Source organism: Bradyrhizobium sp. GW821-FHT12B03, assembly GCF_058807535.1.
In genome coordinates this window covers 396,878-453,341 of record NZ_JBXAQU010000002.1, presented here as the reverse complement: position 1 = coordinate 453,341, position 56,464 = coordinate 396,878, and the positions used below count along the sequence as shown (strand labels likewise).

51 protein-coding genes (2 of these 51 cut by a window edge) are annotated in these 56,464 nt (G+C 66.0%); 15 read left to right on the top strand and 36 right to left on the bottom strand.

All coding sequences use genetic code 11. From position 1 onward, the window contains the following. Both AC1RUR_RS06135 and AC1RUR_RS06130 read left to right on the top strand, forming a co-directional pair. Positions 1-219, top strand: partial view of an ABC transporter substrate-binding protein gene (locus tag AC1RUR_RS06135; RefSeq protein WP_492842194.1) — the final stretch only. 813 nt of this gene lie to the left of the window's left edge; only the last 219 of its 1,032 coding nucleotides appear in the window; the start codon falls outside the window, past its left edge; its stop codon occupies positions 217-219. Beyond that, complete coding sequence (locus AC1RUR_RS06130; RefSeq protein WP_492842193.1) at positions 216-2,909, top strand: hybrid sensor histidine kinase/response regulator; 2,694 nt, start codon at positions 216-218, stop codon at positions 2,907-2,909. The genes AC1RUR_RS06135 and AC1RUR_RS06130 overlap by 4 nt, the downstream gene beginning before the upstream one ends. Here the strand turns inward: AC1RUR_RS06130 and AC1RUR_RS06125 are convergent. Further along, the gene (locus AC1RUR_RS06125; RefSeq protein WP_492842192.1) at positions 2,902-3,825 is read right to left on the bottom strand and encodes a LysR family transcriptional regulator; all 924 of its coding nucleotides are present in this window, start codon (positions 3,823-3,825) and stop codon (positions 2,902-2,904) included. The genes AC1RUR_RS06130 and AC1RUR_RS06125 overlap by 8 nt on opposite strands. Before the next feature lie 130 nt (positions 3,826-3,955). Here AC1RUR_RS06125 and AC1RUR_RS06120 point away from each other — a divergent pair, with 130 nt between their 5' ends. The 10 genes from AC1RUR_RS06120 (at position 3,956) to AC1RUR_RS06075 (ending at position 13,753) form a co-directional block, all read left to right on the top strand. After that, positions 3,956-4,894: a ring-cleaving dioxygenase gene (locus AC1RUR_RS06120; RefSeq protein ID WP_492842191.1), complete on the top strand. Its 939-nt coding sequence runs from the start codon at positions 3,956-3,958 to the stop codon at positions 4,892-4,894. After that, positions 4,891-5,517 carry an alpha/beta hydrolase gene (locus AC1RUR_RS06115; RefSeq protein ID WP_492842190.1) on the top strand — a complete coding sequence of 209 codons (627 nt, stop codon included), beginning with the start codon at positions 4,891-4,893 and terminating at the stop codon, positions 5,515-5,517. Before AC1RUR_RS06120 ends, AC1RUR_RS06115 begins: the two co-directional genes overlap by 4 nt. A gap of 177 nt (positions 5,518-5,694) precedes the next feature. Then, the gene (locus tag AC1RUR_RS06110; protein ID WP_492842189.1) at positions 5,695-6,477 is read left to right on the top strand and encodes an IclR family transcriptional regulator; all 783 of its coding nucleotides are present in this window, start codon (positions 5,695-5,697) and stop codon (positions 6,475-6,477) included. Beyond that, positions 6,474-7,349 (top strand): ABC transporter permease, encoded by an 876-nt coding sequence (locus AC1RUR_RS06105; RefSeq protein WP_492842188.1) that lies wholly within the window; start codon positions 6,474-6,476, stop codon positions 7,347-7,349. The genes AC1RUR_RS06110 and AC1RUR_RS06105 overlap by 4 nt, the downstream gene beginning before the upstream one ends. An 8-nt stretch (positions 7,350-7,357) precedes the next feature. Then, complete coding sequence (locus AC1RUR_RS06100; RefSeq protein ID WP_492842187.1) at positions 7,358-8,224, top strand: ABC transporter permease; 867 nt, start codon at positions 7,358-7,360, stop codon at positions 8,222-8,224. Between the two features lie 29 nt (positions 8,225-8,253). Then, complete coding sequence (locus AC1RUR_RS06095) at positions 8,254-9,318, top strand: extracellular solute-binding protein (RefSeq protein ID WP_492842186.1); 1,065 nt, start codon at positions 8,254-8,256, stop codon at positions 9,316-9,318. Then, complete coding sequence (locus AC1RUR_RS06090) at positions 9,315-10,400, top strand: ABC transporter ATP-binding protein (RefSeq protein ID WP_492842185.1); 1,086 nt, start codon at positions 9,315-9,317, stop codon at positions 10,398-10,400. The genes AC1RUR_RS06095 and AC1RUR_RS06090 overlap by 4 nt, the downstream gene beginning before the upstream one ends. A 3-nt stretch (positions 10,401-10,403) precedes the next feature. Continuing rightward, on the top strand, positions 10,404-11,090 hold the full coding sequence (locus tag AC1RUR_RS06085; RefSeq protein ID WP_492842184.1) for an AroM family protein: 687 nt from the start codon (positions 10,404-10,406) through the stop codon (positions 11,088-11,090). Next, positions 11,087-12,193, top strand: a complete 1,107-nt coding sequence (locus AC1RUR_RS06080; RefSeq protein ID WP_492842183.1) for an S-methyl thiohydantoin desulfurase family protein — start codon at positions 11,087-11,089, stop codon at positions 12,191-12,193. Before AC1RUR_RS06085 ends, AC1RUR_RS06080 begins: the two co-directional genes overlap by 4 nt. Before the next feature lie 6 nt (positions 12,194-12,199). Further along, entirely contained in the window at positions 12,200-13,753 is a 1,554-nt protein-coding gene (locus tag AC1RUR_RS06075) for a hydantoinase/oxoprolinase N-terminal domain-containing protein (protein WP_492842182.1), read from the top strand. A 349-nt stretch (positions 13,754-14,102) separates the two neighbouring features. On the opposite strand, the gene AC1RUR_RS06070 is transcribed toward AC1RUR_RS06075, so the two are convergent. From AC1RUR_RS06070 to AC1RUR_RS06045, 6 genes are all read right to left on the bottom strand, one after another. Next, positions 14,103-15,599 (bottom strand): ABC transporter substrate-binding protein, encoded by a 1,497-nt coding sequence (locus AC1RUR_RS06070; RefSeq protein WP_492842181.1) that lies wholly within the window; start codon positions 15,597-15,599, stop codon positions 14,103-14,105. Positions 15,600-15,653: 54 nt separating this feature from the next. Further along, positions 15,654-16,658 carry an ABC transporter ATP-binding protein gene (locus tag AC1RUR_RS06065; protein ID WP_492842180.1) on the bottom strand — a complete coding sequence of 335 codons (1,005 nt, stop codon included), beginning with the start codon at positions 16,656-16,658 and terminating at the stop codon, positions 15,654-15,656. Then, positions 16,655-17,668 carry an ABC transporter ATP-binding protein gene (locus tag AC1RUR_RS06060; RefSeq protein ID WP_492842179.1) on the bottom strand — a complete coding sequence of 338 codons (1,014 nt, stop codon included), beginning with the start codon at positions 17,666-17,668 and terminating at the stop codon, positions 16,655-16,657. Before AC1RUR_RS06060 ends, AC1RUR_RS06065 begins: the two co-directional genes overlap by 4 nt. A gap of 2 nt (positions 17,669-17,670) precedes the next feature. Then, complete coding sequence (locus tag AC1RUR_RS06055; RefSeq protein ID WP_492842178.1) at positions 17,671-18,564, bottom strand: ABC transporter permease; 894 nt, start codon at positions 18,562-18,564, stop codon at positions 17,671-17,673. Then, entirely contained in the window at positions 18,561-19,511 is a 951-nt protein-coding gene (locus AC1RUR_RS06050; protein ID WP_492842177.1) for an ABC transporter permease, read from the bottom strand. The genes AC1RUR_RS06055 and AC1RUR_RS06050 overlap by 4 nt, the downstream gene beginning before the upstream one ends. Before the next feature lie 99 nt (positions 19,512-19,610). Further along, the gene (locus tag AC1RUR_RS06045) at positions 19,611-21,032 is read right to left on the bottom strand and encodes an amidase (RefSeq protein WP_492842176.1); all 1,422 of its coding nucleotides are present in this window, start codon (positions 21,030-21,032) and stop codon (positions 19,611-19,613) included. Between the two features lie 123 nt (positions 21,033-21,155). On the opposite strand from AC1RUR_RS06045, the gene AC1RUR_RS06040 reads away from it, so the two are divergent. Beyond that, entirely contained in the window at positions 21,156-22,043 is an 888-nt protein-coding gene (locus AC1RUR_RS06040) for a LysR family transcriptional regulator (RefSeq protein ID WP_492842175.1), read from the top strand. A 4-nt stretch (positions 22,044-22,047) separates the two neighbouring features. Here AC1RUR_RS06040 and AC1RUR_RS06035 read toward each other — a convergent pair whose 3' ends face one another. The 15 genes from AC1RUR_RS06035 to AC1RUR_RS05965 all read right to left on the bottom strand — a co-directional run bounded on the left by AC1RUR_RS06035 (position 22,048) and on the right by AC1RUR_RS05965 (position 37,472). Then, positions 22,048-22,983: a carbohydrate kinase family protein gene (locus tag AC1RUR_RS06035; protein WP_492842174.1), complete on the bottom strand. Its 936-nt coding sequence runs from the start codon at positions 22,981-22,983 to the stop codon at positions 22,048-22,050. A gap of 5 nt (positions 22,984-22,988) precedes the next feature. Next, on the bottom strand, positions 22,989-24,635 hold the full coding sequence (locus AC1RUR_RS06030) for an FGGY-family carbohydrate kinase (RefSeq protein WP_492842173.1): 1,647 nt from the start codon (positions 24,633-24,635) through the stop codon (positions 22,989-22,991). Positions 24,636-24,673: 38 nt separating this feature from the next. Next, positions 24,674-25,447 carry an SDR family NAD(P)-dependent oxidoreductase gene (locus AC1RUR_RS06025; protein WP_492842172.1) on the bottom strand — a complete coding sequence of 258 codons (774 nt, stop codon included), beginning with the start codon at positions 25,445-25,447 and terminating at the stop codon, positions 24,674-24,676. 42 nt (positions 25,448-25,489) lie between these two features. Next, positions 25,490-26,497 carry an ABC transporter ATP-binding protein gene (locus tag AC1RUR_RS06020; protein ID WP_492842171.1) on the bottom strand — a complete coding sequence of 336 codons (1,008 nt, stop codon included), beginning with the start codon at positions 26,495-26,497 and terminating at the stop codon, positions 25,490-25,492. Positions 26,498-26,512: 15 nt separating this feature from the next. Beyond that, the gene (locus tag AC1RUR_RS06015; RefSeq protein ID WP_492842170.1) at positions 26,513-27,343 is read right to left on the bottom strand and encodes a carbohydrate ABC transporter permease; all 831 of its coding nucleotides are present in this window, start codon (positions 27,341-27,343) and stop codon (positions 26,513-26,515) included. Positions 27,344-27,347: 4 nt separating this feature from the next. Then, entirely contained in the window at positions 27,348-28,220 is an 873-nt protein-coding gene (locus tag AC1RUR_RS06010; protein WP_492842169.1) for a carbohydrate ABC transporter permease, read from the bottom strand. A gap of 93 nt (positions 28,221-28,313) precedes the next feature. Next, positions 28,314-29,567 carry an ABC transporter substrate-binding protein gene (locus AC1RUR_RS06005; RefSeq protein WP_492842400.1) on the bottom strand — a complete coding sequence of 418 codons (1,254 nt, stop codon included), beginning with the start codon at positions 29,565-29,567 and terminating at the stop codon, positions 28,314-28,316. Positions 29,568-30,039: 472 nt separating this feature from the next. Then, a complete protein-coding gene (locus AC1RUR_RS06000) occupies positions 30,040-30,990 on the bottom strand; it encodes a sugar-binding transcriptional regulator (protein ID WP_492842168.1) in 951 nt (316 codons plus the stop codon). Positions 30,991-30,998: 8 nt separating this feature from the next. Beyond that, positions 30,999-31,664 (bottom strand): HAD family hydrolase, encoded by a 666-nt coding sequence (locus AC1RUR_RS05995; protein ID WP_492842167.1) that lies wholly within the window; start codon positions 31,662-31,664, stop codon positions 30,999-31,001. A 242-nt stretch (positions 31,665-31,906) separates the two neighbouring features. Beyond that, positions 31,907-33,826 carry a nitric oxide reductase activation protein NorD gene (locus tag AC1RUR_RS05990; RefSeq protein WP_492842166.1) on the bottom strand — a complete coding sequence of 640 codons (1,920 nt, stop codon included), beginning with the start codon at positions 33,824-33,826 and terminating at the stop codon, positions 31,907-31,909. Positions 33,827-33,829: 3 nt separating this feature from the next. Then, positions 33,830-34,642, bottom strand: coding sequence for a CbbQ/NirQ/NorQ/GpvN family protein (locus tag AC1RUR_RS05985; protein WP_492842165.1), 813 nt, complete (start codon positions 34,640-34,642; stop codon positions 33,830-33,832). Between the two features lie 59 nt (positions 34,643-34,701). Next, a complete protein-coding gene (locus AC1RUR_RS05980; protein WP_492842164.1) occupies positions 34,702-36,048 on the bottom strand; it encodes a cbb3-type cytochrome c oxidase subunit I in 1,347 nt (448 codons plus the stop codon). 37 nt (positions 36,049-36,085) lie between these two features. Further along, on the bottom strand, positions 36,086-36,538 hold the full coding sequence (locus AC1RUR_RS05975; protein ID WP_492842163.1) for a c-type cytochrome: 453 nt from the start codon (positions 36,536-36,538) through the stop codon (positions 36,086-36,088). A gap of 95 nt (positions 36,539-36,633) precedes the next feature. Continuing rightward, on the bottom strand, positions 36,634-36,897 hold the full coding sequence (locus AC1RUR_RS05970; RefSeq protein ID WP_492842162.1) for a cytochrome C oxidase subunit IV family protein: 264 nt from the start codon (positions 36,895-36,897) through the stop codon (positions 36,634-36,636). Then, on the bottom strand, positions 36,897-37,472 hold the full coding sequence (locus AC1RUR_RS05965; protein ID WP_492842161.1) for a cytochrome c oxidase subunit 3 family protein: 576 nt from the start codon (positions 37,470-37,472) through the stop codon (positions 36,897-36,899). The genes AC1RUR_RS05970 and AC1RUR_RS05965 overlap by 1 nt, the downstream gene beginning before the upstream one ends. Before the next feature lie 130 nt (positions 37,473-37,602). Here AC1RUR_RS05965 and AC1RUR_RS05960 point away from each other — a divergent pair, with 130 nt between their 5' ends. Continuing rightward, positions 37,603-37,770 (top strand): hypothetical protein, encoded by a 168-nt coding sequence (locus AC1RUR_RS05960; RefSeq protein ID WP_167523648.1) that lies wholly within the window; start codon positions 37,603-37,605, stop codon positions 37,768-37,770. Positions 37,771-37,873: 103 nt separating this feature from the next. On the opposite strand, the gene mmsB is transcribed toward AC1RUR_RS05960, so the two are convergent. From mmsB to AC1RUR_RS05895, 13 genes are all read right to left on the bottom strand, one after another. Then, complete coding sequence (gene mmsB, locus AC1RUR_RS05955; RefSeq protein WP_492842160.1) at positions 37,874-39,064, bottom strand: multiple monosaccharide ABC transporter permease; 1,191 nt, start codon at positions 39,062-39,064, stop codon at positions 37,874-37,876. Further along, positions 39,061-40,638 carry a multiple monosaccharide ABC transporter ATP-binding protein gene (gene mmsA, locus AC1RUR_RS05950; RefSeq protein ID WP_492842159.1) on the bottom strand — a complete coding sequence of 526 codons (1,578 nt, stop codon included), beginning with the start codon at positions 40,636-40,638 and terminating at the stop codon, positions 39,061-39,063. Before mmsA ends, mmsB begins: the two co-directional genes overlap by 4 nt. A 210-nt stretch (positions 40,639-40,848) precedes the next feature. Further along, the gene (gene chvE, locus AC1RUR_RS05945) at positions 40,849-41,922 is read right to left on the bottom strand and encodes a multiple monosaccharide ABC transporter substrate-binding protein (RefSeq protein WP_492842158.1); all 1,074 of its coding nucleotides are present in this window, start codon (positions 41,920-41,922) and stop codon (positions 40,849-40,851) included. 70 nt (positions 41,923-41,992) lie between these two features. Next, positions 41,993-42,874 carry an SMP-30/gluconolactonase/LRE family protein gene (locus AC1RUR_RS05940; protein WP_492842157.1) on the bottom strand — a complete coding sequence of 294 codons (882 nt, stop codon included), beginning with the start codon at positions 42,872-42,874 and terminating at the stop codon, positions 41,993-41,995. Beyond that, a complete protein-coding gene (locus tag AC1RUR_RS05935; protein WP_492842156.1) occupies positions 42,871-43,947 on the bottom strand; it encodes an aldose epimerase family protein in 1,077 nt (358 codons plus the stop codon). Before AC1RUR_RS05935 ends, AC1RUR_RS05940 begins: the two co-directional genes overlap by 4 nt. Before the next feature lie 2 nt (positions 43,948-43,949). After that, complete coding sequence (locus tag AC1RUR_RS05930) at positions 43,950-44,876, bottom strand: Gfo/Idh/MocA family protein (protein WP_492842155.1); 927 nt, start codon at positions 44,874-44,876, stop codon at positions 43,950-43,952. Positions 44,877-44,878: 2 nt separating this feature from the next. Continuing rightward, on the bottom strand, positions 44,879-45,649 hold the full coding sequence (locus tag AC1RUR_RS05925) for a FadR/GntR family transcriptional regulator (RefSeq protein ID WP_492842154.1): 771 nt from the start codon (positions 45,647-45,649) through the stop codon (positions 44,879-44,881). Next, on the bottom strand, positions 45,646-46,626 hold the full coding sequence (gene yjfF / locus AC1RUR_RS05920; RefSeq protein WP_492842153.1) for a galactofuranose ABC transporter, permease protein YjfF: 981 nt from the start codon (positions 46,624-46,626) through the stop codon (positions 45,646-45,648). The genes AC1RUR_RS05925 and yjfF overlap by 4 nt, the downstream gene beginning before the upstream one ends. Then, positions 46,623-47,615 (bottom strand): ABC transporter permease, encoded by a 993-nt coding sequence (locus tag AC1RUR_RS05915; RefSeq protein ID WP_492842152.1) that lies wholly within the window; start codon positions 47,613-47,615, stop codon positions 46,623-46,625. The genes yjfF and AC1RUR_RS05915 overlap by 4 nt, the downstream gene beginning before the upstream one ends. Continuing rightward, positions 47,612-49,156 (bottom strand): sugar ABC transporter ATP-binding protein, encoded by a 1,545-nt coding sequence (locus tag AC1RUR_RS05910; protein WP_492842151.1) that lies wholly within the window; start codon positions 49,154-49,156, stop codon positions 47,612-47,614. Before AC1RUR_RS05910 ends, AC1RUR_RS05915 begins: the two co-directional genes overlap by 4 nt. Positions 49,157-49,272: 116 nt before the next feature. Then, positions 49,273-50,238, bottom strand: a complete 966-nt coding sequence (gene ytfQ / locus AC1RUR_RS05905) for a galactofuranose ABC transporter, galactofuranose-binding protein YtfQ (protein WP_492842150.1) — start codon at positions 50,236-50,238, stop codon at positions 49,273-49,275. Between the two features lie 384 nt (positions 50,239-50,622). Beyond that, positions 50,623-51,792: a fumarylacetoacetate hydrolase family protein gene (locus tag AC1RUR_RS05900; RefSeq protein WP_492842149.1), complete on the bottom strand. Its 1,170-nt coding sequence runs from the start codon at positions 51,790-51,792 to the stop codon at positions 50,623-50,625. Positions 51,793-51,926: 134 nt separating this feature from the next. After that, entirely contained in the window at positions 51,927-55,469 is a 3,543-nt protein-coding gene (locus tag AC1RUR_RS05895; RefSeq protein ID WP_492842148.1) for an AAA family ATPase, read from the bottom strand. A 159-nt stretch (positions 55,470-55,628) separates the two neighbouring features. Between AC1RUR_RS05895 and AC1RUR_RS05890 the strand changes: the two genes are divergently transcribed. Further along, positions 55,629-56,378: a helix-turn-helix transcriptional regulator gene (locus AC1RUR_RS05890; protein WP_492842147.1), complete on the top strand. Its 750-nt coding sequence runs from the start codon at positions 55,629-55,631 to the stop codon at positions 56,376-56,378. Positions 56,379-56,402: 24 nt separating this feature from the next. Here the strand turns inward: AC1RUR_RS05890 and AC1RUR_RS05885 are convergent, their stop codons facing one another. Beyond that, positions 56,403-56,464 carry the final stretch of a HEAT repeat domain-containing protein gene (locus tag AC1RUR_RS05885; RefSeq protein ID WP_492842146.1) on the bottom strand. 916 nt of this gene lie beyond the right edge of the window, so 62 of the gene's 978 nt are visible here — the last part of the coding sequence; the start codon falls outside the window, past its right edge — the gene reads right to left on this strand; it ends in the stop codon at positions 56,403-56,405.

Below are 56,464 nucleotides of genomic sequence, written 5' to 3'. Positions count from 1 at the left end.
TATTTCATGGATGCAGGCGGGCTGATGAGCTACGGGCCGACGCTCGAAGTGCGCTCGGCCGACTATGTCGATCTCATCCTGCGCGGCACCAAGGCCGGCGACCTGCCGGTGCAATCGCCGCGAAAATACGAGCTGCTGATCAACCGCACGGTCGCCCGCACGCTGGGCCTGACCATTCCGTTCACGCTGCTCGCACGCGCCGACGAGATCCGCGAGTGAACGAGGAGATCGACCAGGGCTATTTACGGACGCCTCCCGGCCGGCTGTTCCGCAAGTATCTCTTCTCGATCGTCGCCCTTGCCTTTGCCGCGCTTGCGATCAATACCGGCTTCGACGTCTGGTTCTCCTATCGCGAGCAGAAGCAGCTCCTGGCCGCGACCCAGCGCGAGCAGGCGGCATCCGCTGCGATCCAGATCGGCCAGTTCATCGGCCAGATCGAAAGCCAGATCAGATGGCTCTCGCGCCTTCCGCCGGAACTGTCGAGCAACGAGGACGAGCGCCTGAACGCCATCCGCCTTCTGCGCCTCTCGCCCGCGATCGCGGAAATCGCCGAACTCGATTCGCAAGGACGCGAACGCGTGCGCGTGTCGCGCCGCGTCGCCGACAAGGTCGGCAGCAACGCCGACCTCGCCGCTTCTCCCGCCTTCCGCGGCGCGAACGAAAGCCGCGCCTATTACGGGCCGGTCTACTTCTTCGGCGACACCGAGCCGTATATGACGCTCGCCACGCGCGGCACCGGCCGCACGCCCGACGTGATCGTCGCCGAGGTCAATTTGCGCTTCATCTGGGACCTCGTCACCGGGATCAGGGTCGGCAACACCGGCAAGGCCTATGTCGTCGATCGCAGGGGCGTGCTGATCGCGCATCCCGACCTCTGGCGCGCGCTGCAGCGCAGTGACCTGTCCGGCCACGCCGACGTCCACGCCGCGCTCGACGGCGTGGGGCCGCCCTCGGGCGGATTGGTCAAGGAGGATCTGACCGGTCAACGCGTGCTCTCGACCTATGCGACGGTCCCCTCGCTCGGCTGGCTGGTCTTCGTCGAGCTGCCGCTCACCGAGGCCTACGCGCCGATCTACGCCTCGATCGGACGCTCGACGTTCCTGCTCGTGGTCCTGCTGGCCGGCGCGGTTCTGGTCTCGCTCTTCCTCAGCCGGCGCATGACCGTGCCGATCCAGATCCTGACCCAGGGCGCGCGGCGGATCGGCAGCGGCGATCTCAGCTCGCGGCTCACGATCAGGACCGGCGACGAGCTGGAAGCGCTCGGCGACCAGTTCAACCGCATGGCCGCCCATTTGCGCGACTCCTACGCGACGCTGGAGCGCAAGGTGATCGAGCGGACCTCCGAGCTGGAGAAGGCCCGCGATCACGCCCTTGCCGAGCACGACGCCGCCGAACGCGCGCGCAGCGTCGCCGTGCAGGCCAACGAAACCAAGTCGCGCTTCCTCGCCGTCGTCAGCCACGAATTGCGCACTCCGCTCAACGGCGTCATGGGCGTGCTGCAGCTGTTGGACGACGGCAGCCTCAACGAGGCCCAGCACCGCCATCTCGCCACCGCCGCCGCCTCCGGCGAAACGCTGGTCGCACTGGTCGACGCCATTCTCGAATATGCGCGCCTGGAAGCCAGCACCGAGGCGCTGGAGACGCGCGACTTCCGCCTCGACCAGCTCATCGACGCCGCTGCCGAGCTGATGCGTCCGCAGGCCGTCGCCAGGGGACTGAGCTTCGACCTTGCCTGCGACGACGCCGTCAAAATCTCCGTGCACGGCGATCCCGTCAGGCTCAATCGCATCCTGCTCAACCTCATCAGCAACGCCATCAAGTTCACGCCGCGCGGCGAGATCGCCGTGACCGCGGCGGCCGAACGACACGACGATCACATCCTGCTGCACGTCACCGTCCACGACACCGGCATCGGCATTCCGCCCGACATGCACGAGCGCATCTTCGACGATTTCGTCCAGGCCGACGACAGCATCGCGCGGCGGTTCGGCGGCACTGGCCTTGGCCTTGCAATCGCGCGGCGGCTGACGCGCCTGATGCGCGGCGAGCTGACGGTGGAGAGCACGCCGGGCGCGGGCAGCACGTTCACGCTTGAAGTGCCGCTTGGCCGCGCCGCGAGCGGTATTGCGCAAGGTACGGTCCCGCCGCCATCCCGGCAGCTCAGCGTTCTGCTGGTCGACGACGACCCCGTCAATTGCGAGGTCGGCGAAGCGATCCTGAACCGGCTCGGCCATCGCCCCACGATCGCCACGAACGGCGCATCGGCCATAGAGCTCGCCGGCGATCAGGCGTTCGACGTCATCCTGATGGACCTGCACATGCCCGACATGGACGGCGTGGAGGCGGCCTCGCGGATCGGCAAGCTCGGTCTTCCGAGAATGCCGCGCATCATCGCCGTGACCGCCGACGTATCGGGCAGCGCGCGCGAGCGGCTCGCCGCCGCTGGAATCGCCAAGGTCGTCAGCAAGCCGATCCTGATCAATGCGCTGCGCGAGGCGATCGAGGACGATCCGCCGGACGAGCCGGCAGCACCACAACTTGCCGCGGGCGCGTTGATCGACCGGCACTTTCTCGACGACCAGCGCGAGCTGCTCGGCCCCACGCAAATCGAAAAACTCCGCCAGCTTTTGCAGCAAACGAGCGAACAACTGATCGAGGACATTGCCAAGGCTGCGGCGATTGGCGATCACGTGCAACTTGCGCGATCCGCACATCAACTCGGCAGCGCGGCGAGCGCGCTCGGCCTCGTCCGCCTGTTCGAGCGCTGTCGCGAAGTCGAGCTGGCCGTAGCCGCCATGTCTCCACCCGAGTGCCACAGCGCCGCCCGCGAACTCGCCGCGCTTCAGAAGGCCTCGATGAGCGCATTGGACGAATTGCTCCGGCCCGCCGAGCAGCCGACGGTCAGCTAGCTGGGGCGGGCTTGCGCGCGCCCGCTTCCTCCTCCCGTCCAAACCGCTCCACCAGAAAATCAATGAACAGCCGCACCTTCACCGACAGATGCCGCGTGGGCGGATAGACCGCATAGAGCGCGAGCTGCGGCGCCGAATAATCATCCAACACCGTCCGTAAATCGCCTTTCCTTAAAGCGTCAGCCGCGATGAACTCCGGCAGCAGCGCTAGCCCCCTGCCCTTGATCGCGACGTCGCGCAGCACCTCGGCATTGTTGACGCAGAGCGACCAGGCCGGCTGGATCCAGTGATCACCGTCGGCGCCGGTGAGCTTCCACTGATTGCCTGTCAGCAGGAAGCCGTAGGTCAGCGAGGCGTGGTCGCGCAAATCCTGTGGATGCTGCGGCATACCGTGTCGCGCGAGATAGTCCGGCGAAGCGCAGATCATGCGCGCCACCGGCATGATTTTTCGCGCGATCAAACTCGAGGATTCCAATTCCGCGATCCGCAACGTCACGTCGAAGCCGTCCTGGACGGGATCGAGCAGATCGTCGCTGAGCACGATCTGGAGCTGGAGCTCAGGATAGCGCGCCATAAAGTCGGCCAGCACCGGACCGAGCCGCATCGTGCCGAACGACATCGGGGCGTTGACGCGCAACAGGCCGCGCGGCGCCGACTGCGCTTGCGTTACCGCCTGATCGGCGGCCTCGATCTCCGAGAGGATCACGACCGCGCGCTCGAAATAACGCTGGCCGTTCTCGGTCGGGCTGGCGTGGCGGGTGGTCCGGTTCAGGAGCTGGACGCCGAGGCTCTCCTCGAGGTCGGCGATGTATTTGCTGATCGCCGAGCGCGACAGCCGGAGTTGGCGGCCCGCCTCGGCAAAACTGCCGCTTTCGACCACCTTCACGAAGGCCCGGAGGCTGGCGACCTTATCCAAGGGCAGATCCGCTTGATTGTTTCCAAATCGTAGACATAGACGTCATATTTGCATGGATTGTCTCCAATCTAAAGCGGAACGATATTTCCGGCCAGAGCAAGACTGCTCCTGCGAATTCTGGAGGACGACAATGTCTGGACTGCACCACGTCACCGCGATCGCCGGCGACCCCATCCGCAATTTCGGCTTTTACACCCGGGACCTGGGCCTGCGCTTCGTCAAGAAGACGGTCAATTTCGACGATCCCGGCACCTATCACTTCTATTATGGCGACGAGAGCGGCCGCCCCGGCACCATCCTGACCTTCTTCCCTTGGGCAGGCGCGCCGGCCGGGCGTCGCGGTGTCGGCGAGACCCATCAGACCGCCTTCCGCGTGCCGCAGCGTTCGCTCGGCTACTGGACGCAGCGCTTCATCGAGAAGGGCATCGCTTACGAGGCGCTGGAGAAGCGCTTTGGTGAATCCGTGCTGCCCTTCACCGATCCCGACGGCATGGCGCTCGCCCTCGTTGGCGTGCCCGGCGCCGAGAACGAGCCCGGCTGGAGCAATGGCGACGTGCCGGCCGAGCATGCGATCCGCGGCTTCCACGGCGTGACATTGCTGCTCGACAGCGCGGCAAAGACAGCTTCCGTCCTCACCGACGTGTTCGGCTTCAAGGAGACCGGACGCGAAGGCTCGGTGATCCGCTTCAAGGCGGCGGGCGATGTCGAGGGCAGCGTCGTCGACATCTACGAGGCCAAGGGCTTTCTGCGCGGGCATCAGGGCGGCGGCTCGGTGCACCACATCGCCTTCCGCGCGGCTGACGATGCCGAGCAGGGCAAGATGGCGCAAAAGCTCGTCAGTAATCACGGCCTGCATCCGACCGAGCAGCGGGACCGCAACTACTTCCGCTCGATCTACTTCCGCGAGCCCGGCGGCGTGCTGTTCGAGATCGCGACCGACATCCCCGGCTTCGCCGTCGACGAACCTGTCGCAACCCTGGGCCGCGACCTGAAGCTGCCGGCCTTCCTCGAGCAGCATCGCAAGCAGATCGAGAGCGTGCTGCCGAGCCTGGAAGAGACCGTGTCATGACCGAGAGCGCATTCATCCATCGTTACGAGCCCGCGACCAGCGCGGGCTCTCCCCCACTCCTGCTGCTGCACGGCACCGGCGGTGACGAGAACGATCTCCTCGGCCTCGGCAAGATGATCTCGCCCGGCGCAGCCCTGCTGTCGCCGCGCGGCCGCGTGCTCGAACACGGCATGCCGCGATTCTTCCGTCGCCTTGCCGAAGGCGTATTCGACGAAGAGGACGTGCGCCGCCGCGCGCTCGAGCTTGGCGAATTCGTCAGCGGGGCCCGCCAGCGCTACGGCGTCGCCGCGCCTGTTGCAGTCGGCTTCTCCAATGGCGCGAACATCGCGGCCGCGCTGTTGCTGCTGAAGCCGGATGTCCTCGCAGGCACGATCCTGCTGCGTGCCATGGTGCCGCTGTCGGATCCGCCCGAGGCCGAGCTTGGCGGCAAACCCGTCCTGCTCCTGTCCGGGCTGTCCGATCCGATCGTACCGGCGAGCAACTCGGCACGCCTCGCTACGCTGCTGTCGCAAGCCGGTGCCGACGTGACTCACAAGGTCCTGCCGGCGGGCCATCAATTGTCGCAGGCCGATGTCACGCTCGCCCGCGACTGGATCGGCAACGTCGTCGCGGAAGCGGCTTGATCCCGAAGCGGCGCACCGCCCATCCGCGGTGCGCCGTTTCGAAAAGGCGAGCGACCTTCCGCCGCACCTGCGCAATCGGGCACCACCCTGCCGGAAATTTCCGCTTGCCCCCTTCTGCGCCAGGCCTAGAATTTGGGACAAAGTTCCGAAATTTGGAACTCTCTTGGACCCAGCTTCATGAGCGCCCTCACCAACGCCATCGAGATCCTGCGCTGCTTCTCCGGCGCGCGGCCGGATCTGTCGTTCGCGGACGTGATGGCGCTGACGGGCAAGCCGAAGAGCTCGACCTCGCGGCTGCTGCGCTCGTTGCGCGACTGCGGCCTGCTCGAGCAGGACCCGCACACCCGCCGCTACCGGCCGGGTCTCCTCACCTTCGAGCTGGGCCGACTGCACCGCGCCCATGACGATCTCATCAGCATGGCCGAGCGCGAGCTGCGCGAAGTCTGCGCCCGTACCGGGCACACCGGCTACATCGCGGTGCTCGACGGCTACGAGCAGGTCGTGCTGAGAATCGTGCCGGGCTCCAATCCGCTGCGCGTCGTCAATCCGCCGGGCCAGCGAACGCCGGCGCTCGCCACCTCCAACGGCCGCGCCATGCTGGCTCGCCTGTCCGATGAGGACATCCGCGCGCGCGTGCCCGCGACCTATCCGAAACTGCCGCGCAACTCGCCACAGAACTTCAAGCAGCTGATGGCGCGCCTGAACGAGATCCGCGAGACCGGCGTGTCGGAAGCGGCCGACGAATCGATCGAGGGTGTCGGCTCGCAAGGCTTTGCGCTCAAGAGCGGCGAGACCGGCGAGATGATCGGGATCGCGGTGTCATATTCGGTGCAGGCGACCACCGCCGCCGAGCGCGCCAATGTCCGCCGTGAGCTCGCGGCAATGGCCGCAAAGCTCAGGCGCATGACCGGCGATCCGCTCGATCAGGATACGCCGCGCGTTCAGACGGGGACGCGATGAGCAGCGCCGCCGCCACACGCCCCAACGGCCTTGCGCTCTTCATTCTGCCGAGCGCGCTGCTGTTTGCCCTGTTCTTCTTCCTGCCGATCGGGCTGATGGCGCTGATGAGCGTGCTCACCGGCAATCCGGTGGTGATGCCGAAGGTCGCCTTCACCACGCGCCACTACGCCCGCATGATCGACGATCCCTTTTATCTCGAGGTGATCTGGACCACGATCCGGATCGGGCTCGTCACCACGCTGGTCGCGCTTGCGATCGGTTATCCGCTGGCGCACTGGATGGCGCGCATCAAGAGCCGCACCGGGCACGCGCTGCTGCTGATGGCGGTGCTGGCGCCGATGCTGACCGGCATCGTGGTGCGCACCTTCGCCTGGATGACGCTGCTGTCCGACAAGGGCGTGGTCAACCAGACCCTGATGTCGCTCGGCCTCATCTCTCAGCCGCTCAAGCTGATGTACACCGAGACCGGCATCGTGGTCGGCCTCGTCCACATCTACGTGCCCTTCATGGTGCTCACTCTCACCGGCGTGATCGGCCGCATCGACGAGCGGCTGGAGCAGGCCGCGGAAAATCTCGGCGCCAGCCCCTTGCGCGCCTTCATCGAGGTCACGCTGCCGCTCAGCCTGCCCGGCATCCTCGCCGGCTCGCTGCTCGTCTTCGCGCTCGCGATCAGCGCCTATGTCACGCCGATCCTGCTCGGCGGCTTCCAGATCATGACGCTGCCGATCCTGATCTACCAGCAGATCTCCGCGAACTTCAACGTCGGCTTCGCCGCTGCGCTCGGCATCGTCCTGCTCGTGATCTCGCTCCTGCTCGTCATCGCCTATAACCGCGCGCTCGGCCTCGTCTCCGGCCAGCGCGAGCTTCAGTGAGGCCGGCGATGAGCACCTCCACCTCGCACAGTCCGTCGCTTGCGGCAGCCCGGCCGGTAGCACCAGTCCGTATTGCCGGGGCGCCCCGGCCCTACGGCCGCTATCTCTATCTCGCCATCAACATCGCCATCCTGATCTTCCTGCTGGCACCGATCGCGATCGTCGTCGTGTTCGCCCTGAACCCGACGCCCTTCATCCAGTTTCCGCCAGTCGGCGTGTCCTTGCGCTGGTTCGAAAAGTTCTTCGCCTCGCGCGACTTCATGCATGCGCTGTGGTTCAGCCTCGAAGTCGCGATCCTCACCACTGCGTCCGCAACGATCCTCGGCGCCTCCGCCGCGCTCGCGCTTGCACGTGGCAATCTGCCGGGCACGCGGCTGATCGTGGCGACCATGCTTTCGCCGCTGATGCTGCCCGCGATCCTGACGGGCCTCGCATTGTTCCAGACCTATGTGCTGCTCGATGTGGGACGTCCGACCTGGGGCCTCGTCGCCGGCCACACGCTGGTGACGCTGCCTTACGTGGTGCGCACCACACTTGCCGTGCTGCATAATTTCGACACGCGCCTGGAGGAAGCGGCACAGAATCTCGGCGCAAGCCCCCTGCGGACCTTCTTCGAGATCACGCTGCCGCTAATCAAGCCCGGCGTGCTGGCAGGCGCGATCTTCGCCTTCATCGTCTCCTTCGATCAGTTTCCGGTGTCGCTGTTCCTGGTCTCCCCGGGCAACGAGACGCTGCCGGTCACGCTGTTCAACTACCTCAAGTTCGATCTCGACGGCACCATCGGCGCTGCCTCGGTGGTTTCGATCGTCCTCGCCTTCGTCGTCGTCATCGGGCTCGACCGCACGGTGGGCCTGCGCTCCTACGTCAAATTGTAACCGCTCATTGCATCCAAAGGAATCGAGACATGGTGAAAGCTCTGGAATCCTCTCGGCTCAGCCGCCGCCGCTTTCTGACCGCGAGCGCCTCGCTCGGCATCGGCACCATCGCCGCGCCCTATGTCGCGCGCGCCGACGATCCGACGCTGCGCATCACCGGCTGGGGCGGCAAGTGGGGCGAGATCATGAAGGCCGAGATCGGCCCCGCCTTCGAGAGCGAGTTCAAGTGCAAGCTCCAGATCGACTCCGCCTTCCCGTATCTGCCCAAGCTCCAGGCCAGCTCGCGCTCGGCACCGATCTATGACGTGATGCACACCAATTCCAACGAGCAGTGGGCCGCCGCCGAAATGGGTCTGGTCGAGCCGAAGATCGATCCCAAGCTCGTGCCGAACCTCGCCGACGTCTATCCCTACGCCGTCAGCGACAAGATCGTCGGCGTCTCGATCTTCACCAGCGCCATCGGCCTCGGCATGCGCACCGACAAGGGCTATGGCAGCGTCACCTCCTGGAAGGAGTTGTGGGACGCGAAATACAACGGCGTCCGCGGCGGCTACGTCATCCCGGTCAACAGCCTCGGCCAGGCTTTCCTGATGATGTGCGGCACGCTGTTCGGCAAGGGCCAGCTCGACCTCGATGCGGCCTATACGGCGCTGGAGAAGCTGAAGCCGATCAAGATCGTCGATTTCACCGGCGCGATGGAGAAGATGCTGCTGTCGGGCGAAGTCGGGCTCTGCGTCATCCACGATTCCGGCATCTATCGCTATGACGGCCAGAACCAGCCGACCGACTTCGTCTCGCCGAGCGAGGGCGTGCTGTCGCTGGAGCAGGTTCTGACCATCACGCCAGGCAGCAAGATGAAGGAGCTTGCCAACGCCTATGTCAACTACATGCTGCGCCCCGAGGTGCAGAAGCGTCTTGCGGAGACGGTGTGGTACTCGCCGGCCAACAAGAAGGTGAAGCTCGACGCCAAGTACGACGCCAAGCTGCTCACCACGCCGGAGAAGGTCTCGAAGCTGATCCAGGTCGACTGGAAGTGGTACAACGAGCGCAAGGACGAGATCGACCAGCGCGTCAACCGGATCTTCCGCGCATGAGCGCATCGATCGAAATCGCCGGCGTCAGCAAGGTCTATGACGGCGGCGTCCGCGCGGTGGACGCGGTCGCCATGGACATCCGTCAGGGCGAGTTCTTCTCCCTGCTCGGCCCGTCCGGCTGCGGCAAGACCACGACGCTGCGCATGATCGCCGGCTTCGAGACGCCGAGCGCCGGCGCGATCCGCGTCGACGGCGCCGACATCACCCACGTCCCCGCGCACAAGCGCGACATGGGCATGGTGTTCCAGAACTACGCGCTGTTCCCCCATCGCACCGTCGCCGAGAACGTCGCCTTTGGCCTGCGCATGCGTGGGCTCGACAAAGCGACCATTGCGGCCAAGGTGAAGGCGGCCCTCGCCATGGTCGAGCTGTCTGGCCTGGAAGACCGCCGCCCCGCCCAGCTCTCCGGCGGCCAGCAGCAGCGCGTCGCCCTTGCGCGGGCCATCGTGATCGCGCCGCGCGTCCTGCTCTGCGACGAGCCGTTAGGGGCGCTCGACAAGAAGCTGCGCCAGCAGATGCAGTTCGAGCTCAAGCAGCTCCAGAAGAAGCTCGGCCTGACGCTGGTCTTCGTCACGCACGACCAGGAAGAGGCACTGGCGATGTCCGACCGCATCGCCGTGATGAACGGCGGCCGCGTCGAGCAGGTCGGCACGCCCACGGAGATCTACAACCAGCCCACGACGCGCTTCGTCGCCGACTTCATCGGCGACACCAACATCTTTCGCGGCGAGCGCACCACGACGAGCTCGATCGCCTCGGCGCTCGACGTCGGCAAGGGCCTGATCCTGGCGTTGCCGCCCGCCGAGGCGCAGGCCACCGGCGTTCTCTCGGTGGCGCTGCGTCCCGAGAAGATTCGTCTCATCCCGCGCGCTGACGCCCCCACCGCAGCCGGCAGTTCCGCCCATGGCACCGTCGAGAACACCAACTTCCTGGGCGGCGCGGTGCTCTACCGCATCACGCTCGAGGGCGGCCATCGCGTCCTCGTGCAACAGCCGAATGCAGGCACGAGCCGCCTGTTCGTTCCCGGCAACGGTGTCACGCTCGACTGGACGCCGGCCGATCTCGTCGTCTTGAAGGACTAGACAATGAACATGCCATTGAAGCACCAGCGCATCGGGGTGGTCGTGATCGGCCAGAGCCCGCGCCCCACCGTCGCATCCGAAATCGCCGCCGTGCTGTCGCCCGGCATCGAGATCGAGCTGCGCGGCGCGCTCGACGGCATGAGCCGCGCCGAGATCGACGCCATCCCGCCGATGGACGGCTACGACACGCTGTTCACGCTGCTGCCGAACGGCGACGGCGTCACCATCAGCAAGAAGGAAGTCGAGCGCCGCGCGAGCCAGCAGATCACCCGCTTCAAGCACGAGGGCGTCGGCGTGACGCTGATGGCGTGCACCGGCAAATTCCCCAACCTCGCGGCCGACGGCCTCGTCATCCTGCCTTCGGCCATCCTGCACAATCTCGTCGAGGCCGTGCTGCCGAAGGGCCGGCTCGGCGTGTTCTCGCCGCTGCCCGAGCAGACCGCACTGATCGACAAGAAATGGCAGCGCGAAGGCGTCGACGTCGTCGGCATCACGCTGCGTCCCGGCTCGAGCGACGCTACGGTCGATGAAGCCGCACGCACGATGGCGGACCTCGAGCCCGATCTCGTGGTGATGGACTGCATCAGCTACACCAGTGCCAACAAGGCGCGCGTGCGCACGGCCTATCCCGGCCCCGTCATCCTCGGCATTGCCGCCGCGGCCCGTATCGTCGAGGAGCTGGTGTCGTGAGCAAGGCGGAATTGAAGACGATCAGCCTCGAAGAGATCGAGGCGCTCGCGGTCGGTGCCTGGATTCTCGGCACCGGCGGCGGCGGCAGCCCCTATCTCGGCCTGCTCAACCTGCGCCGGCTCTATGCCGAAGGCCATCGCGTGCAGTTGATGTCGCCGCTCGACCTCGACGACGAGGACTGGGTCGCGGTGGTCTCCAACATGGGCGCGCCGCTGGTCGGACAGGAGCGCCTCGCCGACAGCCGCAACATCGCCCGCGCCGTGCGCATGCAGGAGGAGATCAACAACATCAAGTTCCGCGCCGTGATGTCGGTCGAGATCGGCGGCGGCAACGGTGTGCAGGCGCTGATGGCGGCCGCGCATCTCGGCATCCCCGTGGTGGACGCCGACTGCATGGGCCGCGCCTTCCCCGAAGCGCAGATGACCTCGGTCGCGATCGGGGGCCTGCGCCCCTATCCCTGCACGCTCTACGATCCCCGCGGCATTGAGGCTGTGGTGACGAAGGTGCCGACCTGGAAATGGATGGAGCGGGCAAGCCGCAAGATCTGCGTCGAGATGGGCTCGATCGCATCCACCAGCAAGGCGCCGCGCACGGGACGCGAGGTGAAGGACTGGGGCATCCACTTCACCACCACCAAGGCGATCGGCATCGGCCGCGCGGTGCAGGAGGCCAACCGCCGTCACGAGGATCCGATCGCGGCGCTGCTTTCGACCGAAGGCGGCAAGAAGCTGTTCACCGGCAAGATCGTCGACGTGGCCCGGCGCACGACGGAAGGATTCTTGCGCGGCTCGGCCATGGTCGAAGGCAGTGATGCCGACCGCGGCAGCCGGCTGGTGCTGTCGTTCCAGAACGAATGGATCGTGGCCTGGCGTGGCGAGACGGCGATCGCGACATCGCCCGATTTGATCTGCGTGCTCGACAGCGTCAACGGCCACGGCGTCGGCACCGAGACGGTGCGTTACGGCCAGCGCGTCACCGTCGTGGCGCTGCCGGCGCCGCCCGTGCTGACCAGCCCTCGGGGTCTCGAATTCGTCGGCCCGCGCGCCTTCGGCTACGACCTCGACTACCGTTCCCTCTTCGCGCCCGCTGAGGCAGGAGCTTAAGATCTCATGAAGCGTATTGGCATCGATGTCGGCGGCACCAACACGGACGCCGTGCTGATCGTCGACGAGAAGGTCGTTCATTCCGTCAAGCGCCCGACCACCGCCGACGTGACCTCAGGCATCCTGGACGCACTCAAGGCACTCCGCGCCGAGCCGACTGCGGCAGTGAAGGTCGATGCGGTCGTGATCGGCACCACGCATTTCATCAATGCGGTGGTGCAGCGCCGCCACGTCCAGAAGATCGGCGCGATCCGCATCGGCATGCCCGCAAGCGCCTCGCTGCCGCCGTTCTGCGACTGGCCGACCGATCTCGCCTCCCTCGTCAATGGCGAGATCTTCATGCTGGAGGGCGGCCATGATTACGACGGCCGTCCGTTCATGCCGCTCGATGTCGCCGGGCTGAAGGACGCCGCGCGCAAAATCAAGGACAAGGGCCTGCGCTCGGTCGCGGTGTGCTCGAGCTTCTCCCCGCTCGATCCCTCCTGCGAGACGACGGCGCGCGAAATCCTCGCCGAGATCTGCCCCGACGTCGCGGTGACGCTGTCGCATGATCTCGGCCGCATCGGCCTGCTCGAGCGCGAGAATGCCGCGCTGCTCAATGCCTCGCTGCACGATCTCGCGGTGACCACCGTCGCCGCCTTCCGCAAGGCGATCGCCGACAGCGGCATCGACGCGCCGCTGTTCCTGACCCAGAACGACGGCACGGTGATGCAGGCTGAGATCGCCACCGCCTTCCCGGTGATGAGCTTCGCCTCCGGCGCCACCAATTCGATGCGCGGCGCCGCGCACCTCTCCGGCCTCGACGACGCCATGGTCGTGGACGTCGGCGGCACCACCAGCGATATCGGCCAGCTCAGGCACGGCTTCCCGCGCGAGGCCAATGCCGTGGTCGAGGTCGGCGGCGTGCGTACGCTGTTCCGGATGCCCGACCTGCTCTCGATCGGGCTCGGCGGCGGCAGCCATGTCGACGAGGACCCGGTTCGCGTCGGCCCGCTCAGCGTCGGCTACCGCCTGACGACGGATGCACTGGTGTTCGGCGGATCGCGCCTGACCGCCACGGACATCGCAGTCGCTGCCGGTCTGATCGACATCGGCGACCGCTCCCGCGTCGCCAATCTGCCGAAGCGCCTGATCGAGGCCGCGATGCGCGATGCCTGGCGCAAGCTGGAGGAAGACATCGACCGCATGAAGACCGAAGCCGGCGACGTGCCGCTGCTCGCGGTCGGCGGCGGCGCCTTCCTGGTGCCGGACCGCCTGCCCGGCATCTCCGAGATCGTGCGCGTGCCGCATGGTGACTGCGCCAATGCGGTGGGCGCCGCCATCGCGCAGGTCTCCGGCGAGGCCGACCAGGTGTTCCGCGATCTCAGCCGCGAGGACGCGATCGCAGCGGCGCGCGATATCGCGGCGGACCGCGCGGTCCAGGCCGGTGCCGCGCGCGACAGCCTCAAGACGGTCGATGTCGAGGACATGCCGATCGCCTATCTGCCCGGCAATGCACTGCGCGTGCGCGTGCGTGTTGCAGGGGCCATCGCCGATCCGGATCTGCCTGCGGCGGCGTGACGGGCGCAGTCAAACAAAACTGCGAAAACAACCCCATGCACAGTAGCCGGGGTAAGCGACATCAATGGCTTACGCGCGCAGGCCACAAGGTGGCTTGACTCGTCGGGCAAAACAGGGGCATAATGCGATTATTCCGAAATCGCCACGTGTTTCGCTTCCTTCTCCCCTTGTGGGAGAAGGTGGCGCGAAGCGCCGGATGAGGGGTCTCTATCCGCGGACAAACCTGCTTAGCAATGAGAGAGGGTCGTGCGCGGAGACGGACCCCTCACCCGAGTGAGTCTGTGTCTATGAGCGGAGCTGCCCTCTCCCACAAGTGGAGAGGGCACAACAACGGGCTACGCGCCGCCCCCTATTCCCAATGCCAGGTCGAGAAATCGTTCTCGTATTGCGGCACGTCCTTCCAGACGCCCTTCAGCTTCTTGGCTGTGATGGTGATCAGCTGCGGCTGGAACATGTAGGCGGAGACGGCGTCGGTGGCCAGCATCCGCTGGGCGTCGCCGAGCAGTTTTACGCGGGCGGCCTCTTCCGGCGTCGACACGATCTGCTTGTAGAGCGCGTTGAACGCCGCGTTGTTGTAGCCGAGATAGTAGTCCTGCTCGGTGATCTTGACGAGGTCGAACGGCTCGACATGGCTGATGATGGTGAGGTCGAAATTGTGCGGACCGTTGCCGGCGAACACCTGCGACAGCCATTGCGCCCATTCGACGTTCTCGATCTTGGCGACGATGCCGACCTTGGCGAGCTGGGCCGCGACGATCTCGCCGCCCTGCCGCGCATAGGACGGCGGCGGCAGCTTCAGCGACAGCTCGAGCGGCGTGGTGACGCCGGCTTCGGCGAGGAGCTTCTTGGCCTTCTCGGGATCGTAGGGGTTGATGCCGGTGGTATCGACGAAACCGAGCGCGCCCGGCACGTAGAAACTGCCGATCGGCGTGCCGAAGCCGTCGACGGCACCATCGATCATGGCCTTGCGGTCGATCGCGGCGAGGATGGCGCGGCGCACGCGGACGTCATCGAGCGGCTTCTTGCGGTGGTTGATGGCGACGATGGTCTTGGCGCGGGAGCCGCCGACCTGGACGTTGAAGCGCGGATCAGCCTTGAACTGCGCGATGGTGCGCTGGGCCGCGACGCGCGGAAACGCGTCGACATCGCCCGACAGCAGCGCCGCGGTCTGCGCGGACGGATCGGAGATGAAGCGGATCGTCACCTTCGAGAGCTTGATCGCGGCGGCGTTACGGTAGTCGGCCCATTTGGTCAGGGTCATCGAGGAGCCCTTGGCCCAGGCACTGAGCTGATAGGGCCCGGTGCCGACCGGCTGCGTGATATTGGTGGCAGCGCTCTTCGGCTCGACGATCGAGGAACTCGCCTGTCCCATCAGGAACGGCAGGTTCGGCTCGGAGTTTTTCAGGGTGATCACGACCGTGTCGGCGTCGGGCGCGGCAACGGACTCGAAGCTCTGGAACAGGCTCTTGTCCTTGTTGGTGCTGGTGGGCACCGCGTTGCGCTCGAACGAGAACTTCACCGCGGCGGAGTCGAACGGCTCGCCATTCTGGAATTTGACGCCCTTGCGCAGCTTGAAGGTGTAGGTCTTCAGGTCGGGCGACGCGGTCCAGCTTTCCGCCAGCAGGGGCGACGTGGAGCCGTCCTCGTTGATCTTGGTCAGGGTCTCGTAGATGTTGTAGAGCGTGACCTCGGCAATCGCGGCAGCGGCCGCGTTGGTGGGATCGAGCCCGGGCGGCTCCAGCGCCATCGCCATGACGACGCTGTCCTTCTTGCTTTGTGCCAGCACCGGCAGCGGCGCCGCGACAAGCGCGGCAGTGAGTGCGACGATGGATAGTTTCCTGAACATGCGTAACTCCCCTGCCTTCTCAATTCCCAGTCTACGCCAATCCTGCGGCCGAGACTAACCCTCCGCGGCCGCTGGCGGCAACGCCATCACCGCCTCCGCCTTGTGGCAGGCGGCGAGATGCGCCCCGCCCACCTTGCGTAGCTCAGGCAGGGCTTCGCGGCAATGCTGGTCGGCGAGCGCGCAACGCGCGACATAGGGACACCCCGTGGCCGCCGCGGATTGCGAGGCGATCGCCTGGGCCCCGCGCCGCCGCCGGCCACCGCCGGCGCGTGCCCGCGGCACGGCGTCCAGCAGCGCCCGCGTATAGGGATGGGCGCAGTGCTCGAACAGATCCTCGGGGCGGCCCTGCTCGACGATCCGGCCGAGATACATCACCGCGACCTCGTCGCAGAGATAATCCACCACGGCGAGGTCATGGCTGATCAGGACGTAACTGAGGCCGAATTGTTCCTGCAGGTCCTGCATCAGGTTGAGGACCTGGGCCTGGACGGAGACGTCGAGTGCGGAGACCGGCTCGTCGGCCACGATCAGCTTCGGCTGCGTGACCAGCGCGCGCGCAATCGCGATGCGCTGGCGCTGGCCGCCGGAGAATTCGTGCGGATATTTCTCCATGTCGGCATCGCGCAGGCCGACCTGGCGCAGCACCGCAGCGACACGGTCGCGGAAATTGGTGCGGTCGGCGTCTTCCAGCACGGTCAGCGGCTCGGCCACGATGCGCGCGATGGTCTGGCGCGGGTCGAGTGAGCCGTAGGGGTCCTGGAACACCATCTGGAAATCGCGTCGCGCGCGGCGCAGCTCGTCGGCGGAGATGCGGTTGAGGTCGCGGCCGAGCAGCGCGACCTGCCCCGATGTCGGCCGCTCCAGCGCCATCACCACCCGGGCAAACGTCGACTTGCCCGAGCCGGACTCGCCGACGATGCCGAGGCTCTTGCCGGCCTGGACCTGCGCGCTGACACCGTTCAGTGCACGCACCTGGCCGGGCGGGCGGAACAGGCTTTCACGGGGCAGCGTGTAGCGCTGCTCGAGATCCTTCACGTCGAGAAGAGGCGCGGCGGTCATGCGGACAGCGCTCCGACATTCGCGGCCATCGAGACATCGGTGCGCACGCAGCGCACGCCATGGCCGGCGCCGACTTCGACCATCGGCGGCAGCGCCGCGCGGCACTTGTCCTCGACCAGCGAACAGCGCTCACCGAAGGCGCAGCCCGCGGGCAGATCGGCAAGCTCCGGCACGGTGCCCGCGATCGTCATCAGCCGCGTCCCCTTGCGCGCGCCGAGCTTCGGGCGGGCGCGGAACAGGCCCTGCGTGTAGGGATGGCCCATGCGGCGGAACACCTCGTCGGTCGGCCCGCTCTCGACGACGGTGCCACCATACATCACCATCATGCGCTGGACGTTCTCGGCGATGACGCCGAGATCGTGCGAGATCAGGATCATGGACATGCCGCGCTCCTCGACGAGATCGGCGATGAGGTCGAGGATCTGGCCCTGGATGGTGACGTCGAGCGCGGTGGTCGGCTCGTCCGCGATCAGCAGATCGGGCTCGCAGGCCAGCGCCATCGCGATGGTGACGCGCTGGCGCTGGCCGCCGGAGAACTGGTGCGGATAGGCATCGACGCGCTTGGCGGGGTCCGGCAGCCCGACGCGGTCGAGCAAGGCAATGGCCTCCTGCCGCGCCTGCGCCGCCGAATATTTCTTGTGACGCCGCAAGGGTTCTGCGACCTGATGGCCGATCGTGTGCATCGGGTTGAGCGCGGTCATCGGCTCCTGGAAGATCATGCTGATGCGGTTGCCGCGCAGGCGGCAGTAATCCGCATCCTTGAGCCCGGCGAGCTCGCTGCCGTCGAGCTTGATGCTGCCGGTGACGATTGCGCTGTCCGGCAACAGGCCCATCAGCGACATCGCGGTGACCGACTTGCCGCAGCCGGATTCACCGACGAGCCCGAGCGTCTCGCCGCGCTTCAAGGTGAAGCTGACGCCGCGCACGGCTTGCGCCGGCCCGCGGCTGGTGTTGAGACGGACGCCGAGATTGGCAACTTCGATCAGCGGCATGGTCGAGCGCTCGCTCATCGTCATCGCTCCCGTGCCAGCCGGGGATCGAGCAAGTCGCGCAATCCGTCACCGAGCAGATTGAGTCCGAGCACGGCGACCGCGATGGCGGCGCCCGGATAGACCGCGAGCATCGGCGACTGGAACAGCAGCGTCTGCGCGTCGTTCAGCATCCGTCCCCAGGACGGCTGCGGCGGCTGCGTGCCGAGGCCGAGATAGGACAGAGCGGCCTCCGCGAGAATGGCGAGCGCGAACTGGATGGTGACCTGCACGATCAGGATCGACAGGATGTTGGGCAGCACGTGCTCGACGGTGATGCGAAACCTGCCCTTCCCCGCGGCACGCGCGGCCAGCACGAATTCCCGCGCCCAGATCGCGTTGGCCGAGCCGCGTGTCAGCCGGATCAGCGTCGGGATCTGGAAGATGCCGATCGCGATGATCGAGGTCACCATGCCAGGCCCGACGACCGCGGCGAGCATGATCGCGGAGAGCACGGCCGGAAAGGCGAAGGTGAAGTCGGAGAAGCGCATGATGATCTCTTCGGTCCAGCCGCGCCGCGCCGAGGCGATCAGGCCGAGGCAGACGCCGAAGGTGAGACCGATGCTGACCGCGATGACGCCGACCATGATGGTGGAACGGGCGCCGGCGAGCAGCAGCGAGACGATGTCGCGGCCGAAGGAATCGGTGCCGAGCCAGTGCTCGGCCGAGGGCGGTCGGAGTTTCGAGGCGATGTCGATCTCGTAAGGCGACCACGGCGTCCAGACCAGCGAGAGCAGCGCCGAGGCAAGCACCAGCAGGCTGAGCGCGCCGCCCAGCACGAAGCTGCGATGGCGCAGGGCGCGGCGCCAGAAGGTGCGCGCGGGCAGCGGGCGCGTGGCGACCGGCGCATCCATCGCGGTGGTCAGGGGCGCGCTCACAGGTCGTGCACCTTGATGCGGGGATCGATGAAGGCATAGAGCACGTCGACCACGAAATTGACTGCTACGACCATGGTCGCGAGCAGCATCACGCAATTGCGCACCACGATCAGGTCGCGGTTGGCGATCGACTGGAAGATCAGGCGGCCGAGGCCCGGCAGATAGAACACGTTCTCGATCACGATGGTGCCGGCGAGCAGATTGGCGAATTGCAGGCCCATCACCGTCATCACGGGGATCATGGCGTTGCGCAGCACGTGACGCCACAGCACCTCGCGCTTGCCGAGGCCCTTTGCCCGCGCGGTGCGGACGAAATCCTCGCGCAGCACCTCGAGCACGGCCGAGCGCGTGACGCGGGCGAGGATCGCGGCCTGCACCACCGCGAGCGAGACCGCCGGCAGCAGCAGCGACTTGATCCCCAGCCAGAAGCCGTCCTCCCAGCCGGCGAAGCCGCCCGCCGAAAGCCATTGCAGCCTCACCGAAAACAAGAGAACGAGAAGGATCGCGAACCAGAAATTCGGCAGCGCGATGCCGATCTGGGTCAGCGACATCACGCCGACATCGCCGAGCTTGTTGTGATTGGCGGCGGTGTAGATGCCGGCCGAGAGCGCCAGCGTCACCGTGACCGACATCGCCATGATCGCGAGTGGGATGGTCAGCGTCAGCCGCTCCGCGATCAGGCTGGCGACCGGCGTGCCGTAGACATAGGAGTTGCCGAGATCGCCGACCAGGAGCCCCTTGATCCAGTGCAGATAGCGGACCGCCAGCGGCTGGTCGAGCCCGAGCTTGACGGTGAGCGCGCGCACCGCATCCGGCGAGGCATCCGCGCCCATCAGCATCTGCGCGGCGTTGCCCGGAAGCGCATCCAGCACCAGGAAGATGATCAGCGATGCGCCGATCAGCGTCGCCAGCAGGGTCAACAGGCGTCGGAGGACAAATACGCTCATGCGCGACCGGTCTCGGGGCTCATCCGCGGCACGATCAACATGTCCGGACGGCGGACGCAAGTCCTTTGCGCGCAAGTCCTTTGCTGCATGCGCATGTCGTCATTCCGGCCAGCGCGACAGAAGGTCGCTTGACGCCTCGAACAGCGCGCTCGCGCGCAGCAGTTCGGCATCAGCCCGGAAACGGCCGACGAGCTGAAGCCCGATCGGCAGGCCGTCGCGGCCAAAACCCGAGGGCAGGCTGACGGCGGGATGCCCGGTCATGTTGAACGGCATGGTCCAGGGGAACCAGTTCGGCCGGACGCTGTCGAAATGCGCCCCGTCGATCTCGATGGTGCCGAACAGGTCCTGCTTGATCGGCAGAGCGGTGCGCGTGAGGGTCGGCATCGCCAGGAAATGGCCGCGCGCAAGCAGGGATTGCACACGGCGGAACAGCGCGGTGCGCGCGAACATCGCCTCCTGGTAGTCGACGCCGCTGACCTCGGTGGCGAGCGCGAGCTGCTTGAGGAAGGCCTCGCTCAGCTCGTCCTTGTGCTCGGCCGCGAGCCTGGCAAAGCGCGTGCGCCAGAGGGTGTGGTTGATGGCGCGCCAGATCGGCTCGATGTCGAAACCCTCGCCGGAGAATTCCTCGAGCTCGGCGCCGAGCCCGGCCAGCCGGTCGAGGCTGGCCCTGAAGCTGGCCGCGACCTCGGCGGACACCGGACGGCCCGGCGGCGTCAGGCAGTACAGGACCCTCTGCCCGCGCAGATCGCCGCGCGGGGCGGCGGTACCGACGAAATCGGGAGCGGGAACGCCGATCGACCAGGGATCGCAGGCGTCCTCGCCCGCCATCGCCTGCATCATCAGCGCGGTGTCGGCGACGGTGCGGGTGGTCGGCGTGACATAGGTCTGGTTGCCGAACACATCCAGCGCCTGGCTGTGCGGGATGACGCCGTTGCTCTGCTTCAGGCCCACCACGCCGTTGCAGGCGGCCGGAATCCGCGTCGAGCCGCCGCCGTCGGTCGCGATCGCGAGCGGCGCGATGCCGCTGGCCACGGCCACCGCCGCGCCGCCGCTGGAGCCGCCGGAGGAGCGGCAGGCGTCCCACGCATTGCGCGTGCGGCCGAATAGCGGCGAATCCGTCAGGCACTTGCTGCCGAATTCCGGCGTCGTGGTCTTGCCGATCAAGATCGCGCCCGCGCTGCGCAGCCGCGCGACCGCGACGGCATCCTCGTTCGGCAAATTGTCCTTGTAGGGAACGGCGCCGAAGGTGGTCTTGACGCCCCTGGTGTTGACGATGTCCTTGACGGTGACGGGGATGCCGTGCAGCAGGCCGAGCGGCTCGCCGGCCATGACCTTGCGCTCGGCTTCGCGCGCGGCCGCCATCGCCTCGTCGCCGCAGATCGTGATGAAGCAGTTCAGTTCGGGCTGGAGCGCCTCGGCGCGGGCGAGCACGGCGCGGGTGAGCTCGACGGGGGAAATCGTCCTGGCGGCGATGAGGCCGCGCAGCTCGGTTGCGGACAGCAGGCAGGGATCGCCGTTCATCGTCACATCACGCGCTCCGAAGCCGGCCCCCGTTGGCCGGCCATTGACAGCGAGAATGACAGTTTTGTTAACTCGCCGTCCAATACGATTTTGGACAGCAACCCATACGTTTTCGGTATGCCAATGGATCTTCGCCGGCTCCGCTATTTCGTCGCCGTGGCCGAGGCGCGCAGCGTCGGCAAGGCCGCCGAGCGGCTGCGCATGGCCCAGCCGCCGCTCTCGGTGCAGATCCGCAAGCTGGAGGCCGAGGTCGGCACGCCGCTGTTCCGCCGCGGCACGCGCGGCATGGACCTGACCGAGGCGGGCCAGGCGCTGCTGGCGCGCGCCGGCGAGGCGCTGGCGCTGGCAGCCGACGGCGTCGAAGCCGCGCGCGCGGTCGCGGCCGGCAGCCGTGGTCGGCTGTCCGTCGGCTACATGTTCGTGCTGGCGAACGCGATGCTGCCGCGTCTCATCCCCGAGCTGCGCCGATCGATTCCCGGCGTCGACCTCGACTTCGCCGAGCTCAGTGCCTCGACGCGTGAGGCGCGGCTGCTCGACCGCAGCGTCACCGTCGCGCTGTGCATGCCGGCGATCCACCATCCCGAAATCCAGGTGGCCCGGATCGGCACGCAACCATTCATGCTGGCGATGCCCAACCGTTCGCCGCTTGCGCGCCTGAGCGCGGTGCCGATGGCACGATTGCAAGGCCGTCCGCTGATCGCGCTGCCGCCTCCGGACCGGGACCCCTCCTCCTCCGTGGTCGCGGCCCTGCTGCGGCGGCATCAGATCGTGATGCCGATCGCCGGCCGGGTGGAGACGGTGCATTCGGCGATGAGCCTGGTTCTCGCCGGTGAAGGTCTTGCGATCCTGCCCGCCTGCGCGCAGCTCGGCGCGCCGCGCGGCGTCGTGTTCCGGCCGCTGCGGGACGCCACCGACTCCTTCGACGTCGCGGTCTGCTGGCGCCGGGACTCGCACAGCCCGCTGATCCGCACCTTCCTCAAATGCGCCGAGAAGGTCGTCGCGCCGCTGTGACGGGCTACAAGGGCCAGGTGATCTCGTGGCTCCAGGGCGGATCGGCGCCCGGGCGGGTGCAGGTCAGGCCGGCGCAGTTGGCGGCAAAGGACAGTGCGCGGCGGAGCTCGTCGGCACCGATATCCTTCAGCGGCTGCCGCGCCAGACGCCCCTGCTTGTGCAGAGCGAACAGCAGCGCCGCCTGAAAGCTGTCGCCGGCGCCGATGGTGTCGGCGACCGCGACCCTGGGCGCGGCGGCCTCGACCTGCCCTGCCCCCGCGTGCCAGGCGATCGCGCCATTATCGCCGCGGGTGATGACGACGAGGCTCGTGCCCTGCCCCAGCAACGCGTTCGCGCGCTGTTGATAGGGCTCCTCGCCGAAGAGGTAGGCGAAGTCGACGTCCGACATCTTGATGAGATCGGCGGTCCCCGCGAACTCGGCCATGCGCGCGAGATAGGCCGGCTTGTCCTTGACGAGGTTGGGGCGGCAGTTCGGATCGAACGAGATCGTGGACAATGCGCGCGCGTCCGCGATCAGGGCTTTGGTCTCGGCGGCGCCGTGGTCGTTGACCAGCGTGGTCGAGCCGACATGGAGAACTTCGACCGTCTCGAAGGGAATGGAGCCGCGCCGGTAGGTCCAGTTCCGCGTCGCGGTTTCGGCATCATAGAAGGCGTAATGCGACTCGCCCGCGACGATACGCACGAAGGCGAGCGTGGTCTGGTGGTCGCTGCGGGTGGCAAGGCCGAGCTCGACGTTGGACGCGGTCGCGTGATCGGCCATCATGCGCCCGAACATATCGGTCGAGATGCCGCCGACAAAGCCGGTCGGCGCGCCCAGCCGCGCCATGCCGATCGCGACGTTGAGACAGGAGCCGCCGACCGCGGGCATCACGGCCTCGCGACCTTCCGCGTTTCGCGTCGGCACGAAATCGATCAGCGCATCGCCGCAGGAAATCAGCATTCGTCTTAATCCTTGGGAACGTCGGCCATCGCGGCACGGCTGCCGCGATCGACCTCGCGCAGCAGCTTGTACACCTCGCGCTTGCGGGAATGAAACGCGGCCATGTCGGGCGCGGTCGGCTCGCTCTTGCGTCCCAGCGCCGACATCTTTGCCATGGTCTCGCCGATCGAGGCATAGGCGCCGCCGGCGACCGCCCCCAGCATCGCGGCACCCAGCAGCACCGGCTCCTTCGTCTGCGGAAGCGCGACGGTGAGGCCGGTGGTGTCGGCCATGATCTGCCGCACCAGCGGACTGCGGCTGGCGCCCCCGCCCATGATCATGATGCTGGAACGCACGCCATGCGCGGCAAAGGCCTCAATCACCTCGGCCAGCCCATAGGCAAGACCGCAGAGACCGGCGACGAACAGCCGTTCCATCGAAGCGATATCGGTGTCGAGATCGAGGCCGGCGATCACCGCGCGGGTGTCAGGGTCAGCATAGGGCGAGCGATTGCCGATGAATTCGGGAAGCACATGCACATCGCGGGCGAGCCGCGCGGCGCGGCTGGCATCGCCGGCGCGCGCGATGATGCGGCGCTCGAGGAAGTCGATGAGGTCGAGGCCTTCACTCCGCGCCGCCGCGATCGCCTCGGCAAAGCCCGGATGCGATTTGAGGAGATGATCGATCGCAGCCCCCGCGGCCGACTGGCCGCCCTCGTTGAGCCAGACGTCCGGCACCATCCCGGAATAATAGGGACCCCACACGCCCGGCACGAAGCAGGGCTCCCTGGTCGTCGCCATGATGCAGGCCGACGTTCCCATGATGTAGGCGAGGCGGTCGCCGACATCGCTCGTCCCGCCTGCGCCGTCGCGGCCGCCGATCGCGCCGATGCCGCCGGCATGGGCGTCGATCAGCGCCGCACCGACCGGCGTGCCGGCCGACAGGCCGAGCTCCGCCGCGGCCGCGCGGGTGAGACCCGCGCCGAGCCGGGTGCCGGGGGCGACGATCTCGGTGCCGATGCGCGCGTATTTCTCGGCAACGAAATCGGACAGGCCGATGCGCTTGAAGAATGGCGCGCTCCAGCCGCCGCCGTCATGGGCGAGATAGTTCCACTTGCAGGTGACGGTGCAGGTCGAGCGCTGCAGCGAGCCGGTCGCACGCCAGGTCAGGTAGTCTGCCAGATCGAAGAAATGACCCGCAGCATCGAAGCTTGCGCGCAGATGCCGCTTCAGCCAGAGCAGTTTCGGCATCTCCATCTCGGGCGAGATCGAGCCGCCGACATAGCGCAGCACCGCGTCCTCGGTCTCGTTGATCAGCCGCGCCTCCGCCGTGGCGCGATGGTCCATCCAGACGATGACGTTGCGCTGCGCCTCGCCCGAGGCACTGACGGTGAGCGGCTCGCCCTGCCGGTCGAGCACCACCAGGGAACAAGTGGCGTCAAAACCGATGCCGCCGACGCCATCGGGTGCGATGGCAGCTTCCGCCATCGCCGCCCGCACGGATTTCACGCAGGCGTCCCAGATGTCTTGTGACGACTGCTCGACGATGTCGCCGGCCTCGTGCCAGATCCTGATCGGATGTTTGGCCGTGGCCAGCAGCGTGCCGGCCTCGTCAAACACCCCTGCCCGCGTGCTCGTGGTCCCCACGTCGACGCCGATATACGCTCGCGGCATTGTCGCTCCCGGTCGCTCTCGTCAGTTTTGACGGTAGCCTACCAGCATGTGTAGCCGCCATCCACCAGCACGATGCTGCCGGTCATCAGGCTCGCGGCCTCCGAAGAAAGGAACAGCACGACGGAGGCGATCTCCTCGACCTGCCCCATCCGCGCCATCGGGGTTCCGCCGATCCAGGCGTCGTACATTTTTGGATTGCTCTTCACGAAGGCGTTGAGCGGCGTCTCGATATAGGTCGGCGCCACCGCGTTGACGCGGATGCCGCGCGCGCCCCATTCGGCGGCGAGCGACTTGGTCAGGTGGTGCACCCCGGCCTTCGACGCGTTGTAGAAGGACTGCTCCTGCGGCTTGTTGACGATGAAGCCGGACATCGAGCCGACATTGACGATGGTGCCGCTCTTCGCCTTCAGCATGTGCTTGCCGAATTCGCGGCAGCACCAGAAGGTGCCGTTGAGATTGACGTCGATGACGTTGAGCCAGTGCTCGTCGGTCACGGTCTCCGCTGGCGTCTCGCTGCGGGCGATGCCGGCATTGTTGACGAGGATGTCGACCTTGCCGTGGCGGGCGACGATGTCGCTCGCCACTTCCGCCACCCGCTTGGTGTCGGTGACGTCCATGATCGCGGTCTCGACGTCGTAGCCCTTCGCTTTCAGCTCGGCTTTCGCGCTGTCGGCGACCTTGCCGTCACGGTCGCCGATCACGACCCTGGCGCCGGCCTCGGCCAGCGCCTCGGCACAGGCAAGGCCAATGCCCTGCCCGCCGCCGGTGATGAACGCGGTCTTGCCGTTCAGCTTGAATTTTTCCAGGTACATGTTGGCCTTTCCGTCTCTTGCCGTTTTCTTTGCCGTTTCTCGTCAGCCGCGAAGCGCGTTGCCGCTCGCGTCGAAGCAGTGGATGCGCGCGGGGTCCGGCAGCAGCGACACGCGGTCGCCGGCATGCAGGCTCAATTCGCCGATGTAGCGCGCCGTCAGCATGCCGAGCGGGCCGGCATCGACGTAAAGGAACGTGTCGCTGCCGAGATGCTCGGCGACCGCGATCGTCCCCTGCCAGCCGCCGGCGCCGGCGCGCTCGATCTTCAGATGCTCCGGCCGCACGCCGATGGTGGCCGCGCCCTGCTGCGCGGCGCTGTCGCCGGTGACCAAATTCATCTTGGGCGAGCCGATGAAGCCGGCGACGAAGAGATTGGCGGGCTTCTCGTAGAGCTCCAGCGGCGAGCCATATTGCTCGATCTTGCCGGCGTTGAGCACCACGATCTTGTCGGCCATGGTCATGGCCTCGACCTGGTCATGGGTGACGTAGATCGCGGTGGTGCCGAGCTGCTTCTGCAGCCGCGTCACCTCGATGCGCATCTGCACCCGCAGCGCGGCGTCGAGGTTCGACAACGGCTCGTCGAACAGGAAGGCCTTGGGCTCGCGCACGATGGCACGGCCGATCGCGACGCGCTGGCGCTGGCCGCCGGACAGCTCGCGCGGCTTGCGGTCGAGATAGGGCGTGAGGTTCAGCGTCGCGGCGGCCGCCTCGACCTTGCGGTTGATCTCGTCCTTCGGCAGTCCCGCCATCTTCAGGCCGAAGCCGATATTGCCGCGCACGCTCATATGCGGATAGAGCGCGTAGGACTGGAACACCATCGACAGCCCGCGCTTGGCGGGCGGCGTGTCGACGACGTTCTTGCCGTCGATGAGGATTTTGCCGCCGCTGACGTCCTCAAGGCCCGCGATCAGCCGCAACAGCGTGGTCTTGCCGCAGCCGGAGGGGCCGACGAACACCACGAAGGAGCCGTCGGCGATGTCGAGGTCGGCGCCCTTGATGATGTGCACGGGACCGAAGGATTTCTGCACGTCCTGAAGTGTAATCTGACCCATGATCCGGCAGCCCTTCTACTTCACCGCGCCGAAGGTGAGCCCGCGCACGAGCTGCTTCTGGCTGAACCAACCGAGGACGAGAATGGGCGCGATCGCCAGCGTGGACGCCGCCGACAGTTTTGCCCAGAACAGCCCTTCCGGGCTCGAATAGGAGGCTATGAACGTGGTGAGCGGCGCAGCGTTCGAGGTCGACAAATTGAGCGTCCAGAACGCCTCGTTCCAGGCCAGGATCAGGTTGAGCAGCATGGTCGAGGCCAGGCCCGGGATCGCCATCGGCGTCAGCACATAGATGAGCTCGCGGCCGATGGTGGCCCCGTCCATGCGCGCGGCTTCCAGGATGTCGCGCGGGATCTCCTTGAAATAGGTGAACAGCATCCAGATCACGATCGGCAAATTGCCGAGGCAGAGGATGAAGACGAGGCCGATGCGGGAATCGAGCAGGCCGAAAGACTTGTAGATCAGGTAGATCGGAACCAGCACGCCGACCGGCGGCATCATCTTGGTCGAGAGCATCCAGAGCAGGATGTCCTTGGTGCGCTTGGTCGGCGAGAACGCCATCGACCAGGCCGCGGGAATCGCGATCAGCAGCGCAATCAGCGTCGAGCCGCCGGCAATGATGACCGAGTTCATGGCGTGAAGGAAATAATCGCTGCGCTCCTGCACCGTCGCGTAGTTCTCCGTCGTCCAGTGGAAGAACAGGAAGGACGGCGGGATCGCGAAGGCCTCCAGCTCGGTCTTGAAGCTTGCCAGCACCATCCACAGGATCGGGAAGAAGATCAGGAAGCCGAAGAACCAGGCGCCGATCGTCGAGACCACCACCCGCTGCGTCGTTGACTTGCGCGCCATGATGTCAGGCCTCCAGGTTGCGGCCGACGATGCGGACGAGGAAGAAGGCGACGACATTGGCGATCACCACCGCGACGAGGCCGCCCGCGGAGGCGCTGCCGACGTCGAACTGGATCAGCGCCTGCGAATAGATCAGGAAGGCGATGTTGGTGGTCTGCAGTCCCGGGCCGCCGCCGGTGGTGACGAAGATCTCGGCGAACACGGTGAGCAGGAAGATGGTCTCGATCAGGATCACCACGGTGATGGGACGCGCCAGATGCGGCAGCGTGATGTAGATGAAGGCCGAGACGGCGCTCGCGCCATCCATCTCGGCGGCCTCCTTCTGCTCCTCGTCGAGCGATTGCAATGCGGTCAGCAGGATCAGCGTCGCGAACGGCAGCCATTGCCAGGCCACGATCAGGATCACCGCGAGCAGCGGCACGTCGGTGAACCAGTCGATCGGGGTCAGCCCGAACAGCTTGGCGAGCCAGGCGAACAGCCCGGAGACCGGGTGCATCAACAGGTTCTTCCAGACCAGCGCGCTCACCGTCGGCATCACGAAGAACGGCGCGATCACCATCAGCCGCACGATGTTGCGCCCGATCACCGGCTGGTCCATCAGCAGCGCCAGGGGAATGCCGAGCAGGATGGTCAGCGCCAGCACCGAGCCGACCAGCACCAGCGTATTCTGGAGCGAGGCGAGGAAAGCGGGATCGGTGAGGAAGTAGCGGAAATTCTCGAGACCAACGAACTCTTCCGAGCCGGGATCGAGCAGGCTGTAATGCAGCGTCGAGAAGTACAGCGTCAGCGCCAGCGGGACGATCATCCAGATGAAGAGCAGGCCGACCGCAGGCGTCAGGAGCGCGCGCGCCAGAAATTGCGTCTGCCGGGTTGCCATCCCTGACGTCTCCTCTGGGGAAGACGGCGGCCATCCGTCCGGCTCGGGCCGGTGGATGGCCGCCAGTTGGAGCTCAGGAGGGAGAGCTCGGGTTCACTTGATGTAGCCGGCGCGCTTCATCTCGCGCTCGGTCACCGATTGCGCCGCGGTGAGCGCGGCATCGACCGTCATGGAGCCCGACAGCGCGGCGGAGAATTGCTGGCCCACCTGGGTGCCGATACCCTGGAATTCGGGGATCGCGGCATATTGCACGCCGACGTAAGGAACCGGCTTCACCGTCGGCTTGTTCGGATCGGCGGCATCGATCGAGGCCAGCGTCAATTTGGCGAAGGGCGCGACCTTCAGATATTCAGGGTTCTCGTACAGCGAGGTGCGCGTGCCCGGCGGCACGTTGGCCCAGCCGTCCTTGGACGCCACGAGCTTGGTGTAGTCCTTGCTCGTCGCCCAGGCGATGAACTTCTCGGCAGCTTCCGACTTCTTCGAGCCGGCGGGGATTGCGAGACTCCAGGCCCACAGCCAGTTGGCGTTCTTGCCGAGGCCGGTGTTGGGCGCGAGCGCGAAGCCGACCTTGTCGGCGACCTTGGACTCCTTGGGATTGGAGACGAAGGACGCCGCCACCGTGGCGTCGATCCACATCGCGCACTTGCCGGCGTTGAACAGCGCCAGATTCTCGTTGAAGCCGTTGGAGCTCGCGCCGGGAGGGCCGGCCTCCTTCATCAGATTGACGTAGGTCGTGAGCGTCGTCTTCCATTCCGGCGTGTTGAACTGCGGCTCCCACTTCTCGTCGAACCAGCGCGCGCCGTAGGAATTGGCCATCGCCGAGAGGAACGCCATGTTCTCGCCCCAGCCGGCCTTGCCGCGCAGGCAGATGCCGTAGACGCCGCCGCTCTTGTCGGTCAGCTTCTTGGCGGCGTCGACGACGAAGTCCCAGGTCGGCTTTTCCGGCATCTTCAGGCCGGCCTTCTCGAACAGATCGGTGCGGTACATCACCATCGAGCTCTCGCCGTAGAACGGCGCAGCGTAGAGCTTGCCGTCGACGGAGACTGCATCCTTGATCTTGGGCAGGAGGTCGGCGACGTCGTAGTCGGCGCCGAGATTGGCGAGCGGCACCAGCCAGCCCTTCTTGGCCCAGATCGGCACCTCATAGGTGCCGATGGTGAGCACGTCGAACTGGCCACCCTTGGTGGCGATGTCGGTGGTGACGCGCTGGCGCAGCACGTTCTCCTCCAGCGTCACCCATTTGACTGATATGTCCGGGTTCTTCTTGGTGAACTCGCCGGTCAGCCCCTGCATGCGGATCATGTCGCCGTTGTTGACGGTGGCGATCGTCAGGGTGGTTTCGGCCATCGCGGGGACGGCCAGCAGCACAGACGCGCCGCAGACGGCGCCGAGGACGTATTTCACGGTGACCTCCCTCAACTCGCGCTTTGAGCATATGCTCACGCGTTGGGCGTATGTTCGGATGGGGGATGGCGCTTGTCAAGCAGCCGCGCGGGCGTTTGCGCAACTTATGAGTGCTGCGGTGCGGGAGGGGATCGGAGGGAAGTCGTCATGCCCGGGCTTGTCCCGGGCATCCACGTTCTTCGTGCCGCAAGAAAGACGTGGATGGCCGGGTCAAGCCCGGCCATGACGATGTGGAAGCACTCGCGGCTTGCTCCACCTCTCCCGCCTGCGGGAGAGGTCGTATCGCATCGCAGATGCGATACGGGTGAGGGCTTTCTCCTCTTGGGGAATCTTGCCAGCGGAGAGACCCTCTCCCCAGCCCTCTCCCGCAAGCGGGAGAGGGAGCGCAGTCCCGTCGCCGCTACCGCAGACGACCCTACCGCTCCAGGATCGCCCGTGCCGTCGCCTCGTCCGTGATCAGGCCGTTGATCAGGCCTCCGCTCAGCGCCGCCGCGATCGCCGGCACTTTGGCCGCGCCGACGGCGGCGCCGATCGTCGTGGTCTTCGCCGGCACTTCCGGCGGGATGCTGGTGAGGCGCTTGTTGGTGCCGGCCTTGAGCAGGCGTCCCCTGGAATCATAGGCCCAGCCGGTGATCTCGCCGATGGCGCCCTGCCGCATCATCTCGAACAATTCGTCGCGGGCGACGAAGCCGTCGACATGCACCTGCGCCTTCTGGTCCATCTGGCCGATGCCGACGAGGCGCAAATCCGCCTTGGCTGCGACCGCCTTCACCTTCGCGATCGGCTCGATCCGCACCATCTTGTTGCGCTCGTCCTCCGAGGACATCAGGAACGGCAACGGCATCGGGTAGTGCCGCGCGCCGGTGCGGTCGGCGAGCCGGCCGACGGTGTCGTAGAAGCTCGCCGAACCGTCGGCGGAAATGTTGCCGACCAGCGAGACGATCTGGTGATTGGGCCGGTCGATCGGCGTGACGCGTTCGACGGCGGCGCGCACCGCCCTTCCCGTGCCGAGCGCGACGATGACGGGCGTCTCGGAGCGCAGCGTGGCATCGAGCAGGTTGGCGCAGCGTTCGGCGATGCCTGCGGTGGCCTGCGGTGCGGCAGGATCTTCCGGCACCACCTCACAATGGACGAGATCGAACCGCGCCTTCAGGCGCGCCGCCAATTCCATGCAGGCGGCGATGGGATGCTCGAGCCGGAAGGTGATGAGCCGTTCGGCGAGGCATAGCGACACCAGCCGCTGCGCCGAGGCGCGCGAGACCTGAAGCATTTTTGCGATCTCGTCCTGGGTGTGGCCGGCAATGAAATAGAGCCAGCCGGCCCGCGCGGCGTCGTCGAGTCTCGATTTGTCGTTCTCAGCGGCCATGGCGGGCGTCAGGCGTCCTTCCAGAAGTCAGTCATGCGCGCGAAGACCCGGTCGGCCCCGGCACTGGACAATATAGCCTGCCCGTCACGCGCGCGATAATGGCTGCCGCCGACAAATCCCCAGACGGTCATGCCTGCCGCCTTGCCTGCCTGCACGCCGCTGACGCTGTCCTCGATCACCAGCGTGCGCGCGGGCTCCGCGCTCATCTGCGCCGCCGCGTGGAGAAAGAGATCCGGCGCCGGCTTGCCGTTCCTGACCATCTGCGCCGTGTAGAGCCGCGCGCCGAAATGCGCCCGAAGGCCGGTGACGTCGAGTGAGAGCGAGACGCGGTCAAGGTCGCTGGACGAGGCCACGCAGAACGGCACGGCGAGTCCGGAGATCACCGTCCCCACCCCCGGGATCGGTTCAAGCGAGGCCGAGAACGTCTCCAGCACGCGCGACTTCAAACGCGGCAGAAAGCCGTCCGGCACGACCTGCCCGAGATCGTGGTAATGCTGCTCGATGGCCTTGGTGCTGCGCCCGAGAAACAGTTCGAGCGCCTGCGCTTCGCTGAGCGCGAGGCCGAACTCGGCCAGCACCTCGGACAGGCAGCGACAGCTCAGCACCTCGCTATCGACCAGCACGCCGTCGCAATCGAAGATGATGAGATCATATCCCGGCCGACCTTGGTCCATCCGGTTATTCGATCATATACCCATCAAGTGAGCAATAGCTCAACTAGGCATAGTGTCTCGGGCAAGGTCACCGCATCTCTTGCGAGAGCGTGGAACATGGAAGCATCCACATCGTCATGGCCGGGCTTGTCCCGGCCATCCACGGCCTTCTTCGACGGCGCCGAAGAACGTGGATGCCCGGGACAAGCCCGGGCATGACGGCCCCTTATGCGGTTGTGCTAGCGTCGCCGGACTTTGCTCCATCAATGGGCCACCTGCCGGTAGATCGCCGGCAGCGCCGCAGGCAATCGCTTGATGTTGCCGACGATGGCATAGCCGCTGCGTCCGAACAGCGTCGGAAAATAGCATTGCGCGGTCGCGTCGACCGTCACGCCGAAGACCGCGATGCCGAGCCGGCGCGCTTCCTGCACGGACTTCCTTGTGTCCTCGACCGCAAAGCGCCCCTCGTAATGATCGACGTCGTTCGGCTTGCCGTCGGTGAGGACGAGCAGCAGCTTCTTGCGCTGCGGCTGGCGCGCGAGTTCCGCCGAGGCGTGGCGCACCGCGGCGCCGATCCGCGTGTAATAGCCGGGCTTGAGCGCGCCGATCCGGCGTTCCACGGCGCCGCTCATCGGCTCGCCGAACGCCTTGATCGTCTCGAGCCGCACCCAGGACCGCCGGCGCGAGGTGAAGGTCAGGATGCTGTGGTGATCGCCGCAGGCCGACAGCCCGTGCGCGAGCACCAGCAGCGCCTCCTTCTCGACGTCGAGCACCCGATAGCCATCGACCCAGGCATCGGTCGACAGCGAGACATCGACGAGCAGCGTGACGGCGAGATCGTGGCCCTGCGGCCGCATGGCCATGTGGACGCGATCGAGACCCGCGCCATTGCCGCCGGCGCGGAGATCGCAGCGTGCGCGCACCAGCGCATCGAGGTCGAGATCATGCCCGTCCGCCTGCGCGCGCAGCAATTCGTGGCGCGGCCGCAGGATCTCGAAGCGGCGGCGCACCTGGCGGATGTGCCGGCGCATGGTCTCGTCAGGCGTCCAGCTCTCACCTTGCTCGGACGCGGCATCGGCGAGCACGCGGCAATGATCGGGCAGATAGGAGCCGCTGCGATAGTCCCATTCCGGATAGGTCAGATCCGCATTCAGGCGCGAGGCGTCGAGGGCTTCCGGCGGCAAATCGAGATCGAATTTGAAGCGGCTCGCCGGCTTGCCGCTGCGGCGGCTGAGCGCGATCTCCTCGAGATCGTCGGCCGCCTTCTGCGCGTCTTCGTCATCGCTGTCGTCGGCCGGGCGATCGACATTGACCATCTCGGCCATCGCAAGGATCTTTTCGAAGCGGTTGAGCACGAAGGGATCACGGCGACTGGCACCGTCCTCGCGCTCGCGGATGGCGAAACGCTTGCGATTGTCCTGGGCCGCGGGCTCCGCACCGCCCGCGCACTCGTCCTCGCCGGCATGGGCAGGCGACAGCTCGCGCGTCCAGCAATCGCCCCAGAGCGGGCACGGCAGCAGCGAACGATAACCCGGCGGCGCCTTGTCCGGCAGCGGCGCGGTTCCCATCATCGCCGGCCACAACGTGCCCGCGGGCGCAGGTCCCGTCCCGAGCAGGGTGAGAACGATCCGTTCGATCTCCTGCTCGATGCGTGGCAAAGGGCGCTGCGGCCGCACCGTTGCGGTTGCCGCGGCAAGCTGTGCGCAATCGGCGACGAGCCCGGGGAATTGGGTGAGCACGAAGACCGCCGTCTCGGCGGCGCGGCGCAGCAGCAGCAGATCGCGCCTCAGCGGATCGGCCTCCACGATCGTCTCGACCGGCGCGACCGCGAACCATGCCGCGAGCCAGCGATAGAGAGATGCGTTCAGGTCACGGTCAGGAAAGATCGCGATGCGATCGGGCAGGAAGATGGTTGCGGCGTCACGGCCCGGCTGCTCGAGACGTTCGTCGCCGAGACCGATGCGTTGTCGCCAGCCGAGCCGGTGCCCGGACCTGCGCGCGCCGGCGCTTGCGATCTGCACGCCGGCCTCGCCGCCGAGCGCGCGGAACATCACCGCGATCCGGCCCCTCACCTCGGCAAGCGAGACCGCTTGATCGGCGTGGACCGGATAGCTCGCGGTGCCGCCGACCATCCGGTGCCAGGCGCGGCCGACCGTTTCCTCCAGTTCGAGGAAGTCGAGCATGGGTCACCCGATCACGGCGCGCGCGACGTCGAGCAGCGCGGCCTTGACGTCGGCATCATCCGTCAAGGGCTCGATCATGCCGGCAAGGACAGCGTCCGCAGTCGGCGTGCCCGCGGCGATCAGGGTGGCGCAATAGACGACGAGACGGGTCGAGACCCCCTCCTCCAGATCGTGCCCCTTCAGTGCGCGCAGCCGGCCGGCCAGCAGCACCAGCGGCCGCACGCGCTCCGGCGACAGCCCGCTCTCGGCGGATACCACGGCGATCTCCTGCTCGGGCGGCAGGAAGCCGAACTCGATGGCGACGAAACGCTGGCGCGTCGAGGGCTTCAGCGCCTTCAGCAGCGTCTGGTAGCCGGGATTGTAGGACACGACGAGCATGAAGCTCTTCGGCGCCGCCAGCTCCTCGCCGGTGCGCTCCAGCGGCAGGATACGGCGATCGTCGGTGAGCGGATGCAGCACCACGGTGACGTCCTTGCGCGCTTCCACGACTTCGTCGAGATAGCAGATGCCGCCTTCGCGCACCGCGCGCGTCAGCGGACCGTCGGTCCACACGGTGTCGCCGCCCTTCAGGAGATAGCGGCCGGTGAGATCGGCGGCGGTGAGATCGTCGTGGCAGGCCACGGTGTGGAGCGGCAGTCCGAGCCTCGCCGCCATATGCGCGACGAAGCGCGTCTTGCCGCAACCGGTCGGCCCCTTGAGCAGGACCGGAAGCTGATGCCGCCAGGCATGCTCGAACAGCGCGCATTCGTTGCCGCTGGCGACATAGGCCGGAAGCTCGGGCGCGGGCGCCGCGACGGCGAGAAGTGCTGCTTTCATGGTCATTCTCCGGATTCACATCGAGAGGGCGGCCGCGGGTTGCGCGGCCGCCCTCATACTCATTCGGCAGGCTGCAGCGCGCCGGGGATGACCGTCTGCTTCTCGCGGCCGGGCACCAGCACCGCCCAGACGAACATCAGCGCGGAGATCGCGACGAACACGCCGGAGCCGAGCCGGACCCAGTAGAACACCGCGATCTGATCCTGCACGTCCATGTAGCCCTGGCCGAGCACACGTTGCAGATGGACCTGGACCACGCCGGCGAAGGTCAGCGCGAAGGTCATCACCATCATCGCGGTGCACATGATCCAGAAGCTCGCCATGCTGAGCCACTGGTTGTAGGGCGCGCGTCCGCGGATCTGCGGGATCGCATAGGCCATCACCGACAGGTTCAGCATGACATAGGCGCCGAAAAAGGCGAGATGGCCGTGCGCCGCCGTCACCTGGGTGCCGTGGGTGTAGTAGTTCACCGACGACAGCGTGTGCAGGAAGCCCCAGACGCCGGCGCCGAGGAACGCCATCACCGAGCAGCCGACCGACCACAATAGCGCGGCGCGGTTGGGATGCTTGCGGCCGGCCTTCCAGGTCATCTGCACCGTGAAGATCACCATGGTGAAGAACGGCGCGACCTCGAGCGTCGAGAACAGCGAGCCGATCCACTGCCAGTAGCCGGGCGCGCCGATCCAGTAGAAATGATGGCCGGTGCCGAGGATGCCGGAGAACAGCGCAAGGCCGATGATGACGTAGAGCCACTTCTCCACGACCTCGCGGTCGATGCCGTTGAGCTTGATCATGAGATAGGCGAGCACGGAGGCCATGATCAACTCCCAGACGCCCTCGACCCAGAGATGGACGACGTACCACCAGTACATCTTGTCGACGGCAAGGTTCGCCGGGTTGTAGAAGGCGAACAGGAAGAAGATCGCAACGCCCCACAGGCCGAACAGCAGGATGTTGGTCACCGTGGTCTTGCGGCCCTTGAGCGCCGTCATGGTCACGTTGAACAGGAACATCAGGCAGACCACGACGATGCCGACCTTGATGATGAAGGGCTGCTCGAGGAATTCGCGGCCCTCGTGGTAGTGGAAGAGATAGCCGACCACGGCGACGCCGGCCGCGCCGAAGAACATCCAGAACTGGATCTTTGCGAGCAGCGGGCTGTAGAGCTCGGTCTCGGTTTCCTCGGGGAGCAGGAAGTAGGTCGCGCCCATGAAGCCGATCAGCGACCACACGATCAGCGCGTTGGTGTGGATCATCCTGACGATGTTGAACGGCAGGAGGACCGACAGCGTGTTGGGCAGGACGTAGATGGTTCCGGCGAGCAGGCCGAACAGGACCTGGGCCAGGAACAGCGTCAGCGCGCCGTAGAAATACAGCATCGCGACTTTCTGGGTCTGATATTTCATCTCGGGTTCTCTCTGTCTTGAAGCGGATGCGGCGTGCTCAGCCGGCCTTGTTCGGCGGCCAGTCCTGGCGCTTGATCGTGCTCACCCATTGCAGGAAGTCGGAGAGATCGTTGAGCTCCTGGTCGGTGAGGTTGAACTGCGGCATCTGCCGCCGGCCCTCCGCGCCCGACGGCTGCGACTGCATCCAGGCCTTCAGCGTCTCGCGCGCGGCGGCCGGATCCTCCTTGCCGCCCCAGCGATCCCAGACATTGCCGACTTCAGGGGCGAAATAGGCGCCCTCGCCGAGCAAGGTGTGGCAGTTGATGCAGGAGTTCTTCTCCCAGACATGCTTGCCGCGGGCGACCGACGACGTCAGCGTCGTCGCGTCGGTCGAGGTCGTGGCCATGTAGTAGTGGCTGTGCGCCGTCAGCCCTATGAAGATGGCGAAGAAAAAGGCCGAGCCGCCGTAGAAGACGTTCCGCGCGGCCGACTTGGTCAGGCGTTCAGCCATTGCCAATCCTTTCCGGTTGATTCCTGTCGAGGTGCGACGCTGCGATTTATTGCCGCTTTGCCCGGCCGGTTCTTTGTCAGGGCGCAATGAGCGCGTCAGATCAGGGCGACGATGGCCGAGGCGGACCAGGCGAACAGCAGGACGATGACGACCCAGGCGCTGACGAGGCCGCGCCAGAGCGCCGGCGCGGTGCGAAGATCGAGGAAATCGAGCACGATCCGGCGGCCCTTGAGCGCGGCGAAGGTCAGCAGCACGGCATTGCCGAGCAGTGGACGCGTCACAAGGGATGGAACCAGAACGGTGGCGAGCGCGAGGCCGATCAGAAGGGTCCATGTGAGGTCGAGACGATCCGGACTCATCAGCGCACCAGATACAGAATCGGAAACATGACGATCCAGAGCAGGTCGACCATGTGCCAGAAGGCCGTTCCCGTCTCGACGCCGAGCACCTCCGCACTCCGGGAAACCACGGCCAGGATCACGATGCCGAGGCCGACATGCAGGAGATGGAAGCCGGTGAGAAGGAAGTAGAGCGTGAAGAACGGGCTGGTCTCCAGACCGTTTCCCTGCGCGATCTCGCCGGCATATTCGAACAGCTTGATCGCGATGAAGACGGCGCCAAGGGCCATGGCGCCGAACAGCCAGCCGCGCGCGGTGCGCTTGTCCCGCGCCCGTGCGGCTGCCGTCCCGCGGGCTGCGGCCCAGCCGCTGGTCACCAGCACGACGGTGTTGAGCCCGGCAAGATGCGCATCGAGCGTCGCCTGCCCGGCCGCGAACACCGCCGGATGGATCGCGCGGGCGACCACGAAGGCGCCGAGGAACAGGCCGAACGCGGCAAGCTCGCTGAAGATCAGCACCCAGATCATGGGATCGCCGGGGAGATCTTCGAGGATGCCCCAGCCGGTTCCCTGTGGTTCGCAATCGGTCGCCGACATCTGTTTTCCGGATCAGGACACCGGACAAACTTAGCCCGCCCGCTCCGATCCGAGTTTGTCGCCGGACAAATTGCAGGACGCCGGAGCGCGGTAAGCACCGCCTCGGCGTTCCACGGAGTGGCGAACAACGATGAGCGATGCACAAATCGGGCTGATGACCGCGACCCCCATCATCATCGCGTTCGCCATCGCGCTCAGGCGGATGGGGGTACTGTCGACGGTGGCGACCGTTTCGGCGGTGAGCCTCTCCGTCGCGATCGCGACGGTGCTGTTCACGACGCAGTCACCGCTGCCGTAGGATAGGCAAAGCGAAGCGTGCCCACCACTTCTCTCACAATTGCGGAAAGATGGTGGGCACGGCGCGTTGCGCCTTGGCCCACCCTGCGGCACTGCCGCTGCGGTTACCGCCGCTGATTGTACACGTCGATGCACACCGCCCCGAGCAGCACCAGACCCTTGATGACCTGCTGATAGTCGATGCCGATGCCGAGGATGGACATGCCGTTGTTCATCACGCCCATGATCATGGCGCCGACCACGGCGCCGCCGACGCGCCCGACCCCGCCATAGGCCGAGGCGCCGCCGATGAAGCAGGCGGCGATGACGTCGAGCTCGAAGCCGAGGCCCGCCTTCGGCGTCGCCGTGTTGAGGCGCGCGGCGAAGACGAGGCCGGCGAGCGCGGCCAGCACGCCCATGTTGACGAAGGTGAGGAAGGTCAGCCGCTCGGTCTTGATGCCGGACAGGCTGGCCGCCTTGGCGTTGCCGCCGACCGCATAGATCTGCCGGCCGATCACGGTGCGGCGGGTGACGAAGCCGTAGAGCGCGATCAGCGCGGTCATGATCACCAGCACGTTCGGCAGGCCGCGATGCGAGGCGATCAGAAAAGTGAAGTAGAGCACGGCGCAGGCCAGCAAAATGCTTTTGCCGAGGAAGAACGCATAGGGCTCGACCTCGATGCCGTGCAATTGCTCGCGCGACCTGCCCTTGGCGCTGGCGTAGACGAGGCCGAGCGCGAGCACGGCACCGATCAGCATCGACGTCGGATGCAGCGTGCCGGCCTCAGGCAGCATTTCCGGGATGAAGCCCGACGACAATTTCTGGAAGGTCGCCGGGAACGGCCCGAGCGACTGGCCCTGCAGCACCGCGAGCGCGAGGCCCTTGAACACCAGCATGCCGGCCAGCGTCACGATGAAAGACGGAATCTTGAAATAGGCCACCCAATAGCCCTGCGCCGCACCGATCGCAGCGCCGAGCACGAGGCAGGCGATGAAGGCGAGCGTGTAGTCGATCTTCCAGCTCACCATCAGCACGGCGGCCACCGCGCCGATGAAACCCGCGACCGAGCCGACCGAGAGGTCGATGTGCCCGGTGACGATCACCAGCAGCATGCCGAGCGCCATGATGACGATGTAGCTGTTCTGGAGCACCAGATTGGTCAGGTTGAGCGGCTGGAGCAGCGTGCCGCCGGTCATGACCTGGAAGAACAGCATGATCGCGATCAGCGACATCAGCATGCCGTAATTGCGCAAATTGTTCTTGATGAAGCTGCCGTGCCGGCGCTCCTCGGGCAGCGAAACCGTCTTGTCGGTCATGGCTGCGATCCTCCCATCTCCGCGGCCTCAGGCACGCCGTTTCCGTTGCTTCTCTCATTGCGCATGATGGCGCGCATGATCTTTTCCTGCGTCGCCTCCGTGCCGGGGAATTCTCCGACGAAGGCGCCGTCGTTCATGACGCAGATGCGGTCGCAGATGCCGAGCAGCTCGGGCATCTCCGAGGAGATCACCACGACGCCGCGGCCGGCCTCGGCGAGCTCGTTGATGATACAGTAAATCTCGTATTTGGCACCGACGTCGATGCCCCTTGTGGGCTCGTCCAGGATCAGGACCCTGGGGTCGGTCATCAGCCATTTCGACAGCACCACCTTCTGCTGGTTGCCGCCGGAGAGCTGGCCGGTCTCCTGGTAGACGTCGGAGCAGCGGATGCGCATGCGATTGCGATAGTCGCTCGCGACCTTCAGCTCGGCGATGTCGTCGATCACCCGGTTGGGCGCGACCTGGTGGAGGCTGGCCAGCGTGATGTTCTTGCGGACGTCGTCGGCGAGGATCAGGCCGAGCTGCTTGCGGTCCTCGGTGACATAGGCAAGGCCGGCGTCGATCGCGGCGGCAACGCTCGGCAGCACGATCTCGCGGCCTTCGAGCCTGATGCGGCCGCTGATATTGGTGCCCCAGGAGCGGCCGAACAGGCTCATGGCGAACTCGGTGCGCCCGGCCCCCATCAGCCCGGCAATGCCGACGACCTCGCCGCGCCTGACGCCGAAATTGATGGTCTTGATCACCTGCCGCTCGGGATGGATGGGGTGATAGACCGACCAGTTCGCGACCTCGAGCACGGGTTCGCCGATCTTCGCGCTACGCTCCGGGAAACGGTGAGCCATATCGCGGTTGACCATGCTGCGGATGATGCGGTCTTCCTGGATCGGCTCGGCATGACAATCGATGCTGTCGACGGTGCGGCCGTCGCGCAGCACGGTGATGTGGTCGGCGACCTTGGCGACCTCGTTGAGCTTGTGCGAGATCAGGATCGAGCCGATTCCCTGCGCGCGGAACGCCATCAGGCGTTCCAGCAGCGCGGCGCTGTCGGCCTCGTTGAGGCTCGCGGTCGGCTCGTCCAGGATCAGCATCCGCACGCGCTTGGACAGTGCCTTGGCGATCTCGACCAGCTGCTGCTTGCCGACGCCGAGATCGGTGATCAGGGTATCCGGCGATTCCTTCAGGCCGACCTGCGCGAGCAGCTCGCGCGTCCGCCGGTACACCTCGTCGCGATCGATCACGCCGAGCTTCGACGGCGGATGCGACAGGAAGATGTTTTCCGCGATCGACATCAGCGGGATCAGCGCCAGCTCCTGGTGGATGATGATGATGCCGAGCGCCTCGGAATCGTTGATGTCGCGGAAACGCCGCTCCTCGCCCTCGAAGACGATGGTGCCCTCGTAGCTGCCTGCGGGATAGACGCCGCTCAGCACCTTCATCAGCGTGGACTTGCCGGCGCCGTTCTCGCCGACGAGGGCGTGGATCTGCCCGGCCTCAACCGAGAAGTTGACGTCGCGCAACGCCTGGACGCCGGCAAAGCTCTTGCTGACGTTGCGCATCTCCAGCATGGCGGTCATGGCTTGGTGTCCTTGGAACGGTCGAATGGTATCACGGCATCCACATCGTCATTGCGAGCGCAGCGAAGCAATCCAGGCTCTTTCCGCGGTGGCAGACTGGATTGCTTCGCTGCGCTCGCAATGACGGAGTTCATAACAGCCGCTGCCCGTGTGGTGAGAGCCCCCTCACCCTAACCCTCTCCCCGCACGCGGGGAGAGGGAATAGACATCCTACTGGAACTGCGACTTCTTGTAGTAGCCGCTGTCCACCAGGGTCTTCTCCCAATTGTCCTTGTAGACCACGACCGGCTTGAGCAGATAGGACGGCACGGTCTTGACGCCGTTCTCGTAGGTCTTGGTGTCGTTGACCGTGACCTGCTTGCCGGCGAGGGCGGCGTCGACCATGTCCGCGGTCACCTTGGCGAGATCGCGGGTGTCCTTGAAGATGGTCGAGTACTGATCGCCGCGCAGCATCGCCTTGATCGAGGGCACCTCGGCGTCCTGACCGGAGATGATGGGCATCGGCTGGTCGGCGCTGCCGTAGCCGACGCCCTTCAGCGAGGAGATGATGCCGATCGAAAGCCCGTCATAGGGCGACAGCACGGCGTTGACTTTCTTGTTGCCGTAGTAGGCGCTGAGCAGGTTGTCCATGCGGGCCTGGGCGGTGGCGCCGTCCCAGCGCAAGGTCGCAACCTTGTCCATGCCCATCTGGCCGGACACGACGACGAGCTTGCCGCTGTCGATATACGGCTTCAGCACGCTCATCGCGCCGTTGTAGAAGAAGTAGGCATTGTTGTCGTCGGGCGAGCCGCCGAACAGCTCGATGTTGAACGGACCCTTGCCGTCCTTGAGGCCGAGCCCCTGCACGATCGACTCCGCCTGGAGCACGCCGACCTGGAAATTGTCGAAGGTCGCGTAATAGTCGACGTTCGGCGTGCCGCGGATCAGGCGGTCATAGGCGATCACGGTGATGCCCTTGGCTTTCGCCTGCTTGAGCACGTCGGACAGCGTGGTGCCGTCGATCGCCGCGATCACCAGCGCCTTGGCGCCCTTGGTCACCATGTTCTCGACCTGCGAGAGCTGGTTCGGAATGTCGTCCTCGGCATATTGCAGGTCGGTGTTGTAGCCGCGCTCCTTCAGCACCTTGACCATGTTGTTGCCGTCGTCGATCCAGCGCGCGGATGATTTGGTCGGCATGGCAATGCCGACGGTCGCCTTGTCCTGGGCGGAGGCGGAAACGCCTGCGGCCATCGTCGCAGCACCGGCCAGCGCCAGCGCGAGGAAGGTCGTCTTCAGTTTCAGCATGTTTCACTCCCTTATGTGTCAGACTGTTTCTTGGGTTTTCGAGAAAGTCGGTCGGATGCCTGGGGGTCTCCTATGCGAGCTTGACGTCGGGCTCCGCGCGACCGCGTGCGGAGGCCTCGAGCAGAAAGGTACAGCCGGCCTGCGGATCGGCGGCGCGTGCCGCAGCGTCCATGTCCTGCCAGGCCGAGGTGACGAGCAGGCGCGACAGGTCGGGCCCGACGAAGGCCGGGCAACTGGACTGCTTGGCCGGCACGCTCAGTGAGCGCAAGCGCTCGCCTTGCGGAGAGTAGACATCGACACGGCTCGCGCCCCAGCAGGCGTTCCAGATGTTTCCGTCGGCGTCGCACACCGAGCCGTCGAGGCCGCCGATGCCGGCGTGGCGCAGCAGCACCTCCGGCTCGCCGCGCGGCAGGCCGGCGGCGGGATCGAGCGGCACCGCGTAGAGCACAGCGCGCACCGTGTCAGTGAAATAGCCGGTGGCTCCGTCCGGCGAGAAGCAGATCGAGTTGGGAATGCTGATGCCGGGAAACAGCGTCGAGATCTTGCCGTGGTGAAGTGCGTAGATCGCACCCGCCCCCCGCTCGGCCTCCTTGCCCATGGTGCCGATCCAGAACGTGCCTGATGGATGCACGCGGCAATCATTGGTGCGCGTCGCGGGATCGTCGGCTTCGAGCGGACAGAACAGCGTCATCGTGCCATCGGCGAGCTTGCGGATGTAGAGCCCATCCTCGGCGACGATCAACTGCCGCTCCGCATCGATGCGCCCGAGCGCGCTCGCCATCCGGCCGAGCGCATGGATGCGGATCGCGCCGCTGCCGAGATGCGCCTCGAACAACTTTCCCTCGCGGATATCGAACCACCAGGCGGTGTCCGTCGTGACGTCATAGGTCGGCCCTTCGCCGAGATGACATTGCTCGGCGGACAGAACGGAGGTCGGCACCTGCTCGATCATGGCGTCCTCACTGCAAAGCGATAGACGGTGTGATGCCGGTAGACTTGGCCGGGATCGAGGCGCGGGCTCGGGAAATCCGGCCGGTTCGGCGCATCAGGCCAGATGTGCGGCTCCAGGCACATCGCGTCCGATTGCCGGATCAGCTTGCCGCCCTTGCCCGAGATCGTGCCGTCGAGATAGTTGCCGGAATAGACCTGAAGGCCGGGCTGATTGGTGAGGAGCTCCATGACGCGCCCCGAGCGCGGCGCTTCCAGCCGCGCCGCGAGTGCGAGCTTGCCGTCACCGCCGAGGCAGTAGGTGTGGTCGTAACCCCTGCCGCTCTGCAATTGCTCATGGCTCTCGCGGATGCGCTCGCCCACGGCATGAGCCTCGCGGAAGTCGAATGGCGTTCCCGCCACCGCGCGCGGTGGCTCCGGCAGAGGAATGGCAGTGGGATCGATGGCGAGGAAACGGTCGGCCTCGACCGTCAGCTTGTGGTCGAGGATGGGCGTGCCTGATGTTGCGCCTTCCAGATTGAAGAAGCTGTGGTTGGTGAGGTTCACGATCGTCGAACGATCCGTCCGTGCTTCCATCATCAGCGACAGCTCGGCCGGGCCGGTGACGCGGTAGGTCAGGCGCACGTCGAGGCGGCCGGGATAATTCTCTTCGCCGTGCGGGCTCGTATAAGTCAGCGTCACCGCGGGCTCGGCGCCCTCCTCGATCGCGGCGATGTCCCAGAGCTTGCGATCAAAACCGTCGAGGCCGCCATGCAGCGCGTTCGGACCGTTGTTGACGGGAAGCTGGAAGGTTTCGCCGTCGAGCGAGAACTGCCCTTTGGCGATGCGGTTGGCGTAGCGGCCGACGGTGGCGCCGAGAAATTTGCGTTCGGCGAGATAGCCGGCGAAGGCGTCATGGCCGAGCACGACGTCGTCAAAGCCGCCTTTGCCGTCAGGCGCGATCAGCGCCTGGATCACCGCGCCATGGGTGATGATGCGGGCTTCGAAACCGCCCTCCCCGCGCAGCACGATGCGCTCGACCTTGCGGCCATCAGGCAGCGTTCCGAAGATCTCTTTTTCTATTTTTGCGCCGGCCATGTTCAGTCCACGAAGGGTTCGACGATGTTGCGCTTGCCGAGCAGGAAGGCGTCGGCGACGAGACGAAGCGGCGTCAGATCGACGTCGCTCGTACCTGATGCCGCCAGCTTGACGAAGCGCCGGTACAGTTCGCGATATTCCTGATCGGGCGCCTCGGCAATGGCGTTGCCATCGACGGCCATCTGTCTGCCGCCGCCGGACAAACTCATCCGGCCCTGATCGGTTTCCACGAGGATATCCCAGCTCTGCGGCCCGGTCTGACGGAAATCGAATTCGGCAGTGACCGGCAGGCCGCCGATGTCGGTCAACGTCAGGTTCGCGGCGATCGGCGCCTGGCAATTGGCGGGAAAGGCAAGCTCGGCGGCAGTGACGAACACGGGCCTCGGCAGGATGCGGGTCAGGATCGACAACGCATTGATGCCGGGATCGAACACGCCGAGCCCGCCCGGCTCCCAGATCCAGGCCTGGCCGGGATGCCAGACGCGGACGTCTTCCTTCCAGTTGATGTGCACGGATTTGATCCGGCGCGTCGCCAGCCATTCGCGGGCCGGCTCGACCGCCGGCGCATAGCGTGAATGCCAGGTCGCAAACAGCGTACGCCTGGCGTCGGTTGCCATCGCGATCAGCGGATCGAGTTCGGCAACGCCAGTGCCGGGTGGCTTCTCCAGCATGACATGCTTGCCGGCGACGAGCGCCGCGGCGGCCTGGGAGCGCCGCACCTGCGGCGGCGTGCAGAGCGAGACCGCGTCGATTGCCGGGCCCTTCTCCAGCAGCTCTTCGATGGTCGCAAAATGCGGCAGCTCCGGCAGCGAGGCATTGCGGCTGGCCACGGCCGCGAGCGTCGCACCCGGTACCGCCGCGATCGCACCGACATGCTGATCGCGCGCGATCTTGCCGAATCCGACGATGGCGATGCGAAGGTCTGTCACGCTCATTCTCCAGTATCCGCTGACGGCAGCGCCACGGCCGGGACTGTTACGATCACGGTGCCCTCGTGGCGGCGCATGCCGTTGTGAATGACATAGACCATGGCTTCCGACGCCGCCTCGGCATCGCCGGCCGCAATGGCATCGACGATCTTCTGATGCCAGAGCAGCACGGTGTCGCGGTCCTCTGTCTCAACCGGTGCACTGAGCAGGAACGAGGCGCGCAGAGCGGCCTCGATGACATGCCCGATCGAGCGCATGAACAAATTGCCGGAGGCCCGCGCCACGGCAACGTGAAGCGCGAGGTCGGCATCGGCAAAGCCGACCGAGTCGGAGGCTTCGCACCGCATGCGCTCCATGCTGCGCCGCAGTTCGGCGACATCCTCGTCCGACCGATGCGCCGCAGCGAGCGCGGCCGCGCGCGGCTCGACCGCCAGACGAATCTCGGCGAGGTCGTTGAGGAAACGCTTGTCGATGCCGGCATCGAGATGCCAGGCCAGCACGTCGGCGTCGAACATGTTCCAGGCGGCGCGTTCGCGCACGACGGTACCGACGCGGGCCTTGGTGGTGAGCAGCCCCTTGGCCACGAGCGTCTTCACGCTCTCCCGCAGCACCGGCCGCGACACGCCGAACATCGCGATCATCTCGGCATCGCCGGGCAGGCGCGTGCCCTCCGCGTAACGGCCGGCGATGATGTCGACGCCGATCGAACGGGCCACCTCCGCGTGGTTGGAGTGAGCCCGCCGCGTCGGGATGACGACGATGCGCGAGGTCATGAGGCAGCTCCCGCACTCTTGGCCACGGGCCGGCGCGCGAGCGCGACCAGCCCCTGCTGCAACGCGATGAAGGCGAAGAGTAGCACGCCGGTCGCGATCTTGGTCCACCAGCTCGATAGCGTGCCGTCGAAATTGATGTAGGTCTGGATCATGCCCTGGATCAGCACGCCGAGGAAGGTGCCGATCACCGAGCCCTGCCCGCCCGTGAGCAACGTGCCGCCGATCACCACGGCGGCGATGCTGTCGAGCTCGACGCCGACGGCGGAAAGCGAATAGCCGGCGCTGGTGTAGAACGAGAAGACGATGCCGGCGATGCCCGCGAGCAGGCTCGACAGCATGTAGATCTTGATCGTCATCTTGCCGACCGCAACGCCCATCAGGCTTGCCGTGGTCCGGCTGCCGCCGAGCGCATAGACGTTAGCGCCGAACCTCGTGAGATGCAGCAGCAAGGCGCCGCCGATCACGATGGCGAGCATGATAATCGCGATCGCCGTCAGCCGCCCGCCGCCGGGCATGCGCAGCGCGAAGTCCGACACGGTCGAATAGACCGGCGCTGTGATCGGCACCGATTCCGTCGAGAGCAGGAAGCTCGCGCCCCGGGCCAGAAACATGCCTGCCAGCGTGACGATGAACGGGGGCAGGTCGAAGACGTGGATGACCGCGCCCATCGCCGCGCCAAAGGCCGCCGACAGCACCAGGATCGCCACGAAGGCAATCAGCGGCGGCACGCCCCAGCGCTCGATCGCCAGCGCGACGAACACGGTGGTGAAGCCGATCACCGAGCCGACGGAGAGATCGATGCCGCCGGAAATGATGACGAAGGTCATGCCGACAGCGACGATGCCGAGGAAGGCGTTGTCGGTGAGGAGATTGCCGACCACGCGGGTAGAGGCGATGTTGGGGAATTGCATGGCGCAAAGCGCAAAGCCCACGACAAGCACGATGGCCGTGATCAGGACGGGCGGCAGGCCTTTCATGCTTTCGTCCTCCGCAGCCGCGCGGCGATACCGGCAAGGCCTGAGAATCTCGGCGATTGCAGCAGCAGCACCGTGAGCACGACCACCGCCTTGACCAGCAGGTTGAACTCCGGCGGATAGCCCGACAGCAGGATGCCAGTGTTCATGGTCTGGATGATCAGCGCTCCGAGCACCGCCAAGACAAGACTGAAGCGGCCGCCGAACAGCGAGGTGCCGCCGATCACGACCGCGAGGATCGCGTCGAGCTCGAGCCAGAGCCCGGCATTGTTGGCGTCCGCGCCCATGATGTCTGCGGCGGCGATGACGCCGGCGAGCGCGGCGCAGACGCCGCACCAGACATAGACCGACAGGATCATCGCGCGGGTGCCGACGCCGGCAAGCTCGCTCGCCCGCGCATTGCCGCCGGTCGCCTCGATCAGCAACCCGAGCGCCGAGCCGCGCACCACCGCACCGGTGAGGATCAGCATGCCCAGGGCAATCACGACCGGCACCGGCAGGCCGAGCACCGAGCCATTGCCGAGCCAGACCAGATCCGGCGAGGAAAACGTCACGATGCGCCCTTCGGTAATGAGCTGGGCGATGCCGCGTCCCGCCACCATCAGGATCAAGGTCGCCACGATCGGCTGCATGCCGAGCACGGCGACGAGAAAGCCGTTCCACAAGCCGCAGATGAGGCCCGCACCAAGCGCGGCGGCCAGCACCACCGGCAAACCGTGACTGTCAGCGAGGCTCGCCGCGATCGCGCCCGAGATCGCCATGATCGCACCGACCGAGAGGTCGATGCCGCGCGTCGCGATCACCAGCACCATGCCGAGCGAGAGCAGTGCCACCGGCGTGCCGCGGTTGAGCACGTCGATCAGGCTGCCGAACAGGCGGCCGTCCTGCAGGCGCAAATCGAAGAATTGCGGCGACACCACGCGGTCGACCGCGAGGATGACGATCAGCGCGAGGATCTGGGCAAGGCCGCGGCGCGGCAACAGCGCTGTCATGTGTGGGCCTCAAGCGCAACGGTAACGCTATCGGCGGCGATGGCCGCAAGAATGTTGCCGACGTCGATCGCCTCGCCCGCGAGCTCCTCGACATGGGCGCGGTCGCGCAGCACCACGACCCGATCCGAATAGGTCACGATCTCGTCGAGCTCGGAGGAGATCACGAGCAGCGAGAGCCCGTCATCGCAGAGCTCGCGGATCAGGCGGATGATCTCGGCATGCGCGCCGACGTCGATGCCGCGCGTGGGTTCATCCAGCACGAGGAGCCGCGGCGAGGTCGCAAGCCAGCGCGCCAGCAGCACCTTTTGCTGGTTGCCGCCGGAGAGCAGGCCCACGGGGCGCTCCGGATCGGGTGGACGGATATCGAGCATCTTGACGTAGCGGCGCGCGATTTCGTCCTGCTCGCGCCGCGACAGCGGACGATGCAAGCCGCGCTTGGCCTGGAGCGCCAGCACGATGTTTTCGCGCACGGTGAGCTCGGCGACGATGCCGTCGGTCTTGCGCTCCTCCGGGCAATAGCCAAAACCGAGGCGCACGCCGTCGCGCGGCGACTGGAGCCGCACGGGCGCGCCCTCCACCCTCGCCTGTCCGCGATCGGCGCGCTCGGCACCGAACACCAGCCGCGCCGTCTCGGTGCGGCCCGAGCCGAGCAGGCCGGCGAGACCGACGACTTCGCCATGGCGCAGTTCGAGATTGAAAGGCGCGACATAGCCTGATTTGCCGAAATTCTCGAAGCTCGCGCAGACCTCGCGCGCCTGAGGCTCGCGCGTCGCGGCCCGAACGCTGGTGGTCTCGGCAAGCTCGCGGCCGAGCATCATCCGGATCAGTTCGAGCCGCGGCAGCGAGGCGGTCTCGCGCTCGCCGACCAGGCGGCCGTTGCGCAGCACGGTGATGCGGTCGGAGATCTCGTAGACCTGGTCGAGGAAGTGGCTGACGAAGACGATGCCGATGCCGCGCTTGGCCAGTTGCCGCATGATGCCGAACAGGATCTCGACCTCGTGGCGGTCGAGGCTCGCGGTCGGCTCATCCAGGATCAGCACGCGGGCGGACAGATCCACGGCACGCGCGATCGCGGTGACGTGCTGGATCGCCACCGAATAATTGCCGAGTGGCGCTGCAACATCGATGTCGAGGCCGAAATCGGCGAGCAGCGTCCTGGCGCGGCGGCGCATCTCGCCGTCGCGGACGATGCCGAAGCGCATCGGCTGGCGGTCGAGGAACAGGTTCTGCGCCACCGACAGGTTCGGCAGCAGATTGACCTCCTGGTAGACCGTGGCAATTCCGGCCTGAAGCGCGGCCTTGGCCGAACGCGGCGCGACCTCCTCGCCGCCAAGCCGGACAATGCCGGCATCCCGCGGAAACACGCCGGTGACGACCTTGATCAGCGTGGACTTGCCGGCGCCGTTCTCGCCGAGCAGCGCATGGATCTCGCCGGCGCGCAGCGTGAAGTCGACCTCCTGCAACGCACGCACCGCACCAAAGCTCTTGCTGATCCCGCGCACCTCCAGCAGGGAAGCAGCAGGATCAAGGCTGTTCTCCATATCGACGTCACTCCCACCGGTGCCCGCTGATGACGCGGACACCCAGCCTGTTCATTTGCGCAGCGGTTTCGAAGGGGGACGCCGGACCACGGGAGCGGTCCGGCGCAGCGCCCGCCTCAATAACCGAGGCCCTTCTTGCTGTCGTAGATCTTCTGCGGATCGTCGGCCGCCGTATAGAGCTTGGAGTCCGTCTGGATCCATTTCGGAGGCACCGTGCCCTTGTCCTTGAAGGCCGCGATGGCATCGAGTGCGGGTCCCGCCATGTTCGGCGTCAGCTCGACCGTGGCATTGGCTTCGCCGGCGGCCATCGCCTTGAAGATGTCGGGGACCGCGTCGATGGACACCGTGAGAATGTCCTTGCCGGGCTTGAGACCGGCTTCCTTCATCGCCTGGATGGCGCCGACCATCATGTCGTCATTGTGGGCATAGACCGCGCAGATCGACTTGCCGCCGCCTTCGGCCTTGATGAAGCTCTCCATGACTTCCTTGCCCTTGGCACGGGTGAAGTCGCCGGTCTGGCTGCGCACCACTTTCAGGTTCGCATGCTTGGCAATGGCGGTGTCGAAACCCTTCTTGCGGTTGGCGGCGACGCTGGCGCCGACCGTGCCCTGCAACTCGACGATGTTGCAGGCCTTGGTGCCGACCGTCTTGGCCAGCCAGTCGCCGGCGACCTCGCCTTCGTGCACGCTGTCCGACGTGACCGCGGTGAGATAGAGCTCCTTGCCGGAGGGATCGATGTCGCGGTCGAGCAGCACGACCGGGATCTTGGCCTCCTTGGCTTCCTTCAGCACCGAGTCCCATCCGGTCGAAACGACCGGCGCGAGGAAGATCGCATCGACGTTCTGCGCGATGAAGGAGCGGATCGCCTTGATCTGGTTCTCCTGCTTCTGCTGGGCGTCGGCGATCTTGAGATTGACCTTGCGCTTGGCGGCTTCCTGCTTGGAGACCGACGTCTCGGCTGCGCGCCAGCCCGATTCCGATCCGATCTGCGAAAAGCCGATGGTGAGCTCGCCGGCACTGGCCGGCAGCGCGAACAGCAAGGCGGCCGTGGCGCTGGCCGCAAAGAGGGCTTTAGGGGTCATCAGGCGTGTCTCCCAAGAGTGATCTTGTGTTTATCTCGGGCGCCGGTTGGTAGCATGGCACCCGCAAACCGCCCTTTCCGGGCGGCGGGAGGCACTATTTCACGGAAGATGGGTTCCGACTAGTCATATTATTTGACTATTTAGAAGGAACCGCGCGCTGGCTGGATGGGCGGTTCTATGACACGCCCAGCGCGATTTTGTTCCGTGGATGCAACGGGGAGATGATGGAAATCTTGCGCTCGAAGATCGCCACAGCCATCATGGCCGGGCTTGTCCCGGCCATCCACGCCTTGCCACGCGGCGCGAAGAACGTGGATGCCCGGGACAAGCCCGGGCATGACGACCTTCCGCGAATTGTCTTGTGCGAATTTAAGACGGAGCGAGCTAAATCAGCTTCCGCTGCGCGAGGTTCTTCATCAGCGCGCCGATGCCGAAGGTCCAGGGCTCGCACTCGTCGCTGGTGCGCATGCGATTGACGAGCTTGCCGAGCTGGGGCGCGGCGATGGTGACGATGTCGTCGCGCTTGTGCGTAAAACCCTGCCCGGGCGCATCGCGATCCTTGACCGGTGCGAACATGGTGCCGAGGAACAGCACGAAGCCGTCAGGGTATTGATGGACCTTGCCGATGGTCTGTTCGACGAGGTCGGTCGGATCACGGCTGATCTTGCTGATCGAGGAATGGCCGTCGAGGACGAAACCATCCGTCCCCTTCACGTTCAGGCTGATGTCGAGCTTGCGCGCATCATCGAGCGTGAAGCTGTCGTCGAACAGGCGCAGCAGCGGACCGATCGCGCAGGAGGCGTTGTTGTCCTTGGCTTTCGACAGCAGCAGCGCCGAGCGGCCTTCGAAATCGCGCAGGTTGACGTCGTTGCCGAGCGCACCGCCGACGATCCTGCCGCGGCTGGAGACGAACAGCACCAGTTCCGGCTCCGGGTTGTTCCAGGTCGATTTTGGATGCAGCCCGGCATCCATGCCGGTGCCGACCGAGGACAGGGTCGGCGCCTTGGTGAAGACCTCGGCATCGGGACCGATGCCGACCTCGAGATACTGGCTCCAGGCGTTCTGGTCGATCAGCACCTGCTTCAGATGCATCGCCTGGTCCGAGCCCGGCTTGAGTTTTGACAGATCGTCGCCGATCAGCCGCGTCACCTCCTTGCGGATCGCTTCGGCGGAGGCCGGATTGCCCTTGGCGCGCTCCTCGATGACGCGCTCCAGCATCGAGATCGCGAAGGTGACACCGGCGGCCTTCAGGGTCTGGAGATCGACCGGCGCGAGCAGCCACGGCTTCCTGGGGTCGCGCCCGTCGGGGGCCGTATTGGCCACGATGGCGTCGAGATCGCCGATGCGCTCGCCCTTGGTCGAGCTAAGCGCCTTGGCCGGATCGTTCTCCTCGCAGAGCGCGCTGATGGTCGGGAATGTCGCGGTGACGTCGAAGACGCCATCGCCGCGCACGGCGACGACGGCGGGGCCGTTCGCCTGCGGCAGCCAGACGCGCCCAGCCAGTGTTCCCCGCGTGCCGTCCTCGGGGAGAAGGTCCCTCGCTGCTAATGTCATCGTCACCACATCCGGCTCCCTTGCATCGACATTTTCGAATATCTGGCGTCCCGCTCCTTGTGGCGGCAACGCGGCCACGGATCAAGTCCCCAGCAGCCACCTTGAGAAACCGCGATTGCGCATCGATGCAAGTGCTATTCGCCTGCGAGCCGCTCCGCGCGAGCGAGGGGCCGTTCAAGACCGAATGCGCGGAACCCGTGGGCGGCATCGGAGGCAAGCTTCTGGGCGTGCCGAGCGCGGCCCATGACCTTATGAGCTTCAGCGAGAGACAGGTCGCATTCCGCCAGAAGCGGCGCGAGACCGTGGCGTGACGCAATGCGCCGTGCTTCCTCGATATCCTCGACTGCGTCCTCGACGGAGGCCGGCAACAGCCGGCGCAAGTCGCCTCGGCACTTGAACGCGTGCGCCATCTGGACGAATTCATTTGCACGGCGCGTCACGTCGATGGCCTGATCGGCCCAAACCATCGCCTCCTCCATCACGCCAACCGCCGCCTTTGCTTCGGCAATGGCCTTGAACAGAAAGAACGAGAAGTATCTCGCGCCGCGCAAATGCGCGCCGCGACCAAGCAACGCCTCCGCCACGCCCAACCCCTCCGCCGGCCGGCCGAGCTGCACCAACGCGGTCGAAAGGAAACTCGCGGCCGGGCATACCGTCTCACTCGTGAAGGAGCGACGGCACAGTTCGACGGTCGGCTCCAGAACAGGCACGGCGTGCTCGGGGTATCCGCGCCGGACATGATAGAGCCCTTCTGCCGCGTCCAGGAAGATATGCGAATAGGGCTGCTGCGCGGCATGGACCACCTTGCGCCCCAAATCGATCTGCTCGCGAGCTCGCTCGAACTGACCTGTCTCCAAGAGGTACCAACTGAGAAACGCCCGCGACATGATGCTCGGGAGGCCGATCCATCCGAGACGCTGATCCTGAAGGCCAAGGCGTTCCAGAGTTGCTATGACGCTCTCATGCAGCGCGATGGCGTCGGTCAGCTGGCCTTGTCCAAATCGCGCATTGGCAAGAGTGAAGTTCGCCGATATCTGCAGCGGCAATTTCGACGCACGATCGGCATAGGCCAACGTCGATAGCGCCGATGCAGCGGCGGCATCGTGTTGCCCGTTCGTCCACTGGGCAGCGGCCAGCTGGGAAGTCGCAAGCGCGAGCCTGACCTCGTCTCCCAGGGCCTTGGCGACATCGACGATACCGGCCAGGATGTTGATCGTCCGCTCCATCTCGCCACGCATTTGATACGCCTGGCATAACAGCAGCCGAAGATCTATCTCCTGCTTGTTGCGATCGGCGGAGACGGGCAGACGCGCAATGAGATCCAGCGCCTTTCCGAACTGTCCGCTCGCCTCGACCATGGCCGACCGTTCCAACGACAGGCGGCCGGCTTTGGCCCACTGCACCACGGCTTTATCGAAAATCCCCGCTTCGCCATAATGATGCGCCAATGTCGCAGGCGAGCTTGCCGCGACAGCCGGAAACTGCTGCTCGATCACGCGGGCGATCTCTGCATGGAGCTGACAACGCCGTTCTCGCAGCAGGCTCGCATAGGCCGTGTCCTGCACGAGCGTGTGCTTGAATCGGTAGGTTGCGTCAGGCGGCGTGCCGCGCTGGAAAATCAGCTCGGCCGAGGCGAGTTGGCGAAGTCCCGCGTTGAGGTGGGGCTCGGGAAGAGCAGATACCGATGAAATCAACGCGTAACTGAACTCGCTGCCGATGACGGCGCCTATCTGGGCAATGTCCTTGAACGATGCCAGGCGATCGAGGCGGGCAAGCAGCGAAGCGTGCAATGACGACGGGATCGAGCGCTGCGGCAGCGCGCCGACCAGCTCATAATGATCTCCGGCCTCGCGCAAGATGCCACTTTCGAGCACGGTCTTGGTAAGCTCCTCGATGAAGAGCGGCACGCCATCGGTACGGACGACTATCTGGCCGAGCACTTCCTCGGGAAAGACCCTGCCCCGCGCAATGTTCGTCACCATCGCCTCGACGTCGGAGCGGCCCAGACGAGTGAGGGCCATCGTGGAGGTAAAGGCGTGATTGGGCCATGGCGGCTTGAACTCCGGACGCGCGGTTCCGACCAGCAAGAGACGCAAGCTGGAGGCCTGCTCGACAATTCGAGACAGCAACTCGAGCGATGATGGATCGACCCAGTGCAGATCCTCAAAGACAAGCAGGACCGGCCGCATCGCGCACAGGCTCTTGAGTTGATCAAGCAATGCGTAGAACAGGCGCTCCTTGAATTCGTGAGGCGTGAGATTCGGCAAGGAGGGGCGTTGCCCGGCCGGAAGCGACAGCAGCATGGCGAGAAGGGCCGCATGCTCGGGCAGCGAACATCCGCGGTCCTCGAGCAAGGCTTCGAGCTTGCCAAGCTTGGCCTCGGCATCGTCATTGGCCTCGAGGCCGGCCTCACGCATCAGGCTCATGATGACCGGGTGCAGCGCCGTCTCTTGCTCATGCGGCGCACATTGGTAGATCAGCTGCGAATGCGGCTGTCCCGTCAGCCGATCCTGGAGCGCCCGGGTCAGGCGCGACTTGCCGATCCCCGATTCACCGGTGAGCAGAACGCCACGGCCGCTGCCGCCTTTGGCCTGTTCCCAGCGGCGCATCAGCAGATCGAGCTCTTCGTCGCGCCCCAGGAGCGGTGACGCATCCAGTCGGCGGAGCGCTTCGAAACGGCCTGCGCCCGTGCTTTCACGCAGCACCATCGATGCGTCGAGATGTTCCGCGCCGCCTGCCAGCGCGGCGGCATCAAGGCCGCGGCATTCGAAGAGCTTGCCGACGAGGCGTTGGGTTGCGCTCGAAACGACGACCATACCCGGCGCGGCCAGCCTCAGCAGATTTATCGCCGACAGTGGCGTTTCGCCGGCAAAGGCGTGCTCCTCCACCGGTGCACTGCCGACCGGATCACCTGCCACCACGAGCCCCGTGGCGATACCGACCTGTGCCTGCAATCCGCCGACATGACCTTCGAGACGGAGCGCGGCAACGGCTTTCGTCACCGCGAGGCCCGCCCGCACCGCCCGCTCCGCATCGTCCTCGCGGGCCAGCGGGTATCCGAAACTGGCAAAGACCTCCACCGTCACGGACCTGGCGACAAGGCCGCCATGGCGCTCCACGGCGTCCCTGACAGATCTGCGATATGCGGCGAGAATTTCACCGAAGTCCTCGGGGTCCGCACCTCGCGCGAGGGTCGATGCGTCAACGAGATTGCAGGCCATGATGGTGACCTGTCGACGGTCGGGGTCGTTCCGTTGCACGGCCGTCAGAGGCAGTGACGCGTCGAATGTCGACGGCTGCTGCGTTGTGGCCGAGCCCTCATCCGATCGGCCCCGAGGGATCCCCGCGGCCGGCGCCGCATCAGTCGTCGCGATGGGGACGTCGATGAGATAACCCCGTCTGGCAACCGTCTTGACGATGCGATGCCCCTCGCTCCCCAAAGCGCGGCGCACCTCGCTGATGCACTGGGTCAAGGACGCATCGCTCACCGTCACGGCGGGCCAGATCACCTCTATCAACTCGTCCTTGCCGACCACCCGGCCGGCGTGCTCGGCCAGATAGCGCAGCACCTCAAAGCTCTTGCGCCGCAGTTCCACTCGCCCCGCGGGTCCTTCCAGACATAGCCGCGCCGTATCGAGCGTAAAGCCTTCAAACTGAAGCGATTTCTGCGTGGCCATTTCCGACCCTGGATACGAAACGAAGGAATACGAAACAAAGGAACTTCGCTCAGCTCGCCGAGACCTTAGCGAAACTTGAGCCAATTTAGATGGAACTCTCAGGACATGGACGACATGCAGTGATCTTGTTACGGCGCCCTGGAAAGTGCTCGTCAACAAATGTTGAAATATCAGATTTCAGACATCAACGGCGCGGTCTGCAAAGAGGCGAGCATTGGTGCGCTCTTGCAACCGCACAAGGATGCGACGCCGACGCAGGTTGCATTCGAGGTGCTCGATCGGCTTTCTGCCGGGATTATCCTGCTCAATCGGTACGCACGCATCGTCTATGCCAACGCGACGGCGCAGTCGCTCGGATCGGATGGCGGTGCGCTGAATTTGCGCGCTGCGACGGTCGCGACCGGATCGCCGCGGCATTCGCAGCACCTCAACGCCCTCATTCGCGCAGCGCTGCGCGACGCTTCGGCTGGGTCGATGTCGGTGCCGGACCCACGCGATGGTCAACTCCTGACCATTCTGGTGTCGTCGGCAGGAGATCGGGGCGACGCGCGCTTCGCCGATCTCGGCATGCAGGATGCCGCCGTGCTGTTGTTCATCGTCGGTTTCGCCAGCCGCACCGACATTCCAGTGGAGTGGCTTATTGATGCCTACGGATTGACGCCTGCCGAAGCACGGGTTGCGCTTGCGATATCGTCGGGCTGCACGGTCCCGGAAACGTCGGCGCGGCTCGGCTCCTCGCCAAACACAATCAAGACCCATCTGAAGGCGATATTCGCCAAGACTGGCACCTCGGGGCAAGTAGGATTGACCCGCCTGATGACGTCGATTGGAGCGCTTGCCGCCAGGACGCTTCCCCCGGCCGGCCCGGAGATCCTCGCCGATCCGAGGACCAACGATCACCGATATTGAACCAAGCGGCAGCCCGCCGTATCGCTACGCCCCTGCCCGCGCTTTGCGGGCCGCGATCTGCTGGAGCGCCCAGCGCGCGTTCTTGC

Excerpts from the sequence above, each read along its gene's own strand:
- AC1RUR_RS05925 (WP_492842154.1), bottom strand. The coding sequence starts at position 45,649 with ATGACCTCGCGCATCGTCGTCATCCCGACGCGGCGGGCTCACTCCAAC.
- mmsB (WP_492842160.1), bottom strand. The coding sequence starts at position 39,064 with ATGACCGACAAGACGGTTTCGCTGCCCGAGGAGCGCCGGCACGGCAGC.
- AC1RUR_RS06065 (WP_492842180.1), bottom strand. The coding sequence starts at position 16,658 with ATGACCGCCGCGCCTCTTCTCGACGTGAAGGATCTCGAGCAGCGCTAC.
- AC1RUR_RS06025 (WP_492842172.1), bottom strand. The coding sequence starts at position 25,447 with ATGTACCTGGAAAAATTCAAGCTGAACGGCAAGACCGCGTTCATCACC.
- AC1RUR_RS05990 (WP_492842166.1), bottom strand. The coding sequence starts at position 33,826 with ATGCTCGACTTCCTCGAACTGGAGGAAACGGTCGGCCGCGCCTGGCAC.
- AC1RUR_RS06100 (WP_492842187.1), top strand. The coding sequence starts at position 7,358 with ATGAGCACCTCCACCTCGCACAGTCCGTCGCTTGCGGCAGCCCGGCCG.
- AC1RUR_RS06045 (WP_492842176.1), bottom strand. The coding sequence starts at position 21,032 with ATGAACGGCGATCCCTGCCTGCTGTCCGCAACCGAGCTGCGCGGCCTC.
- AC1RUR_RS05900 (WP_492842149.1), bottom strand. The coding sequence starts at position 51,792 with ATGACATTAGCAGCGAGGGACCTTCTCCCCGAGGACGGCACGCGGGGA.
- ytfQ (WP_492842150.1), bottom strand. The coding sequence starts at position 50,238 with ATGACCCCTAAAGCCCTCTTTGCGGCCAGCGCCACGGCCGCCTTGCTG.
- AC1RUR_RS06010 (WP_492842169.1), bottom strand. The coding sequence starts at position 28,220 with ATGGCAACCCGGCAGACGCAATTTCTGGCGCGCGCGCTCCTGACGCCT.
- AC1RUR_RS05980 (WP_492842164.1), bottom strand. The coding sequence starts at position 36,048 with ATGAAATATCAGACCCAGAAAGTCGCGATGCTGTATTTCTACGGCGCG.
- AC1RUR_RS05975 (WP_492842163.1), bottom strand. The coding sequence starts at position 36,538 with ATGGCTGAACGCCTGACCAAGTCGGCCGCGCGGAACGTCTTCTACGGC.
- AC1RUR_RS06035 (WP_492842174.1), bottom strand. The coding sequence starts at position 22,983 with ATGCTGATTTCCTGCGGCGATGCGCTGATCGATTTCGTGCCGACGCGA.
- AC1RUR_RS06040 (WP_492842175.1), top strand. The coding sequence starts at position 21,156 with ATGGATCTTCGCCGGCTCCGCTATTTCGTCGCCGTGGCCGAGGCGCGC.
- AC1RUR_RS06030 (WP_492842173.1), bottom strand. The coding sequence starts at position 24,635 with ATGCCGCGAGCGTATATCGGCGTCGACGTGGGGACCACGAGCACGCGG.
- AC1RUR_RS05910 (WP_492842151.1), bottom strand. The coding sequence starts at position 49,156 with ATGGAGAACAGCCTTGATCCTGCTGCTTCCCTGCTGGAGGTGCGCGGG.
- AC1RUR_RS05960 (WP_167523648.1), top strand. The coding sequence starts at position 37,603 with ATGAGCGATGCACAAATCGGGCTGATGACCGCGACCCCCATCATCATC.
- AC1RUR_RS05895 (WP_492842148.1), bottom strand. The coding sequence starts at position 55,469 with ATGGCCACGCAGAAATCGCTTCAGTTTGAAGGCTTTACGCTCGATACG.
- AC1RUR_RS06085 (WP_492842184.1), top strand. The coding sequence starts at position 10,404 with ATGAACATGCCATTGAAGCACCAGCGCATCGGGGTGGTCGTGATCGGC.
- AC1RUR_RS06060 (WP_492842179.1), bottom strand. The coding sequence starts at position 17,668 with ATGAGCGAGCGCTCGACCATGCCGCTGATCGAAGTTGCCAATCTCGGC.
- AC1RUR_RS06050 (WP_492842177.1), bottom strand. The coding sequence starts at position 19,511 with ATGAGCGTATTTGTCCTCCGACGCCTGTTGACCCTGCTGGCGACGCTG.
- yjfF (WP_492842153.1), bottom strand. The coding sequence starts at position 46,626 with ATGAAAGGCCTGCCGCCCGTCCTGATCACGGCCATCGTGCTTGTCGTG.
- mmsA (WP_492842159.1), bottom strand. The coding sequence starts at position 40,638 with ATGACCGCCATGCTGGAGATGCGCAACGTCAGCAAGAGCTTTGCCGGC.
- AC1RUR_RS05985 (WP_492842165.1), bottom strand. The coding sequence starts at position 34,642 with ATGAAAGCAGCACTTCTCGCCGTCGCGGCGCCCGCGCCCGAGCTTCCG.
- AC1RUR_RS06115 (WP_492842190.1), top strand. The coding sequence starts at position 4,891 with ATGACCGAGAGCGCATTCATCCATCGTTACGAGCCCGCGACCAGCGCG.
- AC1RUR_RS05965 (WP_492842161.1), bottom strand. The coding sequence starts at position 37,472 with ATGTCGGCGACCGATTGCGAACCACAGGGAACCGGCTGGGGCATCCTC.
- AC1RUR_RS06095 (WP_492842186.1), top strand. The coding sequence starts at position 8,254 with ATGGTGAAAGCTCTGGAATCCTCTCGGCTCAGCCGCCGCCGCTTTCTG.
- AC1RUR_RS05970 (WP_492842162.1), bottom strand. The coding sequence starts at position 36,897 with ATGAGTCCGGATCGTCTCGACCTCACATGGACCCTTCTGATCGGCCTC.
- AC1RUR_RS06020 (WP_492842171.1), bottom strand. The coding sequence starts at position 26,497 with ATGGGTCAGATTACACTTCAGGACGTGCAGAAATCCTTCGGTCCCGTG.
- AC1RUR_RS06110 (WP_492842189.1), top strand. The coding sequence starts at position 5,695 with ATGAGCGCCCTCACCAACGCCATCGAGATCCTGCGCTGCTTCTCCGGC.
- AC1RUR_RS06120 (WP_492842191.1), top strand. The coding sequence starts at position 3,956 with ATGTCTGGACTGCACCACGTCACCGCGATCGCCGGCGACCCCATCCGC.
- AC1RUR_RS05940 (WP_492842157.1), bottom strand. The coding sequence starts at position 42,874 with ATGATCGAGCAGGTGCCGACCTCCGTTCTGTCCGCCGAGCAATGTCAT.
- AC1RUR_RS05915 (WP_492842152.1), bottom strand. The coding sequence starts at position 47,615 with ATGACAGCGCTGTTGCCGCGCCGCGGCCTTGCCCAGATCCTCGCGCTG.
- AC1RUR_RS05935 (WP_492842156.1), bottom strand. The coding sequence starts at position 43,947 with ATGGCCGGCGCAAAAATAGAAAAAGAGATCTTCGGAACGCTGCCTGAT.
- AC1RUR_RS05890 (WP_492842147.1), top strand. The coding sequence starts at position 55,629 with ATGTTGAAATATCAGATTTCAGACATCAACGGCGCGGTCTGCAAAGAG.
- AC1RUR_RS06090 (WP_492842185.1), top strand. The coding sequence starts at position 9,315 with ATGAGCGCATCGATCGAAATCGCCGGCGTCAGCAAGGTCTATGACGGC.
- AC1RUR_RS05995 (WP_492842167.1), bottom strand. The coding sequence starts at position 31,664 with ATGGACCAAGGTCGGCCGGGATATGATCTCATCATCTTCGATTGCGAC.
- chvE (WP_492842158.1), bottom strand. The coding sequence starts at position 41,922 with ATGCTGAAACTGAAGACGACCTTCCTCGCGCTGGCGCTGGCCGGTGCT.
- AC1RUR_RS06015 (WP_492842170.1), bottom strand. The coding sequence starts at position 27,343 with ATGGCGCGCAAGTCAACGACGCAGCGGGTGGTGGTCTCGACGATCGGC.
- AC1RUR_RS06000 (WP_492842168.1), bottom strand. The coding sequence starts at position 30,990 with ATGGCCGCTGAGAACGACAAATCGAGACTCGACGACGCCGCGCGGGCC.
- AC1RUR_RS06075 (WP_492842182.1), top strand. The coding sequence starts at position 12,200 with ATGAAGCGTATTGGCATCGATGTCGGCGGCACCAACACGGACGCCGTG.
- AC1RUR_RS06005 (WP_492842400.1), bottom strand. The coding sequence starts at position 29,567 with ATGGCCGAAACCACCCTGACGATCGCCACCGTCAACAACGGCGACATG.
- AC1RUR_RS06070 (WP_492842181.1), bottom strand. The coding sequence starts at position 15,599 with ATGTTCAGGAAACTATCCATCGTCGCACTCACTGCCGCGCTTGTCGCG.
- AC1RUR_RS06105 (WP_492842188.1), top strand. The coding sequence starts at position 6,474 with ATGAGCAGCGCCGCCGCCACACGCCCCAACGGCCTTGCGCTCTTCATT.